Genomic DNA, 45,032 nt, shown 5'->3' with positions numbered 1-45,032 from the left:
GGACACAAGACGTCGACATGCCTCCCTCAACCCGAGCGAAACCATTCCTGACCAGCAGAAATCAAACGATCACGTTCGGTTGAGATACGGCTTCTCAGGCACACAACGGGCAATCACGGGCTGATGTCTCGTCAGGGCGCGGCGGGGAATGCGTACTCGGGCACCCAGCACGGGGCATCCTCCAACGTGCCAGGCAGGCCTGCGGACGTCGGCACCTGCACACGGCTCGGCTCCTGACTCGGGCGCGTGCGTGCCGTAGCCCGACGGGCCGGCAGCGGCAGTGAGTCACTTCCGCGGCAGCGCGGCCACTTTCACATGAACGTCACGTGCATCCCGCCCTCGGTCAGGATGTCGAGCACCAGGGCGACCAGGTCGTACTGCGCGCCCTCTGGCGCCAGGACGCGGGACAGGTGCTCGCGCGCCGTCGCGGCGTCTTTCCAGATCAAGGTGGCGGGGGCGGTGTAGCCGAAGTTGCCGCGCAGACAGTCCACAAGGGCAGCGGGGCAGCCGCCGAAGTAGCCGCCCGGTCCGTTGACGGCCTCGCCGAGTGCGAGATAGAGGCCCGGTTCGTCGGTGATGTGCCGGCCGTCCAACTCGTATGTGCGTCCGGCCTGTCGGACCTGGTGCTTGAGCCGACAGCCCCGGTCCCGGACAAGATCGAGCCAGGCCTCTCGCTGGCGGGTCCCGAGCGCGGCCCAGGCGCCAGCGGCCTTGGGCGGGCCGGCGAGCCGGCGTTCCCAGACGGGCCGGGCATATCCCGGTACGGGTGCGACGTATGCGTCGAGTTCCAGGTCAATCAGGTCCGTCCCGCGGGAGGACGGCTGCCACGCGCGGATTTTCGGGTGCAGCAGCCGGTCGGTGAGTGGCTCGCCCCGGTCGTCCCGTATCTCCAGCCAGGCCTCCTCCAGGTCCAGCGCGCGCCGGGTGCCCGTCGCCAGTGCCCGCTGCAGCCGGTCACTCGGGGCGAGCCCCAGCAGCACGAGGGGAGGCTCTGCTTGCTCGGCCGGCAGGACGCGGGCGAACTCCCGGCAGGAGCCCAGCCAGCGGTACCCGTCGTGCAGTCGGACGGGACCTCGGTGTCCCTCGGGCGGGCCCTCGTAGTCATCGAGGCCGGTGAGCACGAGACCGTCCGTTCCCGGGTACTGGCCGAGGCTCTCCGCGTCCTCCAGCAGCCAGGCATCGAGCGTCTTGTCCTCCGGCACCAGCCACACCCGGCTGCCGACCCAGCCGCGCACCTCGGCTCCGTCCGGAACCCAGCCGAACAGTTCGTACGTTTCGCGCCGGGGTTCCCTGAACAGTCCCTCCACCTCGGCGCAGACGCCCCAGACATGGCCGCTCGCTGTGTCCGTCAGCGCGTACCGTCCCTGCCCGCGATGGTCCCCGTCCACATACACGGTGGGAATCATGCCCAGAACGGGTGTGGCCCGTGAAGTTCTTTTCGTGGTCGGTCGGGGTGACTTGAGGTTGGGCGCTCGATCTGGCGGACGCCGCCGGCCGAAACAGCAGCCCGGTCCGCCGGAGCACTACGGGACCGGGCTCCGCATGCGGGCTCAAGACCACGCCCGCTGCCCTCAATGAGTGGCTGCGACCTGCAACTTCAGGGGGCAGTCCAAGGGCTATGTGCCTCTGTAGGTGGAGAGTTGGTGTTACTCGTTGTTGGATATGGGCGTGCCGAAGAGCGATGACTACGCGAAAACCAGTGCTCGACTGACTGTCTGGGGCTGCCTTGCCGGGCTGGCCGTGGTCCTGGCCATTCCGGCGTACATACTGGTGGCCTTCCTCCTGTCCGGGATGCCAACCCCCTAGAGCTGCAGGCCGCACGCGGCACCCCACCGGCAAGCAGCCCACGCCCCTCGCGTCCATCAGCCCGAACGGCACCGCCACGGTCCATTCGGCGGGCCGAGTGATGGACATCCCCGGCCGCCGGCCCAGCATGACCGCGTGCTGCCGTCGGGGCCGGTACGGATCAGGTTCTGGACGGTGCTGCGCGGCTCGCTCCTGTCGATCCTGCTCTGGACTGGCGTCGCGTGCTTCGCCTACCACCCGGTCGCGGCGATGGTTCTCGGTGGGCTCTTCGCGTCGTCGTTCGTCGTGGGGTTCGGGCTGCGCCGCGGAGAGCCTTCGGTGAAGATTCGACCGGACCTCGGTCAGTCGATGCCTTCGACGATGCGGAAGTCGCGCTCGACGCCGTCGGAGAGGGCGACCAGCGCCTCCTGGTAGGCCGCACTCTCGTGCGCCGCGACAGCCTGCTCGAAGCTGTCGAACTCGACCAGGACGGTGCGCTCGGCGATTCCGGCGTCATGCACCACGACCCGACCGCCACGGGCGAGGACCCGACCGCCCCCGGCCTCGACGGCCGGAGCGGCCAGCTTGTTGTAAGCAGCCAGCTTCTCAGGGTCTGAAATGGTGCGGTAGGCGCTGACCCAGTAGCCCTTGGGCATGGAACCTCCAGTGTCGGGATGAGTGCGTCTGACTTACGGGTTGGTCTCGGACGAGCCTCGGCGGGCGAGAGCGAGGCTTGTCAGCGTCGTGATCGCCATGGCGCCGATGCCGACCAGCGCCGCGGTGGTGTAGGCGCTGTCGTCGGGGAAGAGGCGGCCGGGGCCGGTGCCCGCGGCGAGGATCAGGCCGCCGATGGCGCTGCCCAGGGAGTACCCGACGCTGCGGACGACGTAGTTGAAGCTCATGGCGCTCGACGTCTCGCTCTTGGGGGTGACGGCCAGGATGACGCCGGGCATCGCGGCCGAGAAGCCGCCGACGCCGAAGCCGAGCACGCCCATCGCCGCGAACAGTTCGGCCAGGTCCGACCGGGCCGCCGCGAACAGGGCGAACCCGCCGCCGACCACGACGGCGCTGCCGGCCAGGAGCAGGGGGTCGGCGATCCGCGTCCGGACCCGCGGCGTGAGCTTGCCGGCGACGAACCCCAGCACCGAGAACGGGATGAGGACCAGCCCCGCGACGAAGGTCGTCAGCCCGAAGCCGTAGCCGGCGCCGCGCGGCGTCTGCGCGTACCGAGTGATGAGCGTGAGCAGGAGGTACATGCCGATCCCGCCGACGAACATGGCGAGATTCGCCCCGGCGACCGCCGGGTGCCGCACCGCCCGCACATCGACCAGGGGCGTCGTGCTGCGCAGCTCGATCACGGCCCAGACGCAGAGCAGCACCACCGCGACGACGGCGAGGCCCGCCGCCACGGCGAGGTGCCGGCTCCACAGACTCCGTTCGCCGGCCAGGAACAGCACCAGAAGCAGCGCAGCGGCCAGGACGACGGCGCCTGCGACGTCCACGTGGGCGGAGCGGCCTTCGGGGGCTTCGGGCATCGAGCGCCACGCGGTCAGGAGGGCGGCGGCGGTGACGACCAGGCCGAGGCCGTAGGCGGCCCGTACCCCGCCGAGCTCGGCGAGCAGTGCGGCCAGCGGGTAGCCGACACCGGCCCCGATGATCGAGACCACCGAGATCAGGGCGATCACGGCCGCGCTGCGCTCCTCGGGGAGGTGGTCCCGGGCCACGCCCATCATCAGCGCCGTCAGCCCGAGCCCGACGCCCTGGGCCGCCCTGCCGGCCAGCAGCCACGCGAACGGCAGCGGCAGCACGGTGAGCGCGCTGCCGGCGACGACGACCGCCAGCGTGATGAGGATCGTGCCCCGCCGGTGCGGGCCTGCTCCGAGCCGGCCCAGGACCGGCGTGGCGACGGCGCCGCTGAGCAGCGCGACGGTCAGCGTCCACTGCGCGCTGCCGAGCGAGACGTGGAACGAGGTCGCCACGCTGGTGATGAGCGGCGTCCCGAGGCTGGCGACCGCCGCCACGACCAGAGCGATGAACATCAGGGCGGGGACCAGCAGCCGCGCCTCGGAAGGCGCCGCCGGGAACGCCTTCACCGCGGCCCCGCCGACCGGCTGCCCGGTCACTGCTTCGGCCCTTCGCGGTCCTGGCTCTCGAGCTCTGCCAGATGCTTCAGCGCCGGAAGGGCCGCCACCAGCGCCTCGACCTCGTCGCCGGTGAGCTCGCCGATCAACCGCTCGAACGCGTGGACGCCCGCCTGGCGCCGCGTCCGGACATAGGAGGCGCCGGCCTCGGTCAGGCACACCAGAGTGACCCGCTTGTCGGACGCGTCGCCCCGCCGCTCGACCAGGCCGGACTCCTCCATCACCCGGACCAGGGCGGTCATCGCGGGCTGGGTGACGCCCTCGACTGCGGCCAGATCGGTGATGCGCCGCGGGCCGGTCCGATCCAGGGTGGCCAGGGTGGCGGCGGACGTCAGGCTCATGTCCCGGGGCAGGCGTCTCGTGGCCCTGGTGGCCAGGCCGTAGAGGGCTGCCCCGATGGCGGCGGACGCGCCAGGAGCGGTGTCTTGACGACTCATGCTCGAAGCATAGCATTTTTATATTCATAGTTTATGGAAATGGGGGACTGGCGCTGGCGGCCTCGACCGCTGGGAGCATCGACTTCGACCGGCGCGAGGTCACCTGTCTCAACGGGCAGGTCAGCGGCCACTGGAAGGACCTTCCGGTGCAGGAGCCGACCTCAGTGACGGTCCGGTTCGACGCCCGCCGGCGCGGCCGCTGCCCGAACAGGCCACGTGCACGCCGGGAGCGTTTCGCAGCCAGTACTACGGATCATGGGCCGAGTCAGGGCCGGACCGAGGTGAGGGCCGGCGAGTGCCCTAATCGTGTTGACCGCCCCCGGCAGGCAGTGCTGGAGTCGGCACGTGGACAGCATCCCCGCCAACCGGCGGCTCTGGAACCAGATCAGCAGCGCCTACCAGCACGAGCACGACCCGCAAATCGGCGCCGCACCCCGACTGTGGGGCATGTACTCCATTCCCGACGCGTACCTGAACGCCCTGGGCGACGTCACCGGCAAGCGCGTCCTCGAACTCGGCTGCGGCGCAGGCCAGTGGTCCAGGGCGCTCGCCGCCGAGGGCGCCACCGTGGTCGGGCTCGACCTGTCCGAGGCCCAACTCGCCGCAGCGGCCCGCGCGATGGGAGCGATCCGCTACCCGCTGGTGCAAGGCGCCGCCGAACAACTCCCCTTCGCCGCCGACAGCTTCGACCTGGTGTTCTGCGATTTCGGTGGGCTCAGCTGGGCACCCCCGCACCTGGCCGTGCCGCAGGCCGCACGCGTCTTGGGCCGAGGCGGGCGCCTGGTGTTCAACGTCGCCAGCCCATGGTTCGAAGCCTGCTACGACGAAGCCGCCGGCCGCGTGACCACGACGCTGCAGAAGGACTACTTCGGGCTGAACACCATCGCCGAAGACGACGGTGCGACCAGCTATCAGCTCACCTACGGCGACTGGGTCAAGGTCCTGCGCGGCGCGGGTCTCGTCATCGACGATCTCATCGAGCCGCGGCCCGAACTCGGAACACCCAACGGTTACAACGAAACCGACCCGCCCGACTGGGCACACCGCTGGCCGGCGGAACTGCTCTGGGTGACCCACAAACCGTAAGTTCCGCCGCGCCGATACGTGCGGGCATCCCCTCGCCGGGCAGGCCTGGTGGTGCTTCGTCAGGTTTTGGTTCTGTCGGTCGGCAGGGGTCGGTGGCAGGTGGTGCAGGTGCCGGTCCAGCGCTGCAGCAGGTCCTGGAGTAGGTCCAGGGCCCGGTACAGGGTCAGGTCGGCGTGTGGGCTTTCGGGTCGAGTCGCCGCGGGGCGGGTGGGCAGTGTGGTTACGGCGTCGGAGCCGACTTGGGTAGTTCCGATCGCACACTGGCAATGCGGCCCGATGGCCTTGACCTGACCCCTGCGGAGGCATGGGAACGCTTCATCCGCCTCTCAGAGCCCCCCATCAGTACCGCGGCGGCGGGAGGCTCTGGGGACAGAACCGCGAGACTTCTGCAGCGCTCTGCTGCTACCTGCGCAATGGAGTCGGTGCCGTGGCGGAGCGCGACAGGGGCAGGGAGCACATGACGAGGCCTAGGCCACTGGAGCCGAGACGCGGCCTGCCGCGGCGACGACGCGGACGCGCCGTTCGCCGTCGGGTCCGGCGAGCCGACGGACCGCCGCTCGCGGCTGAACGCATAGTCGAAGTCCAGGGATGAGACGGAAGAGCTGGACGGGAGCTTCATTGTGACCACACCACGGATCGACTACCGGGCGTTGTTCGCCGCGACACCCAGCCCGTACCTGGTGCTGGACACCGACTTGGTGATGGTCGAGGTCAATGAGGCCTACCTGCGGGCCACCGGCCGGACCCGGGAAGAACTGATCGGCCGGTACCTCTTCGATGTCCACCCCGACAATCCAGCCGATCCGGACGCCGACGGGGTGCGCAATCTACAGGCCTCCCTGCAGCGCGTGATGCGCTCGAAGGAGCCGGACACGATGGCGGTGCAAAAGTACGACATCCCGCTTTCCGGCCGTCCGGGAGTGTTCCAGGAGAAGTGGTGGTCGCCGATCAACACCCCCGTGATCGGGGATGACGGAGAGGTGCAGTGGATCATCCACCGGGTCGAGGACATGACCGAGTTCCTGCTGACTCGGCCCCGCCGCCTCAAACCCGGCGACCCGAGCGGAGAGCACAAGGCGATGGAGGCCGAACTGTTCGCCCGCCTGCAGGAACTGCAGCACCTCAACGAGGAACTCCGCGAAGCCCACGACCGAGAACGCCGTATCGCCCTTACCCTCCAAAAAGCCATGCTGCACTCCCCGGACCTGCCTGGCCACCGTGAGATCGCCGTGCGCTATCTGCCTGCCACCCGATCCCTCAATGTATGCGGCGACTGGTACGACGTGGTGGACCTGTCCGATGAGCGATTCACCGTCGCGGTCGGCGACGTGGTCGGGCACGGCCTCGAGGCCGCCGCCGTCATGGGGATGCTCCGCAGCACCCTCTCTGCCGCCGTCCGTGCGACGGACGAACCCGGCAGAGCGATGGACGTTCTCAGCCTGTACGCCAGCACCTTCGAGGGGGCAATGGCCGCGACCGCGGCCAAAGCCGTCATCGACACCCGACGCCGGCACATCACGTACACCTGCGCCGGTCACCTCCCGCCCCTCCTGGCCCGGCCGGACGGCATCGTCATGTGGCTCGATCAGGCCACCGACCCTCCACTGGGTGTCCTCCCAGACCTCCCGCAGCGCCCCGAGGCCACGACGCCCTACACCCCGGGCGACACCCTCGTGCTGTACACCGACGGACTCATCGAACGCCGAGGGGAAGACATCGACGCCGGCCTGCACCGCCTCGCCGACGCCCTCACCCTGCACGCTTCTCTCGGCCCAGACCAGTTGGCCGATGCGCTGCTCAACCGCCTGGGCGTGGCCGACGGCGGGCAGGACGACATCGCTCTGATCATCGTCAGCCTGTGAACCGGCCTTGCCCGCTCGACCTCAACCCATCTCACACCGCTCGCCGGTCTCCGGACGTCACCGCGGCCCGCCTCCATCCCGCTGTCGGCCGCCACGGCCCCCATCCGTGCAAGCCCGGTCGAAGCTTGTCACAGCGACAGGCGCCACCGGCCACACGGTTCTGTGCGGCCGGTGGCGCCGGAGTCCGTCCCCTGTCAGAGGTCGGGGCGACAGGGCGCCGGACCATGTGCATCCGGCCGAGCCGGACGTGCTGGTTCAGCCGAACATGCCGACCTGGTAGCTGCCGGCCGGCTGCTGGTTGATGATGTTGATGCGGTTGTAGGCGTTGATCACGGCGATCTGGGAGACCAGCGCGGCGAGTTGGTCCTCGTCGAAGTGCTTGGCGACGTTCGCCCAGGCCTCGTCGGTGACCCCGCCGGCCGCGTCCGCGACGCGGGTGCCCTGTTCGGTCAGCTCCAGCACGGCGCGCTCGGCCTCGGTGAAGACCGTCGCCTCCCGCCAGGCCGCGACCAGGTTGAGCCGCACCGAGGTCTCGCCGGCGTGGGCGGCCTCCTTGGTGTGCATGTCGGTGCAGAAGCCGCAGCCGTTGATCTGGCTGGCGCGGATCTCCACGAGATGCCGGACGGTAGCCGGCAGCGTCGAGTCCGACAGAGCCTTGCTGGCGGAGACGAGGTGCTTCAGCACCTTGGTCCCGACGGAGTTGCCGTAGTAATTGAGACGAGCGTCCATGGTTTCTCCCAGGAGAGTTGTTGTGACGCAGTACTGACCGGACAGCCGAGCGAGGTGTGACATCGCCGGGCCGTCCGGCTGCTCCGGGATGCCGAGGGCCGTGTCGGAGGGCCCGTGAACTGACTCGAGAAACGCCGATATCGTCGGCGCCCCCGCTCGACCTGGGGCAGGACGAGCGAGATGGGGCCACCGGCCACATCCGCGGCGGAGTACCCGAGACGCCGCTCAGCGGCCTGGGCCCATGCGGGTACGGTCCGCTGCTCGCCGAGCAGTGCGATCGCCGACTCGGTCTCCTTGAGGACATACACCCGGTCACCAAGTGTCACATTTCCGGTGCTGGTAGTCATCGAATGTTCACTTCAGCCAAGTGGAAGACGAGTGTCGCCGGTGCGTTACGTTCGTCGATGCCCTATGTGCGTTTCGCGTAATCGACCGGAAGGCGCTCAGACCGGTGACAGCCGGCCTTGGGTGCCGTGCGTGGCCCTCGCCCTTGCCGCAGGTGTGACAGCGGTCTCCCGTGCGGAAGTGTCACAACAGTGGCACGAGCCCTGTCGTAGGGAACGAGTGGCTGACTTCGCCCTCACGAATACCGAAGGGGACACCGGCACGTCTCCCCGCCCCATCCCCACCATCTCCGACAGGAAGACCGCCATGAGTGACCCGGTCCGGTCCGCAGAGGCCTCTGGGACGAGCGAGCTAGACCAGCTGCCCGACCGCGACGTCGAGGAGACCGCCGAATGGCAGGCCTCGCTCGACGCCGTCATGAAGAGCGCGGGGCCGGAACGGACGGTGTTCCTGCTGCGACGCCTCCACGAGCACGCGGCCAGATCCGGACTGGCCCTGCCCCGGCTCGTCTCCTCGGACTACATCAACACGATCCCGGTGTCGGCGCAGCCGGCCTATCCCGGGGACGTCGCCATGGAATCCCGGATCACCGCGCTGAACAGGTGGAATGCGGCAGTGATGGTGACCCGCGGATCACACCTGGGTCTCGGCGGACACATCGCCACCTACGCTTCGGCGGCATGGCTCTACGAGGTCGGGTTCCAGCACTTCTTCCGCGGCAAGGACGAGGACGGCTCCGGCGATCAGCTGTTCGTCCAGGGCCATGCGTCGCCGGGCATCTACGCGCGCCTCTTTCTGGAAGGACGCCTGAGCGAGAACCAGCTCGACGGTTTCCGGCGCGAGGCCGGCGGCAACGGCCTGCCCTCCTATCCGCACCCCAGGCGGCTGCCGTGGTTGTGGGAGTTCCCGACCGTGTCGATGGGGCTCGGGCCGCTGGCCGCCATCTACCAGGCGAGGTTCAACCGCTATCTGCACGACCGGGGCATCAAGGACACATCACGGTCACGGGTGTGGGCCTTCCTCGGTGACGGGGAGATGGACGAGCCCGAATCGACGGCCGCGCTGACACTCGCCGCTCGTGAGGGTCTGGACAACCTCACCTTCGTCATCAACTGCAACCTGCAGCGCCTGGACGGTCCGGTGCGGTCGAATTCCAAGATCGTCCAGGAACTCGAGGCCCGTTTCCGAGGAGCGGGCTGGCATGTGGTGAAGTCGCTGTGGGGTGAGGCCTGGGACTCCGTGCTGCAGCAGGACGACGCCGGCGCCCTCGTACACCGCCTCGGTGAGGTCCCCGACGCCCAGTTCCAGACGTACGCCGCGCGGGACGCGGCCTATGTACGCGAGCACTTCTTCACCGGTGACGCGCTCTCCGCCGTCGCCGCGAGGCTGAGCGACGCCCAGCTCACCGAGATGTTCACGAACTCGCGCGGCGGTCACGAACCCCTGAAGGTCCACGCCGCCTACCGGGCCGCGGTGGGGCACAGGGGAGAGCCGACCGTGATCCTCGCCCAGACGGTGAAGGGACACACCCTGGGGCCGGACTTCGAGTCGCGCAACGCCAACCACCAGATGAAGAAGCTGACGACGGCGCAGTTCCACCGCATGCGCGACGTACTGGAGTTGCCCATCCCGGACAGCGCGCTGAGCGGGGACGTGGTGCCGTTCTGGCACCCTGGCGAAGATGCGCCGGAGGTGCGCTACCTGCGGGAGCGCCGCGCTGCTCTGGGAGGCTCCGTCCCGGTGCGCAGGGCGGTCGCCAAACCCCTGCCACAGCCGCCGTCCCGGCCCTTCGAAGCCCTGCAGAAGGGTTCCGGGAAGCAGGAGATGGCCACGACCATGGCGCTCGTCCGCCTGGTCAAGGATCTGATGCGCGACCCGGAGACGGGGCACCGCTGGGTGCCCATCATCCCGGACGAGGCCCGGACGTTCGGCATGGAGTCCCTGTTCCCGACGGCCGGGATCTACTCGCACGACGGCCAGAACTACGCACCCGTCGACGCGGATCAGCTCCTCTACTATCGCGAGGCCAAGACCGGCCAGCTCATCGACGAAGGCATCACCGAGGCCGGCTCCATGGCCGAGTTCACCGCGGCCGCGACCTCGTACGCCACTCACGGTGAACCCATGATCCCCTTCTACATCTTCTACGCCATGTTCGGGTTCCAGCGCACCGGTGACCAGTTCTGGGCGCTGGCCGACCAGTTGGGGCGCGGCTTCGTCATCGGCGCGACAGCCGGCCGCACGACGATGACCGGCGAGGGGCTGCAGCACGCCGACGGGCATTCCCATCTGCTGTCGTCCACCAATCCGGCGGCGGTGAGCTACGACCCGGCCTTCGCGTACGAGATCGCGGTGATCGTCAGGGACGGGCTGAGGCGTATGTACGGCGAGGAGCCCGAGGACGTCTTCTACTACCTGACGGTCTACAACGAGCCGAAGTCCCAACCGCCCATGCCTGAAGGGTCGTCGATCGAGGAGGGAATCCTCCGGGGCATCTACCGCTTCAGGCGGGCCGCCTCCCACGATGCCGGGCCGGCCATCCAGCTGCTGGCTTCGGGAACGGCGATCCACTGGGCCTTGGAGGCGCAGGATCTCCTCGCGTCGCACTGGGGCGTCCACGCCGACGTGTGGTCGGTGACCTCATGGACGGAGCTGCGCCGCGACGCGCTGCGCGCCGACCGGGCGCGGCTGCGGGGTGAGCGGCGCGACCCGTACGTGACGCGAGCGCTGGCGGGTGCGCGAGGCCCGGTCCTTGCCGTGAGCGACTGGATGCGGCAGGTGCCCGACCAGATCAGTCAGTGGGTCGAGCAGGACTACTCGTCCTTGGGGACGGACGGCTTCGGCCTGTCGGACACCCGGGACGCGGTGCGCCGCTACTTCCATGTGGACGCCGAGTCGATCGTGGTGGCGGCGCTGGACCGGCTGGCAGGGACCGGGGCGATCGACGCGGAGACGGTCACGAAGGCCCGCGACCGCTACGGCTGGCGGGACTGATCCGGAGTCGCTACCGCCCGCCTCACCCACCGTCTCGGCACCCGCGGCGACTTCGCACCGGGTGCCGTGCCGTGCGCGAGGTCGCCCGGTGCGGACGTACGGTGCCGTCGGCAACTACAGGTCGTTCGACGGCGACGCCGCCACGCACGAGGGCGTCGCTTGGGCGTACGACTTCCCGACGACATGGCCGCGCGGCGGCTCAGGCGACGCCGGCGCGACGGACAGCGCGCCCCCGCTCACGGCCACAGGGCCGGTGTGCGGGGGCGCGGCGGCGTGTGACCGGGATCCCGTCACACGTGCGTCAGAACGAGGCCGTTCAGTGGCGGGTCACCTGGGGAGCGATGTCCTCGGTGAATCCCTCGCCTGTGGTGGACGCGAACTTGTCGGCCTTGGCGGGGGCGGTGCCGCAGAACGCGGCCTCCAGCGTGCCGCCGAGGATGGTGTTGACGGTTCCGTTGTTGGAGGTGTTCGCCATCGACGTCATGCTGCGCTTGCCGTCAGCCGTGGTGAAGGCGTACGTGTAGTAGCCCTGGACGGTGCCCGTGTGACCGTACACCGTCACCCCGCAGGAGAGCTTGCGGGCGCGCAGGCCGAGTCCGTAGGACTGGGTGCCGTCCGCGTTGACCGGAACCATGCGCATCATGTCCTCCAACTGCGCTTTGGGTACGAGCCTGCCGGAGACGAGGGAGCAGAAGAACCGGTTCAGGTCGGCCGCGTTGGAGATGACCGCTCCGGCCGACTGCCCCCACGAGACGGTCTGCTCGGTGGAGTCCACCAGCGGCAGCGTGGTGTCGTCCTGACGCAGGTAACCGCGTGCGTAGGAACCGGAGATGGTGGTCTGCGGGTGCACGTAGGAGGTGTGCTTCAGCTGCAGCGGCTCGAAGATGCGCTGCTGGTAGTGAGTGGCCATCGGCACACCGGTGACATGCTCGATGAGCTGGCCCAGCACCACGAAGTTGGTGTTGGAGTAGCTGTAGGCGGCCCCCGGCTCGTTGTTCACCTGGTGGGCCGTCGAACGGTCGATCAGCTCCTGGTAGGTGAACACCTTGTTCCGCACGGACTCGAAGCCGGGAACGGTGGACGCGAACATCTCGTTGGTGTAGTCCCACAGACCACTGCGGTGGCTGAGCAGGTGCCGCACGGTGATGCGGTCGTCCGGCAGCGGCTTCGGGAGGTAGGCGTTCGCCGGGGCATCGAGGTCGATGCGCCCCTCGGCGACCAGCTGCATGAGCACCACCGTGGTGAACGTCTTGCTGACGCTGCCGACCCGGAACCGGCGGTCGGCGTCCATCGCGGCGTGCGTGGCGGTGTCCGCCTGCCCCGACGAGATGCGATAGGTGGAGCTGCCCGCGTCGATACGGGTGAGGGCGCCGGGCGCGCCGCCGGCCATGGCCTGCTTCTGCACGGTGAGGACCGAGGTGACAGAAGGGGCGGGGAGGGGGGAGGTGGCCGCGCTCGCCGGGGAAGCGGCCAGGGTGGCCAGCACGGCGGAGCCTGCGAGCACGACGCTCGCATTCTTGATGTGCATCAGAGTCTTTCTGGTCTGGGATCGGGCGGGGCGCCGTGGCCCGGTCCGATGGAGTCGACGACCGTCACTGGAGGAGAGACTGAGTGACCGTCATGCCGCGCCCCGATATTCACGCGGGGGCGGGCGATGATGCGGCGCCACCACTTGGGCGGCGCCGGATGCATCTTAATACTGTGACACTGTTGCGCGAGTCGGTGGTCATGCGCGCCGCCGATGCCCCACTCATTGGTCACACTGTCCTGGGGCATTCGGCGGCTCTTCGCACCGATCCGAGGTCATCGCCGCCTCAGGCGGCGGCCGAGCACCGTTCATGCGTTGCGCGCCGGCGTTGCTCTCAGCGGGTTCCACCCCAGATGGAGAACGGCCACGTCGTCTCCCAGACCTCCGAAGGGAGCGGCCAGGGACGCGGCGGACGCGACCAGCGCGTCGATGAACTCCTGAGAAGGCAGGTGTGCGTACCGCGTCGCCAGTCCCAGGAGGCCCTCCTCACCGAGGCGTGCGGAGGCATCGGTCCTGCCCTCGAAGAGCCCGTCGGTGAACAGGACGATGCTGTCCAGGGGCGCGAGGTCGATCCGGGTCTCGGCCCAGTCGGTGCACCCGGGAAAGAGGCCGAGCGCGATCCCGGCCTGCGGTTCCACCCACCGGATGTCCTCGGAATGCCGTCGCAGGAGAAGGCCCGGGTGGCCCGCGCTCACCGCCCTGACGGACGTTCCTTCGGGAGGGAACACCAGCGACACGACCGTGGCATAGGTGTCGTCGTCGGCTCTCAGGTCGATCAGGATCCTTTCCAGGAGGCCCAGTTGCTCCATCTGGGACTTGCCGCAGTGAACGGCCGTCCGCCAGGCCACCCGCAGATGAACGGCGAGCGCCGCTTCGGCCGCTCCGTGCCCGGAAACGTCGCCGAGGATCACATGGACGGTCGAATCCTCGGTCTGCACCACATCGAAGAAGTCGCCGCTCAGGAGCGCGTGGGACCGCCCCGGTTCGTAACGGGAGGCCGCCATGAAGTCGTCTCCGCGCAGCACCGGGGCGGGAAGGAGGCTGCGCTCCAAGGAGACACTTTCGCGGGCTGCCGGCGCGTTGGCCTCCGTCCTCGCCGACCTTCCGGCGCCGGACCAGCGGTCCGCACCGCCCCACCGCGATCCGATTCTGCGCGGCCTGCGGTCACGCGCACCCGACATACCCGCCCTCAATTCCTGTTACGCCCTGCGTGGGCCGTACATCAGACAGCGGCGTCAGCGGATGTGTGACATGGGGCGGGCATCGGGTGCCCGGGGTCACACGCGTGGTTCGTCCGGCGACCGAGAGACCCCATGGGCGGTCACCGCGCGGACGCTTCGAGCGACATTGTTTTCCCGCCGGGGCAGAACAGTGTGAAGGTCGTCCGGTCCGGAACGGCGCCCGGCTCCGGTACGCCGCCGCCGGAGGGGCGCGCGGCGCGTCGCGGATCCCTGTGGCCGGACGTTCGCACGTCTCCAAGTACGCCGTCGCCCTCGCACCGCGTCTCTGGCCCCCGTCGGACATCCGGTGGGTCGAGGCCACCGCCCGGCCGGCCGTCTCGTCCCCTCCGGCGGCAAGGCCACGGCGCTGCTGTCCATCGAGGCGTCACAGGAAGGCATCGACCGCCTCATGTGGATCACCGACCCGGCCCGGCCAAGCCGGCACCGTACGTGACCTCACTGCGGTACGACGGCTGAGCACCACCCAGCCAGGCCTCCTCCATGTCACAAAGAGCGCGGCTCGTCGGTCATCCAGTCATCCGTGACCCGGTTCCCCGAACGGAAGGACAGCCGACGTGATGAGGGACATGAACGGCACAGAGAGCCATGTCCATGGAGTGAACCCACCGGGGCCATGGGTGTCCCGCCGCTGTTGCAGCGACGCGGGAGTCCTGCGGTGAGCGACCACATCCCGATTCCCGACCTGCCCACCGAGAAGAACTTCGCGGGCCCGTCGTTCTCCGCCATCTACACGACGACCGTGACCGTCAGCGGCGGCGCAGCCGGGCACGGACGGGCCTCGGGCAGCGCCCGGTCCTCCGACGGGGCGCTGGACCTCAGTCTGCGGATGCCTGTCGAGCTGGGCGGGGACGGCCGGGGGACCAACCCCGAGCAGTTGTTCGCGGCCGGCTGCGCGGCCTGCTACCACGGAGCCCTGAGCCTGGTGGCGCGACAAGCGGCGCTCGATCCTGCCGCCATCACGGTGGACGCGACGGTGGCGTTCGGGCGCGATCCGCAGGACGGTGGCTACGCCCTGCATCTCGAACTCGAGGTCACCTGGCCGGGCATCGCTCCGGAGATCGCCGCGCCCCTGCTGAAGAAGGCCGACTCGCTGAGCCCGTACACGAAGATGGCCGTGCAGGGGACGCCCGTGATGATCACGCTGGCTCCCTGAACCGGCGCGGCTCGGTGGTGCGCACGCCTGCGTGGGCCGGGTGGGCACACCGTGGGAGAAAACATTGTCACACGGGCAGAGGCTCCGCTGTCTTACTGATGACCACGCGGTACCGCATCCCGGGCGGAACTCGCCGCCCTGTTCGTGATCAAGGCACCAGTCCGCCTCTCTCCTGCAAGTGCACTGCTCGTCACCAGCGTGCGGGCCCTCGACGCGGGGGTGAAACAGATGGAGCTGCCCATGCTGAACGTCACAGGGCCCGAGGCCGCGAGCCAGCCCCGCCCCTCACCCTCGTATCGGCCGCTCTCCGGCGTCCTCATCACGAGCATCCGAACCGACGGCGTCCGCGCCCCTGTCACAAACACCCAGGGAGTCCGGTCGTACTCCATGACCAACCAAGGCTTTCGGAGCAATCGTGTCTCTCAGTGAACGACAAACCTCCACCACGGTGCTGGTGATCGGCACGGCGGGAGCGGGCCTGCGGGCGGCGATCGAGCCGGCCGTGGCAGGCGTCGACGTCCTGGCCGTCGGCAAGTGCGCCAAGGAAGACGCCCACACGGCGCTCGCCGCCGGAGGGATCGACGCGGCCCTGGCCACCATGGACGCCGAGGACAGCCGACAGCAGCACGTCGCCGACACCCTCGAGGAGAGTCTGCACGGCGCCAACCGTCTCGGCGGCAACAGCCATCGAACTGCTCGTCTACGGCCGCGTCACCGCACAGGCCGCCGCCCATTACGCGCCGACGTCTCCCTCCCCACCTCGACAGCCATCGCACAAAGGAAGCCGCCTCGCCATGCACAGGAACCGTCACCAGAAGACCCGCTCCGGAATTAGCCGGTACGCAGCACTGGCCGGTGTGTACACCGTTGATCCCATACACAGCAGGATCGGCTTCTCCGTCCGACACGCCATGATCACGAATGTGCGCGGGACGTTCGGCGCTTTCGAGGGGATCCTCCAGCTCGACGGGGCGCGACCGGACCGGTCCAAGGCGTATCTGAGTGTCCAGACCGACAGCCTGGACACGGGCATGGAAGACCGGGACGCGCACCTCATGGGCCCCGACATCTTCGACTCCTCGACATTTCCCCTGATGACCTTCCGGTCCACCGGACTCGTCCCTGTCGGTGGCGACGAGTTCCGTATGTCCGGGGACCTACGGATCAAGGACGTCGAACTACCTGTCACCGTCGACCTCGCGTTCGGCGGGGTCGGCCGGGACCTCCACGGGAACAACCGGGTCGGGTTCGAGGGCACGGCCACCCTGCAGCGGTCCGACTGGGGGCTCACCTGGAACGCGGCACTGGAGACAGGAGGCGTTCTCGTCGGAGACAAGGTGAAGCTGGACCTCGACATCTCGGCAGTGCAGGTGGGCCTGACGCCCGCTGCATGACGACGAACCGCCTGCCGACACATCGGACCCCCACCCTGGGAGTCCGATGCACCCCCGATGCTTTCCGGACTCTTCCCAGAGAGGACGTCTGATGACCATGGCATCCGAGAACCGACTGGCCTTCACGGCCACGGTCGAGGCGCTGACCGCCAAGGCCACCGAGCTCGAAATCCGCGTCCACGAGCTCCACCGGGCGCTCGCCGACCTCAACGTGCGGATGCAGGAGGTGTCCAACGCGCTGTGCCACGCCTCCCGTTCGACAGGCCCGCCCGACGACGGTCTCCCTGATACGGCACCGTAATCAGAACGCGTCGCGTGGACGGGAACGAACGGACGCTTACTTCTTTCTGGCCCGTATGCGCCCTAGATGATCAATTCGAAGGGATGCCTGCGGAGTGTGGGGTGGGCGGCGGCCGAAGCCACCGCGAGACGGTCAGGCGGCGGGCTGCCGGCCCTGGTTGTCGAGGTGGCAGCGAGCGTCAGGCATCTGGGTCGACTTCGGGGTGCGTGAACCGCACGGGCTTGCCCAGCGACCGGGCGTAGGCGATCTCGGCTCGGGTGCTGTCTCCGATGTAGTCGCCGACCACGAGCACCTCATCAGCGAGCCGGATCTTCGCCCGGTGCAGATCGTCGAGTCGAACCTTCAGCGCCGCGGCCTCGACAGGATCGGACCAAAGTTCGTGCGGCGACTTCATGTCACAGCCCGGTTTGACGACAATCCTTCCGGCTTTGGTCTCCCGCAGATCGGCCTCGTTCATGTCGGTCATGAAGCGGGTGGAGCCACAGATCACGACGATACGCGGGAGGCTCAACAGCTTCTTCGCGTCGGCGAGTTTCTCCTCGGGGGTGAGCAGTCGCGGGGATGACACTGGTTCCTCCTGGTGATGTGGTCCAAGGAGTGCCGGCGGAGACGAGAACGAGGGTATCCAACATCGTTTTGTGACGAACGACGTGAACACCCTCGCGGCAGCACTCTCTGCGACGACCGACGACATGCTGAAGGAGCATCCCGAGCTGGCGCCGTGGCGCCCGCCGGTCGGCATTGCGCTCAGCCTGAGCGATGCCGAACTGGTCACCCTCGCAGCGAGCGGGCAGTACGGTGCCCTCTCGCGGCGGCGGGGTGGTGCAGAGCAGTGCCGCCCGGCCGCCGACATCAACCGGTCAGCAGACCCGTCCGCGCCGCCTTCTGGATCAGCGGGGGACGTCATGGGGACGGGAGACACTCACCGCGTGCGAAGCCCGCACCTCCGCGGTGTGGGTGCCGATCTCCCGTAGGAGTGGTCGGCGAGCACGACGGGTCCGTCGATGCCGACCAGGAGTTGTTCGACGTATGCGGCGTCCCTGCGCAGCCCTCGGAGTGGATGTGCCGTGGGTGATTACCGGATGGCCCTCCCGCTTCAGCTTCCTCACGAAGTCGTTCCAGCTGGTGGAATCGGCGAACGCGCCGCCGTGCACGCGCACCTCGGTCGACTTACGGGTTCCCGAGGACGCTGCTCTGCCGGCGCTCGTCGGCGCGACGGACGTGGCAAGGAGTGCGGTGGCGACGGTGGCCGTGGCCAGGAGCGAGGGCGGTTGGGCGCACCTGACCCTGGCGGTGCAGAGCACGAACCGGCGTGCGTCCGATGACCCGTCGGCTGCGGGTCAGTTGGCGTGGAGCGCCGTGCGCAGGGTGCGAACGGCCTGCTCGAGTGCGGCAGTGGCCGCCTGTGTGGACCGGACGGGGTTCAGCATCAGGAAATCGTGCAGGATGCCGTTGTAGCGGACGCTGGTGGTGGGAACCCCGGCCTGCGTCAACTTGCGGGCGTATGCCTCGCCTTCGTCCCGCAGCACGTCGTTCTCGTCGACGATGACAAGCGCCGGCGGCAGCCCTTCCAGATCCTTCAGGTCGGCCCGCAGCGGCGACGCCGTGATCTCGGCCCGCTGCCCGGGATCCGTGGTGTAGCAGTCCCAGAACCAGGCCATGGCCTTGGCGGTGAGGAAGGGGCCGTCCGCGAACTCCCGGTAGCTTTCGGTGTCCTGGGCAGCGTCCGTGACGGGGTAGTACAGCGACTGGTGCACGAAGGTCACGTCGCCGCGCTGCTTGGCCATGAGGGTCAGCGCAGCCGTCATGTTGCCGCCGACGGAGTCGCCGGCGACAGCCATACGCGAGGCGTCCAGGCCGTGCAGGGCTCCCCTGGCCGCGATCCATCGGGCAGCCGCATACGCCTGCTCGATGGCGACCGGGTACGTGGCCTCCGGGGCACGGTCGTACTCGACGAACGCCACGGCGGCATGCGCGCCGACGGCGAGCTCCCGCACCAGGCGGTCATGGGTACCCGCGTTGCCGAGCACCCAGCCCCCGCCGTGCACGTACAGGACGACCGGCAGGGAGCCCACGGCGTCGACGGGCTTCACGATACGCACCTGCACATCACCGACCGCCGCCGGCACCGTGACCCAGTCGTCCCGGACGTCGGGCATCTCGACAGGCGCCGACTGCACGTAGTCAAGGACCTTCCGAGCGCCCTCAGGACCGAGTTCGTACAGGAAAGGCGGCTGGGCCGTCGCCTCCGCAAGCTCCTGAGCTGCGGTTTCGAGAACGGGCTTGTTCATGGTCTGCTCCTGTGGGTGGTCAAGCCTGTGTGCTGCTTCCACCCGTATGACCGGGCACCTCTCGCAGGTGTGACGCGGCGCACTGGAAGGTCTTCACTCATCCGTACAGTGATTATGGTGTGATCGATAGGTCGGCGGCTTCACACTGTGCACAGGCCAACGTGACCTCCCCCGGATCCGATGTCCAGCGCCAGTCCCGTCGTGAGCGGGAAGGTCCGGGGGGAGCGGCAGCCCGGCCAGGACTTCGACCCTGCCCTCACCACACCGTTTTCGCCGCACGGTCACTGGAAGAAGGACGCGTTCTGCGAGCAACACGGAGACCCACGCCGGCGAGCTGAACCTCATGACCGGCGGCTTCGGGATCAGCCGCTCTGAGGTCTCCACGCAGCGCACCACCGTGCACGGTCTGCAACTGTGGGTCGCTCTCCCCGAGAAGCACCGCCTTACTGGCTCTAACAAAAGCGGTTTGATCATGTGACTGTTGGCTTGATCGTTCGTTGATGTGGGCATGGGGAAGCGTCAGTCGCGGCCGTGGATCGTGTCGGACGAACTGTGGTCGCTCATCGAGCCATTGCTGCCCGAGCCGCCGCCGAAGCAGGTGGAGGGACGGCCGCGGGTGCCGGACCGCCAGGCCCTGTGCGGGATCCTGTTCGTCCTGCACACCGGCATCCAGTGGGAGTACCTGCCCCAGGAGCTCGGCTTCGGCTCGGGCATGACGTGCTGGCGCCGACTGGCGGCCTGGAACGAGGCCGGTGTCTGGGACCAGCTCCACCAGCTGCTGCTCAACAAGCTCCGGTCGAAGAACCAGCTGGACTGGTCGCGGGCGGTGATCGACTCCTCCCACGTCAGGGCCGCACGCAGGGGCCCAAGAGCGGACCCAGCCCGGTCGACCGCGCACGTCCGGGCAGCAAGCACCACATCATCACCGACGGGCAGGGCATCCCGCTCGCAGTGTCGCTGACCGGCGGCAACCGCAACGACGTCACCCAACTCCTGCCGCTGCTGGACAAGATTCCCGCTGTGGCGGGAGCTGTCGGCCGGCCGCGCAGGCGGCCCGACATGCTCTTCGCGGACCGGGGCTACGACCATAACAAGTACCGCCGGCTGCTGCGGCAGCGCGGGATCCGCCCGGTGATCGCCGAACGAGGCCAGCCGCACGGCACCGGTCTCGGCACCTTCCGGTGGGTCGTCGAGCGGACGATCTCCTGGCTGCACGGCTTCCGCCGCCTACGGATCCGCTGGGAACGACGCGACGACATCCACGAGGCCTTCCTCGGACTCGCCGTCTGCCTGATCACCCACCGACACGTCCAGAGGCTTTGTTAGGGCCAGTTAGGGCCTGTCTGACAAATGATCAGGGAGTGACCCATGTCGGAGGGACCAGGGGTAGAGTGGCGCCGCTTCCACTGCTCCGTGGCCACCGGGGTCGCGGACGCTGAAGAGCCTGCTGGTTGAGATGCAAAGGAAACGTGTGGCGGGGCGACAAACAAAGTTGGTGGGCTTGCCGGTTTCTTTCGACCGACCGCTGCGCCTGTTTGCCTACATCATTGGGCACAGCCAGGTCCTGCTTCGTGGCGAGCAGGACATCGAGGCCGGCCTGCCAACCACGGTGGAGATTCTTTTCAGAGATGTCGGCACGCTCTCGGTCCGCGATCACTACCGAGCACTGACCGTACGACTCGCCTCCCCAACGGAGGAGGAGCAGCTTCGGGCTGCGGATTCTCGCCCCTGGTACGACTGGCGCGCGTTCATCCTGGAAACCGAGTCCGGTAACAACGGCCATGTAGTGGCTGGCGCGATGTACTGGGCGGAGAGTTCCTCGCCCGCCGATTACAGCAGCTTCCTGATTCCCGAGTACGATCTGCCGCGGTTTCGACCGGACCGGCCTATGCCGGCTGAACCGGCCACCATCTACACCACTTTTCCGCGCGGTTGAGGCGTGTCAGATAATCGATCTTGTGGCAGGTCGAGAAGGTGAGTTGACGGACGCGGCGTGGGAGCGCATAGAGCCCCTGTTGCCGCAGGTAGACAGGCGTGGCCGTCCGTGGCGTGATCACCGCCAGGTGGTCAACGGCGTGCTGTGGCGGTTGCGGACCGGGGCTCCGTGGCGGGATCTGCCCGAACGGTACGGGCCGTGGCAGACCGTCTACGAGCGGTTCGCCCGCTGGGAGGCGGACGGGACCTGGACATAGTTGCTGGGGCACGTCCAGGTCCGCGACGACGCGGTGGGCCAGGTGGAGTGGACCGTGTCCGTCGACTCCACGATCAACCGGGCCCACGAGCACGCCGCCGGGCCCGCAAAAGGGGGCCGCAGACGGGCACGAACTGGAAGATCCGGGCCGCTCGCAAGCGCGCCAGGTCCTCGGCCGGTCCCGAGGCGGGCTGACCACCAAGGTCCACCTCGCCGTCGACGGCCGGGGTCTGCCCCTGTCGATCGTGCTCACGCCCGGCAACACCAACGATGCCACCGCGTTCAGCCGGGTCCTCGACGGGATCCGCGTTCCCCGGGCCTCCGCGGGCCGCCCACGCACGACACCGGAGCGGGTGCTGGGCGACAAGGCGTATTCCAGCCGGGCGATCCGCCACCTGCTGCGGCGCCGAAGCATCGCCACCACCATCCCCGAACGCCGCGACCAGGTGGCCAACCGCCGCCGACGCGGAATCCTCGGCGGCCGGCCGCCAGCCTTCGACAAGGACATCTACCGCGACCGCAACGTGGTCGAACGATGCTTTGCCCACCTGAAGCAGATCCGCGCCATCGCCACCCGGTTCGACAAACTCGCCGACCGTTACCGTGCCGGACTCGTCCTGGCCTCCCTGATCCTCTGACTCCGCGAACCCGCCAGGTGATCATTTGTCAGACAAGCTCTAGGGCACCGGACTTCCGGCACGACGCGTGTCTGTGGCCGCCTGGGAGAATCGGCGTCGATGTCGTCAGGTCGTACAGCCGGGGACGCCGCCGGTGCAGTCGTCCGGGCGGTTGTCGCGCACCGTGGAGTCGTCCAGCGTCACCGTGCCGCCGCCGTTGGAGATGCCGCCGCCGCTGTTCGCCGCCGTGTTGCGCTCCACTGTCGAGTCGTTCAGCTGCATCGTGCCCTGGTTGAGGAGGCCGCCGCCGTCGGTGGCCGTGTTCTCGACCACCGTGGAGTGGCCGAGCGTTGCCGTGCCGGCGTTGTAGATACCGCCGCCGCTGGCGTCAGCGGTGTTGTTGCGTACGGTGGACCTGTCGAGCTTCGCCGTGCCCTCGACGACGAAGATGCCGGCGGCGTAGGTGGCCGCGTTCTCCTCCACCGTGGAGTGGTTCAGCGCCAGCGTGCCCTTGCTGAAGATGCCGCCGCCGTTGGAAGCGGTGCCGTTGCCGGTTGTCGCGGTGTTGTTGCCCACCGTCGAGTTGTTCAGCGTCACCGTGCCGCCGTCGTTGTAGATGCCGCCGCCGCCACTCACTGCCGTGCCGTCGAGGCCACTTGCCGCGGCGTTGTTGCCCACCGTGGAGTCGTTCAGCGTCACCGTGCCGCCGTCGTTGTAGATGCCGCCGCCACCACTGGTGCCGCTCGTCGCGGTGTTGAACCGAACCGTGGTGTGGTCCAGCGTCACCGTGCTGCCGCCGGTGTTGGAGATGCCGCCGCCCGCGACCGCGGTGCCGTCGGCGATGGTCAGGGAGGACAGCCACACCCGGGCGGCGTCGGTCACCGTCACGGTGGCGCCGGCGTGGTTGCCGTCGAGGACCGCGTGCCCCCGACCGATCAGGGTCAGGTCGTTGGCGAGGGTGAAGGGGCCGACGCAGGTCCCCTTCACCCGTAGCGTCGCCCCTGGCGCTGCACTGGTGATCGCGCGCTGCAGGGCTTGGGGGTCGTCCTCGCCGTTCACGCCGGAACCGTTCTTGTCCGTGGCCGCGGCGGGGCCCCCGACCAGGCCGAGCGCCCCCACGGTCGCCATGACCGCCGCCCATCGCCGCCGGGCCGCCCCGGGTGCTCGCATCACCATCTGTGTCCTCGAGTTCGGCGCGCGGGCGCCCGGCGCTCGTCCTTGTGCGAGGGAACCTGCCTGGACGCCCCGACGTCAGAGATGCTGCCCCTGGTGGGCGGGGGCCTCCCGCAGGCGGCCATGGCGTCCGCCGAACAGCCGAAGTCGGCGACCGGCATGGCTCAGGAACCGTGCTCGGCGGACCCCGCGGGAGGTGCTGTCCGGGTGTCGACACGGGCTTCGTGACCACGAACCCGAAGGTGTTCAGTGCCGGCAACGCGCGTCGGGAATCGACGTCGGTGAACGGTACGGCCGATAGATTCCGACACACGGTTGATCCAGACACCCCTCCCACATCGAGGACGGCAGCGTCCTTGCCGTGACGGGCGGCGGCCGTGGCCTGAAATCCGGAAGAACACCTTTCCCTTTTGTGCAGCCGGGAGACACGAATGAACGTCGAGTTCGCCATCGAACGGCGCACAGCGGTGCGACTGGCAGGAATGATGGCACTCGGGGCGAGCGGTGCATTCGTGGCAGCCTGCACGGGTACGGGCTCCTCGAAATCCCGTCCGGCGGGAAAGCCTTTGCCGGCGCCCACGGGGAGCGACTTCATCTTCGGGTACGGTTCGCTGATCCAGCGAGCATCGCGAACGTCGACCTGGGCCAAGGCGGAGGAAGCTGTGCCGGTGGTGGTCCGGGGAATCAGCCGCGGCTGGTACGACAGGGTGGACACGGTCAGTTGGAGCCCCACGTACCTCGGTGCCGTCTCCAAGGAGGACGCCCGATGCAATGGCGTCATCTTCCCCGTCACCCCGGAGGAACTCAGGGACTACGCACGACGTGAATCCGGATACCGTCCCACGCGGATCCCGTCACGCAACATCACCGTGCTGGACGGCAGCACAAGTCCGCCCGTCGGCACCGTATGGTATTTCGCCAACGTCACCCGACGTTATCCGAGCGAGCGATACCCCATCGTCCAGTCCTATGTGGACGTGTGCCTGGGCGGCTGCCTGGAAAACGAGGAGCGCTTTCCGGAAGCCCGAAAAGCCCAGTTCGCCAAAGAGTTCATCAGAACCACGTCCGACTGGCGGGCGCCCTGGTTCAACGACCGGATCTACCCCTGGCGACCCACGGTCCACGTTCCCAGGGCCAACACCATCGACACACTGATCCGTGACGAACTCGGCGAGGACCTCTTCGACCAGATCACCCTTCCCCGTAGGTGAACAGGCACGGCGCACGGGTGAGGACAGTTTCACAAAGGTGTCACAACATCTGCCGCTGTCCGGTCTGTAGGGGTGAGCGCGCGAAGATGTGGCGCGCGATCATCCCGCCGACCAGGCGTCATGTCTGCTGAAGCCTTCCTGAACGCCGTGGAGGTCCTTCAGCGCGGGCTGCGTCGAGTGGTGCCGTGTGAGAGGGAGGATGCCGTATGGACCGTGCGGATGACGCGGTGCCGATCGTGGAGCTGCTCGACGAGCGGCGGCATCTGCTCGATGTCGCGCATTGGATGCTGGGCAGCAGCAGCGAGGCCGAGTGCGTGATCGACGAGACCTACCGCCGCTGGTACGAGCTGCCTCGCCCGGCGCGGGCACAGATCGCCGCCCCCCGTTCGTGGCTCGCACAGGTCGTCGGCGGCATCTGCCTGGCCAGGCTGTCCCTGCCCGGACCGGGCAAGAGCGATCCCCGGAACCATGGGGAGACGCGGACGGGTGCGGAACGTCCCGACGTAAAGCTTCAGGAGGCGGTCGGCGAGGTTCTGCGCGGTGCGCTGGCCTCGCTGTCTTCGGCCGAGCGGGCGGCGTTCATCCTCAATGACGTCTTCGGCCGGGCGCCGGACAGGGCCGTGGGGACCGGGGGACAGCCGGAGCGCGCCGACCCTGTACTGCGCAGCCTGGGAGCGCGACGCCCGCAGCGCACGGCAGCGCACCAGCACGACACGGTGGCCCGCGCCTTCCGGCAGGCATGGCTGACGCAGGACGCGGCACTCCTGACCTCCTTGCTGGCGCCCGATGCGACAGCACTCTTCGACGGCGGTGGCAAGGTCCGGGCCCTGGTCACGCCCGTGCACGGCAATCGGCAAGTCGCCCGCAGCCTGCTTTCACTGCTGCCCGGTTCCCCACGCACCAGCCTGGACACCCGGTCCGTCAACGGACGGACCGGCCTCGTGGCGACCTGCGACCACCAGGTCGCCGCGGTCATCAGCCTCCACATCGCCGACCACCGCATCACCCACGTCTGGGCCACCCTCAACCCGGACAAACTCCGGCCCTGGAACCAGCCACGCACCCCCTCCCGGCCCGCCGAAGGCGGATGACGACGCCGCTGAGCACGTGAGGAATGAGGCGTGAGACCATTGTTCACACGTTGGTGCACGCTGCGTCGAGACGGCACGGGCAGTGCGTGCGAATGGACGATGAACGTGGGATAGCACCCACCACGACCTGCGGATACTGCTCCCGTGGGTAACCACTTGGAGTGGCGAAACTTGTCACACGAAGCGGGCGGTTCCGGTCTAGAGATCAGATGCGATGGGAGCAGCCGTGGCCACAGGAGACCACAGCCCCTGGGGCAGCCGGGCAACCGACGACGGAGCGGGCCATCGTGCGGTGGCCGTATGACCACGCCGCTCCACCGCACCGACATCCGGAGGATGGGAGACAGCAGGACCATGCAGCAGGAGACGTCCCGCTCGGAAAGCACTCTCGAAGAGGCCGTTTCCGTGTTCGTGGAGCTCCGTCCGCGTCTCTTCGGTATCGCATACCGAGTGCTGGGAAGCGCGGTCGAGGCAGAAGACGTGATTCAGGAAGTGTGGCTGCGCTGGCAGAAGACCGACCGTTCGACGGTGGTCAGCCCTGTGGCGTTTTTGTCGAGTGCGACCACCCGGCTGGCCATCAACGTGGCTCAGTCCGCCCGTGTGCGCCGCGAGATCTACATCGGTCCATGGCTGCCCGAGCCCCTCGACACGAGCACCGACCCGGAGGCGGGAGCCGAGCGTGCCGAGGCCCTCGAACTGGCACTGCTCCTCCTGATGGAGAGACTCACTCCCACCGAGCGCGCCGCGTACGTGCTCCGCGAGGCGTTCGACTACGCCTACGCCGAGATAGCGGAGATCCTTCAACTCAGCCTGGTCAACGTGCGGAAGATCGTGAGCCGGGCCCGCCGGCATCTCTCGACCGGCCGGCGAGTCACCGTGGACACGGACGAGCACCGCAGGCTCCTCGAAGCTTTCGTCGCGGCGGCGCAAACGGGAAATGTGGCCGAGCTCGAGGCCCTCCTCACTCCGGACGCCATCAGTCTGTCCGACGGCAACGGCCTGCGAGGTGCCGCTCGCCTGCCCGTTCTGGGCCGCTCACGCGTGGCGAACCTGGCGACGGCCACCCAGCAGTTCTGGCGCGACGCGGAGGTCCGCGCCGTGCAGGCCAACGGACGGCACGCCGTGATGATCTACCGGGACGGCCGGCCCACGACCTTCCTGACGATCGCGGCGTCGCAACGGGGCATTCACCAGCTGATGTGGGTGTTCACCCCCAGCAAGATCGCCGCATTCCTCGACTCGTACTCTCGCTCCACGTCGGCGCTCGGCGCTCGGCCTCCACGTCGGCGCTCGGCGCTCGACGCTCTCAAGGACGCATCGTAGCCACGACGTGATCGCACCGATGGCACCGTGTTCCACGCTGCCTGTTTCACCTGTGTTCCGGAGTGCACTCCTGCATATGATGACTCGGGGGGAACCCATCCCGGCGTTCCGGCCGAACAGCACCGCAAGCGGGTCGGCAGGGGCGTGACACGAAGGGTCGAGGATGAGAGGAACACATGGTCTCCGGCACCCGCGCTGCGCACAACATTGAGATCACCGCTGAGAGTCTCCAGGAGGAACTGGCACGCCTGCAGGTTCAGAAGCAGGCGCTGGAGAGGGAACTGGCCGCGGTCGTAGCGCACCTCGGCTCCGTCCAGCGGGCCCTCAGCGCGATCGAGGGCCTGATGCTCACTGCGCCCGACTCGGTCCCCTTGGGCGCTCCCCGTGGTGCGGCTGCCGGCGCCGACCAGGTATCGGCACCCGCGAAGCCACAAGCGGACCTGGCCTCCTCTGCGCCGGCCGACGCCGCGCCGAAGAAGGCCGCACCGCGGATCGGGCAGCCCGAGAGCCGGCAGGACGCCAAACGGCGTTCCGCCTCCGATGCTGCCGACGGACAGCGGAAGTACGGGGAGCTCACCGAGCAGATCCTCGAGTATTTCGGCACGGTCGGCCAGGCGGATGTGCGTGCGCGCGACGTGGCCGCGGCGCTCGGCCGCGATGCCGACAACGGGAGTATCAACGCGGTCCGGAGCACACTCGATCGCCTGGTCGGCACGTCGCGTGTCCGCCGCACCGGCCGGGGGCTCTACCGCGCCACACGCTCCTAGCGTCCGGCGGAGACTTCACCCATTGGCGCGGAGACATGACCGGCGCGGCTCCTGCACCGCGAGCAATGTCCGGGCGCCACCCAAGGTGCGGTGGCGCCCGGGACGGGTCGCCTGCTCGGCTCTAGGACAGCAGGTGACAACGCGTTCCGGAACCCTCACGGGGGGATCGTGTGACGCCAGGCCCGAAACGCTGTGTTCAGCATATCAAAACATTTGTTCCGGTCGGCGCAAGCCCTTCCCACAGCGAATATGTTGTGTCGGCTGGCGACAGTGTTACGGCTGGACGGTCAGCCGGCGGTGCCGACGAGCACCGCGATGCACAGGGCGAACATGACCGAGGTGATGAGGGTCGCCGCGCCGTACGCACCACGGCGTAGCTGCGCGTAGCGCTTGGCGTGGTGCTCTTCCACCGCGGTGATGTGGTCCGTGATGTGCCGAGTCATCTTCCGGCACATACAGATCTGCTCTTCCACGTACCACCACTCGATCTCGGCCCGCTGCGTCTCGCTCAGCCCGGCCACGCGCGCGGCGAACTCGGCAGCACGGCAGTGGGCCGTATTGCGATGGGCTTCCCAGTACAGGAATCCTTCGATGTCGGTCAGGCCGCGTGCGGCCTCGTCGCTGGCGTCCACAGGGTCCTCACGGCGGGGAACGGGGCGTCGATCGGCGCAGCGGAAGCGCCCTCGCCGCGACAACACAGTGTGTACGGCCAAGGGCGTCCGCGCCTCGACGATGGATGGCGGAACTGCGTCGGTTCCGACCCCTCACGGGGCACCGGATCAATTCCGCAATTCAGCATATCCCGCTCGCGATTGCGGCAACGGCCGGGGTCCCTGCGTGCGCTCGCCGATCGTGTGACATGCAACTGCACACATGTCACACCCTGAGCGTCTGCCCGGCGTGACCATGCGTGCCGGACCCGTGTCACCGCACCGGACCGGCTACTGCGTGCGCCGCAGACAGTCCTCGTAGCGCGTGGAGGCCACATCAGCGCCCGCCAGGGTGTGCCACCAGCGTGCCGCGGCCCGGCCCGGCCCGGCCCGGCCCGGCTCGTCGAGCGCGACGCCCCCGGGGCCCGCGATGGTACGGCCGGGGAACTGCATCAGACGGGAGAGAAACTGCAGGTCGTCACGGCGAGGACCGGAGGGACTGCAACGCCGCGACTAACTGACCGTTTCGGAATGAGGTTCACAGACGGCGGAGGCATGTGCTCGCATGGGTGCTGCGGTCCCTTGCGGAGAGTGCCTCCCGCGTTGGCTGCCTGCAGGCCCAACCCGCTAGTCGCTAGTGCCGCATCAAGCAACGTTCGCCCTGGTGAGGAACCAAGCCAACACAGCCACGCCGATGGGTAACGCAACAAGGTAGCCGAGGAGGATACCGACGCCCGGATCAGCCAGCGCAGGAAAGGCCCAGTTCACTGCCGCAGCCACGAGCAGTCTCACCGTCGCCAGCGCAAGGAGAGCGGCAACAACAGCAAGCCGACGCGGCGGGCCCGCCTCGCGGTACAACTCAGCCGCAGGCCCGATCGCGATCAGGCCCGTCACGAGAAGGACGAAACCAGTGTCGGGCAGCCACCCGAACGGCCACCCCACCAGAGCGACCAACCCGGAGACAGCAAGGCCGCCCATTTCCAGCGCGACGGTGGACACCACCGGGTGGTCCCACGAGCGGCGTCGGATCGAGCCGCTCCCACTGTCCTTCTCATCGGCCACGTCGTCAGAGTAGCCATCGACAGGGCGAACGTTGCCTGATGCGGCACTAGTGACGTCACTTCCGGCGGCGTGGTCGTAGGGGTGGCAATCCGCTCGCGGCCGCGGCGCTAGGCAACGACCGGGCACGGTTCGCCGACGCCCGGGCGCTGAAGTCGTACGCCGGATCCGCGCCTTTCACCCGGGCCTCCGGCAAAAAAGGCGCTTCGTCGGCCGCCGGTTCGTGAAGAACAACCGCCTCATCAACGCCGGCTTTCTTTGGGCCTTCGCCTCCCTCACCGCCTCACCGGGAGCGAACGCTCGCTACCGGCGCTGACGCGACCACGGAGACTGGCATGCCGCCGCGCAACGGCACTTGCTGAACCGCTTCCTCGGCCGCTCCATCACTGCCTCAAGACCCGGCAGTTCTTCGACGAACAACGTGCCTTCGCGCCGCTGGCTCTGTCTCCGGAAGCGTCGAGCGCTCAGACATGGTCAGGGCCGCTGTCGGCTTGCCGCTTACCCGCCTGCCCTGTCCGCTCCGGTTGCCCTGCTCAACTGGGCGGCGAGACGGACGGCGGTCTTCTCTCCGGCTCGCTGCCTGATCAGACCCTCTTTGGCAGCTGCACGAAGCCAGACCTCCGAGCTGTCCCCATCGGCCTTCAGCACTCGCGCGGTCACCACTACGGGATTCAGACCGCCAGCACCGCCGCTGGCGACAATGCGGATTGTTTCGTCCTCACCCAGGCGAACTGGCACGGTCTCAATGACGTGGCCCGCCCTTACGAGCACACCGGAGACGCGCTTCATCGCATCGTCGAAGGGCAAGGGAACAAGCAGATCGACCTCATGGACGTTCTTCCTCATCAGCTTGGCTACCACTCGGACCAAGCGACCACTACCCCCACCCATTGCGCCGAGAGCAGCAAGCTCCTCAGCCAAGATCTGGTCTTCGCTCTGATCCACGGACCCCCACCCTCACCGACAGACCGCTCCTACCGGGCGACCACATGCTGTTCCACCTGGCAGACCATGGTGACGTATGCCGATCGTTGAAGCACGCCTCGGCTTGCCATCACCCCGACCAGGCAGACGGCTTGACTTGTTGACCCCCCGAGATGTCTTTGAGGGCCCGGACACGCGAGCCGCGCAGCACATACTTCCGGCCGCCGTTCCCGTGCGCGTCGCGGGCTGCGCGGCGGCGTCACCCAGCTCCTTCCGTCCCTCCCCGGCTGAGCCGGCCAGGGTAGTTCCCCGTTCGCGCGGAGACGGTCACACTGGGCGTATGGCGGAGATGGACCTCGAGTGGGACGCACGCATCCGGCACGCGCCGGAGGCTGATCGCCATTCCATGTGCGTCAACTCGTGGGTGCCGCCGGTCGAGGAGCTGCTGTGGCGCACGGCGCGAGCCAGCAGGCTCGTCCGGTTCTACCCGTTCTCCAGCCACAATTCCCTACGCCTCGCGACGAGTTCCGATTTTGCAACCGCCGAGAACTTGGGCCCTTGCATCGGGTACTGCTACGACGACTACGACAGCCTGGACCGCAGACCCGAGTACTGGGTCTGGGACATCTGGCCGCGGGACTGGTTGCGTAAGCCCGTCCTGCGGACATGCGACGTCCACGCTGCGGTGCGCGAGCTCGACCGGCTGACCGCGGACTTCGTGCCGGCATAGGTGCGCGTGTCTGCACCGCCGGCGCGGACGATCCCTGCCGAGGGCGCTCACGGCACGGAAGGGGCTGCTCGTAAGCACCGCACCCAAGCCCGCCTTTGCCTCGCCAGACCACGAGCAGACGTCTTCGCCGCAATGCTCCGCGTCAGCACGTCCTACGGCCGCCACCCCGCTTCCACCGGTTGACCAAACCCACAGGGCCCCCTGGGGGGTGGGCGAGCCCACCGCAAGGGCCCGGACGTCGACCGTTTGAAGCCGGAGCGGGCCGGAAGGGAGGGAAGCGCCGGAGAGAGTCCTACGAATGCCCTCAGAGGCCGTCGGCCCGGTTCTAGCATGGGGCCCGGGCTTCGGCAGGGGGACGTGTGAACGGCGCATACCAAGATGAACTTGCGGCATTTGCGGAGCAGCTGAGCGACTTGCACATAGCCGTGGGCCGCCCGAGTTACTCGGAGATCAGCAAACGCGCCGGGTCCGTCACGCTGTCAAAGTCCAGCGTCGGTGAGGTGCTGGACGGGAAGTGCCTGCCGAAGCGCGAGTTCTTGATCGCCTTGGTCCGCGTCCTGGTCGCCCACGGGGACAACAAGACACCGGAGGAGATCAGCCTCGACGATCCTCGCCTCGCCGCCTGGCCCGCGAAGTGGCATCGCCTGGCTCTCCTGGAGGCACAGCGCGGGCGTGTTCAGCGGGACGCCCCGTCGGCCAGCCCGAGCCTCGCGAGCCCGAGCATCGAGTATGAACGTCCGTCCCGTGAGGCCCCCACGCACGAGTTGGAGGCCGCGAAGGAGGGGCTCCAGGAGATTCTTGCCGACCTCAAGACGTACGAGGAGAACGCGCGCGATGAGTTCCGCGAGGCCCTTGACAAGAAGGCGCAGGTCGAAGCAGAGCTGCGCGAGCTGGAGGTCGAGCTCGGTCAGCAGCGCGCCGACCATGACGAATTGAAACGGAAGATTGCGGAACTGGAGCGGGACCGTATCCGCCTGGACCGGCAGGTGAGGGAGCTGCGACAGCGGCTCAACAAGATTCCGGCCGAGAGGCTGGCTCTTGTGGAAGAGCAGATGGAAATCCTCACCTGGCTGCACAGTGGGGCTTACGAATGGGCCCGCTTCGAGACGCAGAAGCGGGAGCGGGTCGAGGCGGAGCTGGACGACGTCCGCGGCACTCTGTCGAAGAAGATCAGCCGGCTCACCGATGAGCTGGCCGACAGCGCGCGGAAGCTTGCAGCGGCTGACCTGCTCATCCGGGAGCTCAGTCATCGCTGATGACCGACTGCGCTTCACTCTGGTGCCTCGGAAGGCGGGGCGGACTTGGAGGCGATTTGCCGAGGGGCATCAGTCCGTACCGGGCGGTTCGGCTCTCTGCGGTGGCGGTTGCCTGAGTGAGGTCACGCCTCCTGCTGGGCGTCGACCTCGGCGATCAGGGCCTCGATGCGCGTGCGGATCTCGTCGCGGATGGGGCGGACGGCTTCGACGCCCTTGCCGGCCGGGTCTTCCAGGGCCCAGTCCAGGTACTTCTTGCCGGGGAAGATCGGGCAGGCGTCGCCGCAGCCCATGGTGATGACGTAGTCGGACGCCTGCACGGCCTCGGTGGTCAGGATCTTCGGCTTGGCGTCGGAGATGTCGATGCCGACTTCCTCCATGGCCTCGACGGCGGCCGGGTTGACCTGGTCGCCCGGGATGGAGCCGGCGGAGCGGACCTCGATGCGGTCGCCCGCGAGGTGGCTGAGGAATCCGGCGGCCATCTGCGATCGGCCGGCGTTGTGGACGCAGACGAACAGCACGGAGGCGAGCGGGCTGGAGGACATCGGTTCTTCCTTCGTCGGTGGATCAAGCAGGTGGTGCGGGATCGGGTACGGGGCTCAGGTGCCGGGCAGGGAGACGAGCAGTTCGGCGATGTGCGCGTCGATCTCGTCGCGGATGCCGCGGACGACAGCGATCGGGGCGCGGTCGGGATCGGTGACGGGCCAGTCCAGGCAACGGCGGTCGGGCGGCACCGGGCATGCGTCCCCGCAGCCCACGGCGATGATGGTGTCGGCGGCCTGCACGACCTCGTCGGTCAGCGGCTTCGGGAACGCGTCCATGAGGTCCACCCCTGCCTCGCTCCGCACTTGCGCGACAAGGGGCTCGGCCTCGACACCCGGATGCGTACCAGAAACGGCCTCGGAAGCGTAGGGAGAGGCAGCCGATCCCGGCCGCGAGGCGGCCGCCGGGCAGGACAGGGGAGGGGATGCGGTCACGGGGAATCCCCTTAGGGGCATGGGTCCTGACGGGCGTCGGGACGCGGGTGCCATAGTTCACTCCAGGCTGGTATCAGCCTGGAGTGATGTGACAGTATCAGTCCATGCTGACGTCGGTCGACACTGATCTGATCCGGGTTCTCGCGGACCCGCTCCGCCTCCAGATCGTCACCCTGCTTGCCGAGGAGACGCTCTGCAGCACGCATCTGATCGAGGAGACGGGAGCCAAGCAGACCAACCTCTCCAACCATCTGAAGGTGCTGCGCGAGGCGGGAGTCGTGGACACCGAACCGTGCGGACGGTTCACCTACTACCGGCTCAGGCCCGAGGTCGTCGCCTCGCTCGCGGGTCAGTTCACCGATCTCGCGGAGGCCGCGCGTGCCACCGCCGAGAACAACGTCAAGCGTTCCTGCCCCTGAGCCCGGCGCCCGTCCGGCGCCGCGTCCCGTCGCCCTGTGCACGCACCGAGGAGTCCTGTTGAGCGCCACCGAGGCCACCGAGCACGGCAGTGCCGGCCAGCCCGCCACGGTCCCGGGCGATGAGCCGCAGCCTGCCCCGGGTGCCACCCCGCCCCGAACACCCCCGTTGCTCGCCAAGGCCGCGGCCGAGCTGGTCGGCACCGCCGCGCTCGTTGCCGTCGTGGTCGGCTCCGGAATACAGGCCACAGAGCTGACCAGGGACGTCGGCCTGCAACTGCTGGCCAACTCCACAGCCACCGTCTTCGGTCTCGGCGTCCTGATCGTCCTGCTCGGCCCGGTCTCAGGTGCGCACTTCAACCCGGCTGTCACCCTGGCGGAGTGGTGGACCGCCAAGCGGGGCGGCGCAGGCGTCACCCCGCGCGAGGTGGCCCTCTATGTCCCCTCGCAGATCGTCGGAGCGATCGCGGGCGCCGTTCTGGCCGACGCGATGTTCGGTGAGCCGCTGGTGAAATGGTCCACGCACGATCGGTCGGCCGGGCATCTGCTGCTCGGCGAGGTGGTCGCGACCGCCGGTCTGATCCTGCTGATCTTCGGCCTCGCTCGCGCCGACCGGCTGCGCTTCGCTCCCGTGGCGGTCGCTTCCTACATCGGTGCGGCCTACTGGTTCACGTCGTCCACGTCCTTCGCCAACCCTGCGGTGACCATCGGGAGGGCCTTCACCGACACGTTCGCGGGCATCGCCCCCGACTCGGTCGCGGGCTTCATCGGGATGCAGCTGATCGGCACCGTGATCGGGCTGGCGCTGGTGGCGCTGATCTTCATGCCGGGCCGGGAGCCCGCCGAGTGACGCACACGGCCCCGGTGGTGGTCATCGGCGGCGTGCACTCCAGGCTCGCCGCCGACTACTGCCTGCTCCGTACCGGCGTCGATTTCGTCATCGTCGACACTCAGGCCGTATGACTGAGGTATCCAGTCCTCGTCGGTCGTCGCGCTCGGTCCCGTCGTCATCCCTCGACCGGGGCACAACAGCGCCGGTAGACCTGTACCCAGGTACCGATTGAAGGGCAGGTGCGTCTCTTGGACGACGGAGCGGTTGATCGACAGGCGATCCACGAGGAGCTGGAGCGGGCCCGCACGACGTTCCACCGGCTCCTCGACGGCGCCACCGACGCAGACCTGCGTCAGCGCACCGAGGGCACCCGGTGGACCAACGGGCAGCTGCTGTTCCACATGCTCTTCGGCTACATCCTGATCCGGCCGCTGCTGGCGCTGCTGCGCGTGTTCGGACGGCTGCCGCCACGGGCGAGTCGGGTTTTCGCCGGAGGCCTGAACGCTGCGACCAGACCGTTCGATGCCATCAACTACCTGGGCCCGCTCGGCGGCGCCAGGGTCCTCGGCCGACGCCGGATGGGGACCCTGTTCGACCGTGTGATCGCGTGGCAGCACCGCCGTCTCGATGCCGAGCGGGAGTCCGACCTGGCACTTGCCATGCATTACCCGACCCGCTGGGATCCGTTCTTCCAGGACGTCATGACCATCGCGGATCTCTACCGATACCCGACCCAGCACTTCGACTTCCATCGTCGGCAACTCACCTTGACCGACGACCGCTGCTGAACACGCACGTCTCGCCTCGTGCGTCGTTCAACCCTGTGCGCGAGCTGCACCAGCCACCGCACGGAACCGCAATGGACCGGCCGACACCCCGACTTCACCTGCGAAGTCGTCTCCCGTAAACGCGCCGTGGCCCCGGGCCGCTCCGCCTTCGACCCCCTGCTGACAGACTCGGAACCTGCGTGACGGGCAGTGGAGACGAACCAGCCCGTCCGACCTGCGAGCATCAAGGACGGTGGAGGCCATGAGCGACCTGCGTATCCGCATTGACGCCATCGACCTACCAGGCCTCACCTGCCCGCCCGGAGCACCCGCCGACGGCAGCGCCCAGGCGTATCGCAACATCCACGTCGCCGTGCAGCGTCGGACCCGCCGCGACGAACTCCTCGAGCCCCAGCCCGGCAATGCCACGTCCGCGACCTGGACGCTGCCGTGCACCGTGGCCGCCGCGCCCACCGGTACGGACGTCAAGGGCCCCTACATCCAGGGCGGCCCCGGCGAACGGTTCATCTACCTGTCATGGGGCACCGTCGGCGAACCGGGCACCTTCACCATGTTCCGCCGCGCCAAGATCCTGCTCGGAGCCGTCCCCGCCGACGTACTGGACACCGCCGTACGCACCGGCCTGCTCGTAGGGCGCCTCGGCCTCACCGACGCGCACGGCTGCCCCCTGTGCGCACGCGTGGTTCCCCCGGCCATCACCTGGACCGCCGGACCCGCGGACCAGCGTGCGGTGTCACCTCAGGAGCAGACAGCCGGACGGCGTATGCCCGGGGAGCGCGGTCAGGCCGCGGCCGGGGCGATGGTCAGCAGCTTGCCCATCGCGGCCAGCACCGACGGCTCGACCCGGTAGTACACCCAGGTGCCGCGTCGCTCCGAGGTCAGCAACCCGGCGTCCTTGAGCTTTTTCAGGTGGTGGGAGACGGTCGGCTGGGAGACGCCGACGTCGGAGATGTCGCACACGCACGCCTCACCGCCCTCGTGCGAGGCGACCGCGGAGAACAGCCGCAGGCGCACCGGATCGCCCAAGGCCTTGAACATCCGCGCGGCCGTCTCGGCCTCCTCCGCGGTGAACGGGCGCTCGGTGAGCGGCGGGCAGCACGGCGCCACAGCACCGGAAGCCTCGGGCTCGAGCAGGGGGAGCACCTTCATGTTTGACATGCATCTATGTTGACACATGTCGAACCAAGCGGGCGCGTTCGAATGGTGCGCGGCCCGGCGGAGCCATGTCCAAGCCTGTCCTGGGCGGCCAGAAGTGCAGGATGCGGCCGAGAAGGCGCTGCCGGACGAAGCGTCTCACCGGCCTCCGACTCGCGAGCGGCACTCATGTCACCTGGGTCGGCTCGGCGGCAATCTGCGGCACGGAGTTGGCCGCCCCGGCAACGACGATCGGCTGACGGGCGAAGGGTGCCGCAGCTGGGCGCGGTCCGAGAGTGACCGAGTCCGGCCTGGCGCAGCCGACCACCACCACGTCGACGCACTCCACGGCCATCGCTGATTCGATGCATGTCTATGTTGACGTTCATCGATGCAGATGTCATGCTGGCCGCGCAAGCCATCGACAAATGTCGAAGCAAAGGGGAATCTCGTGAACGCGCCCACCGCCGACCAGCTGCCCGTCGTGGTCATCGGAGCCGGCCCCGTCGGCCTGGCCGCAGCCGCCCGTCTCGTCGAGCGCGGTCTCGAACCGCTGGTGCTGGAAGCCGGCCCGTCAGCGGGCACCGCCGTCCGCGACTGGGCGCATGTACGGCTGTTCTCCCCCTGGAGCGAGGTCACCGACCCCGCCGCCGAGAAGCTCCTCGCGCCGACCGGCTGGGTGCGCCCCGACGGCGCTGCCTATCCCACCGGCGGTGACTGGGCCGAGAGGTACCTGCAGCCGCTCGCCGACGTCCTCGGTGACCAGGTCCGCTACGGCGCCACCGTCACCGGCGTTGCCCGCGCCGGGCGCGACCGCATCGTCGACGCCGGCCGCGAGGAGCAGCCCTTGACCGTCCACCTTCAGTTCGCCGACGGTCACGAGGAGCGCGTCACCGCCCGTGCCGTCATCGACGCTTCCGGCACCTGGTCCATCCCCAGCCCGATGGGCGCCGACGGCCTGCCCGCCCTCGGAGAGAAGGCGGCCGCCGACCGCATCTCCTACCGCGTCCCCGACCTCACCGACCCGGCCGTACGCGCCCGGTACGCGGGCAAGCGCACCGCGGTCGTCGGCTCGGGCGCCTCGGCGTTCACGGCCCTCGCCTCCCTCGCCGAGCTGGCCAAGGAGGACGAAGGAACGCACGCCGTGTGGATCCTGCGCCGCAGCATCAGCACGAACACCTACGGCGGTGGAGAGGCCGACCAGCTCCCCGCCCGCGGCGCACTGGGCCTGCGGGCGAAGGCCGCCGTCGAGGCAGGCCACGCCGGCGCGGTCACCGGGTTCCGCACCGAGGCCGTCGAGCGCGACACCGACGGCCGCCTGATCCTGGTCGCCGAGGACGGCCGCCGCCTCGACCCCTTCGACGAGGCCATTGTCCTCACCGGCCTGCGCCCCGACCTCTCCTTCCTCTCCGAAGTCCGCCTCGGCCTCGACGACCGCCTCCAGGCCCCGACCGAACTGGCCCCGCTCATCGACCCCAACGTCCACTCCTGCGGCACCGTCTACCCGCACGGCGTGGGCGAGCTCTCCCACCCCGAGCAGGACATCTACCTGGTCGGCATGAAGTCCTACGGCCGCGCCCCCACGTTCCTCGCGATGACCGGTTTCGAGCAGGTCCGCTCCATCACCGCCGCCCTCGCCGGCGACCGCGAAGCCGCGGAACGCGTCGAGCTGACCCTCCCCGAGACCGGGGTATGCGGCGGCGCCGGCCTCTTCGACGACCCCGACGCCGCTCAGAGCGCTGAGGGAGGCGGGTGCTGCGCGGCCCCGGCCACCCTGCAGATCGGTGTCGGCGCTCCGGCCGGTTCCGGCGGCTGCTGAACCCGCATCCCATCAAGGAGGTTCGCCATGTCCCGCGTACAGCTCGCCCTCAGAGTCCCCGACCTCGACGCGTCCATCGCCTTCTACAGCAAGCTGTTCGGTACCGAGCCTGCCAAACTCCGTGACGGCTACGCCAACTTCGCCGTCGCCGAACCCCCGCTCAAGCTCGTCCTCGTCCAGGGCGCCGAGGGAGAGGACACCCGCATGGACCACCTCGGCGTCGAGGTGGAGACGACCGAGGCCGTCCATGAGGCCACCGCCCGCCTGAGCGAGGCCGGCCTTGCCACCGACGTCGAGAACGACACCACCTGCTGTTACGCCCTCCAGGACAAGGTCTGGGTCCACGGTCCGGGCAAGGAGCCCTGGGAGGTGTACGTCGTCAAGGCCGACGCCGACTCCCTGGCCAAGCAGCAGGGCAGCACCTGCTGCACCGGTTCCACCGTGGAAGACCCGAAGGAAGCGGCCGTCGCGGGCGGCTGCTGCTGACCCCGCCGATGACCGACCTCCACACCAGCGAGGCCGCGACCGGATCGGGGGACCGGTCGCGGCCTCGCGCAGTCCTGCCCGCGCTCTGCGCCACACAGATCACCTGCTGGGGCATCCTCTACTACGCGTTTCCTGTCCTGAACCCGCGGATCACCGCCGACACCGGATGGTCCGTCGGTGCGACAACGGCAGCCTTCTCCGCGGCACTGCTGGTCTCCGCCCTGGCCGGGATCAGCGTGGGGCGCATCATCGACCACCGCGGGCCGCGCACCGTGATGACGACCGGTTCGGCCCTCGGCGCGCTCAGCCTCCTGATCGTCGCCGAAGCACCCAACACCCCGGTCTTCACCGCCGGATGGCTGCTTGCCGGAGTGGCCATGGCATCCACCTTCTATCAGCCGGCCTTCGCCGCCCTGACCCGCTGGTGGGCACCGGACCACGTCCGCGCCCTGACAGTCGTCACGTTGGCCGGCGGACTCGCTTCCACCGTCTTCGCTCCGGTGACCGCAGCGCTGGCCGCGCACTTGTCCTGGCGCGCGACCTACCTCGTGCTGGCCGCCGTCCTGGCCGTCGTCTCCATCCCGGCGCATGCTCTCGCCCTGAAGGCGCCCTGGCCTCAAGCACCCCCGTTGCCCCCGCCAGAAGAACACGGTGCCGGACACGCAGAGCGCAGTTTCCCGTTCTGGCTGCTCGCCACAGCACTGACCCTCTCGGCGTTCGCCATGTACGCCGTCGTCGTCGCCCTGGTCCCGTTGCTCCTCGCCCGTGGATACTCGACCGCCCAGGCAGCCTGGGCGCTCGGCCTCGGCGGAGCCGGACAGACCCTGGGCCGCACCCTGTACGCGGCACTCGCTCGCCATACCCGGCCCACGGCGCGTACCGCCACGCTGATCGCACTCGGCGGCGCCACCACGGCAGCCCTCGCACTCATCACCGGCCCGTACCCGTTCCTGCTCGCGCTCTCGATCGCCGCGGGCATGGTCCGGGGCAACCTCACCCTGCTCCAGGCCACCGCGGTGACCGATCGATGGGGCACTGCCCACTACGGACGCCTGACCGGACTTCTCGCCGCTCCCGCAATGACGGCCGCCGCGTCGGCTCCGTTCGCAGGAGCGGCGCTCGCCACGCCCATGGGCGGCTATCCGCAGATGTTCGGCATGCTGGCGGGCCTCTCCGTCCTGGCCGCCGTCATCGCCCTCGGCACGACCGTCCGATCAGGCCACGGCAGCGCCCGCCGCGCTGATGTGAGACTCAAGTCGTGATCAGAGCCGGCCGCCGAGATCGGTCAGCCCGCTGCGCACCCGCGGCTCAACGGAGGGATGGGGACGGACCGAAGGCCCGTACGCCAACTCCTACATGTCCACGCGTCAAAGCGTGGGCGCGGTGGCCGAGGAGGCGAAGGTCGACGATCCAGTACCGGGTGCCGGGCGACGGAACTCAGTGGGTGGGAACCGGCTCGGACGACGGCTGCCATTCCCGCCTGATCAGCCCGTAGACCCACGAGTCGGAGACCTCGCCGTTGACGATGCAGTCTTCCCGCAAAGTCCCTTCGCGCATGAAGCCGAGTTTCTCCAACACCCGGGCGGAAGCCACGTTGCGTGTGTCGGCCTCAGCCTGGACGCGATTGAGGTCCAGCGTGTCGAACGCCCACCGCAGCAGAGCGTGCGCGGCTTCGGTCGCGTAGCCGTGGCCCCAGGCTGAGTCGCGGAAGCAGTAGCCCAGTGAGGCGCTGCGGTAGTCCGGATTCCACGAGTTGAGGGTGCACCAGCCGATGAACGCCCCGTCGGAGACACGATCTACGGCCAGCCGTGCCCCGGTGCCCTGCTGCGCCATCTCCCGGCAAGCCGTGATGAACTTCTCGGCGCGCACGTGTTCGCTCCACGGTGGCGCGTCCCAGTAGCGCAGCACGTAGGCGCTGCTGTGCAGTGCGAAGAGGTCGTCCGCATCCGCGTCTTCGAAGGCACGCAGTCGAAGGCGCGCTGTGTGCAACGAGGGGGTGGGCAGCGACGTCCCCATGTTCCCTCCCCTGATCGGCGACCGGTCAATCAGACATCCGATGCGGGTCACTCGCAACGCGTTTTCTCGGCGGGCCGGCACGACGACGTATCCGCTTTCGGGGTCGATGCCGGGCCGGTGGGCCCGGTCAGTGTGCGGCAGCCGTCCTGGTGAGGGCGGCTGCCGCTGTCTCGATGTCGGCCGTCGTGGTCCAGCGGCCCAGCGACAGCCTCAGCGCTCCGAGTGCGCGGGCCGAGTCGCGGGAGGAATTGTCAAGCCTTGTGGATGCCCTGGGCGCCCGGATACCGGCATAGCGGGCCGGTCGGGCGACGCGGCGTGGCCTGCCCGGTCATGCCGCCTGCATCCGGTCGCGTTCGAACAGCAGCCCGTACTCGAAGCGGGCTCCGGCGCGGACCATGTCATGAACTACCAGGATCCCAGCGGACAGGTCAGCCGCGGTCCCACTGGATGACGTCTTCCCAGCTGGTCACGTTCCGGCGGCGCATGGGCGGTGGTTGCTCGGCAGCGGAGTGGCCGAGGCAGATGATCAGCTCGGGAGGGACCGGATCGGGGAGGCCGAGCAGGGTGGCGACCGCGACCCTGCTGAACGAGGTGACCGGCCTGGAGCCCCGGCCGATGGCGTGTGCCGCGAGCATCATGGTCGCGGCGGCGGTGCCGGCGTCGATGTAGGGCCGGGGTTGGTCAGTGCGAAGCCGTAGGCTTTGACCTTCGCCCAGTCGACGCAGACCACGATCGCAGCCGTAGGACGTGGCAGCACCTCCGGCGAGACCATGCGCAGCGCGCGCAGTAGCGCGGGACGGGTGACGGCGACGTACCGGTGCAGGCGGCGGTTTTCGGCATGCGGGGCGTACCGGGCGCCGTCGAGTACCGTCGCCACGTCCTCCCGCGTGATCGGGGCCGGGGTCAGGGCGCGGATCACACGGTGGGTACGGATCGTTTGGAAGACGGCATTGTCCACGGCGCCGCTCACGGGGCCCCGTCCAGATTCAGACGGGTCACCAGGTGGGTGGCCAGTTCCCGGCACAGGCCATCGATCCGCTGGGCGTAGCCGTCCGGGTCGCCGGCCTGGACGGTTGTTTCGCCGATCTGCTTTCGAATGTCCTCCAGTAGTGGCCGCAGCCAGGCACCTGCCTGCGGGCCGGTCATCTCCGCCAGCCGGCCCGCTGCGGTGAGCAGCCGCATGGGCGCGTACTCCGCGGCCTCGTCCAGCTGGGTCCGGGCGGCGGTCACCAGGTAGGCGAGGAGTTCGACCGCGTCGTCCTCGGCGAGCACCAGAACCACCGGCACGGGGGACTCCGGAGGCGTCACAGATGCCGAAGGCGTCAAAGACACGGTCGTCAGCATTCCGCCGGAGCACCGGCACCGCCTTTTGGGCGCTCGTTGAGGCGGCGGTCGCGTCGGCACGGCCAAGAGAGGCAGTCCCTGGAGCGGCACCGCGGCGTCGGCGCCGGGGTGCCGTCCGGCGGCCCGTTGCCGCAGGTGAAGGGGCTGTACGTGTCGGCCCCGAGACGCGACCAGTCTCGCCTTTGCTGCCGAGTGCGCGCAAGGACCTCGGAGGGCGATGCGCGCAGAGCTGGTGCCCTGCGTGCTTCCGCGCTCCTGTGCCGGCGGCAATGGCAGGGCGACCGGGGCGGAGGCAGGCGAGGCGGCGCTCAGGAGCATGCGATCCCGTCGGCGGCGATCGTGGCGCCGGGCCGCCGCCCATCGACGCTGCCTCAGATCATCCGGCGACCTGGACAGGACTGGTCTCAAACGCTCCGCAGATCAGCAGCTGGTAAGGGAGGAGCACCTGCTGGAAGCTGGCCGGCGGATAGATGCCGATGTAGTCGGGGAGTGGCCGACAAGCCGGGGCGACTGCCGCGTTGTTGGTGCGTATCGTCGCGCTGACCGTCTGGCCGGGGTCTACGGTCACTGTGGTCGCGGGGGAGCTGCTGTGCGTTGCTGGGCTACCGATCTGTTGGTGGCCGGCGTCCAGGACGCTCACGCCGGGGTATCCACGTAGGCTGCAGACGCGCGTGGAGGTGTTGGTGAAGTTCACGGGGATGAAGATGGATCCGGCGGCGTACTCCTCCTGGCCGAGAGACAAGCGCAAGTCGGCGGCCGTGCAGATCGGGGTGAGGGGTGCGGCTTGTGGGGAGTGGGTTACGCCGACCGCGGTGGCAGCGGTAAGGAGTGCGGCGGCGGTCAGTGCGGCTGTTCTCGTCCTGGGGATCATGGTGGGCCTCCGTTGGCTGGACAGCCGCCGGTGTGGCGCCTGCCACAGCTTCCAGGTTGCGGCTGCTCGCGCGTGGGCGCAGCTCGGGTCTGGAATGGCGATCACTCGGTGTCTGGGTTGGGCTGGTGAGCCCCCCCGCCCGGCGTGATCTTCCATCCGGCGTCCGCGGTGAACCGTACGGCCTGCCGGTTGTCCTTGCGGGACTTGAACCGGGGCGGCCCCATCGTGGGGCGCTTGCCCCCCAGGCCGTCGAAGAAGTTCCGGTACGCGGTGTCCAGGTCGCGAAGGGACTGCTGGAGGATCACCGACGAGACCTCGCCGAGCCACGTCCGCTGCGGCGTCTTCTTCGACGCGGTGAGCCGCTTGGACAGCTCGCCGGAGGTGACGAACGACAGTCCGGGGGAGCGGGCGTCCTCACGGACGCGCAACGCGTCGTTGAAGACCACCCTCACGCACCCGAACGTCCTGGCCAGCGCCGAGCGCTGCGAACCGTTCGGGTACAGGCGGAACCCGTACCTGAGCTGCACAGCGATCACCCTACATACGTGGTTGATGTCACCACGCTGGAACCCAGACCCCGCTGTGCGCACCGGCCGCCACGTCATCCACAACCTTCACGTCCACTTGGTTTTCGCCACGAAGTACCGGCGCGGAGCCATGACCGACGAGATCCTGACGCGCTGCGAAGAGATCATGCGGCAGGTCTGCTCCGACCTCGAGGCCGAGCTGAAGCAGTTCAACGGCGAGGCCGATCACGTCCACCTGCTCGTGCACTACCCGCCGAAGGTCCAGCTCTCCAAGCTGGTCAACTCCCTCAAGAGCGTCTCCGCCCGGCTGATCCGCAAGGAGTACGACAGCCACATCCGCCGGCACCTGTGGGGCGGACGCTTCTGGTCCGGTTCGTACTTCGCCGGAAGCTGCTGCGGGGCGCCCCAGACCGTCGTGAAGCAGTACATCGAGAACCAGAAACGCCCCACGTGACGGGCTGAGGTGAACACTGCGGACCCGTGCCCACGTGCGAGTCAGAGCAGTTCTGAGATGACCTTCACCCCCGGCGCAAACGCCGGAGCACTCGCCAAGATCAAAGGTAGAGGTGGTTGCTGGAGGGGTTGCCGAAGAAGTCGGTCAGGTGTGGCACCATCGCCTCGCCCACCCGCGGATCCACGGGCGTAGTGGCGTTGTAGTCCAGGTAGACCGGCCCGCCGGACAGCCCCGGATGCGCGGGCAGCAGGCCGTCGGTCATGCCATATCCCCGGCGTCGACGGGGAGTTCGGCCAGGCGCCACTCCAGCATGCCGTCGTCGAGGCGGATCGCGCGGCGGCCGCGATCGGCCAGCAGTCGTACGGCGTCGTAGGCGAGTACGCAGTATTCGCCGCGGCAGTACACGACGATCTCCGTCTCCTCGGGCAACTCGGTGATCCGGTCGGCCAGTTCGTCGATCGGGATGGAGCGCGCTCCGGGGATGTGGCCGGCGAGGTATTCCTCGACCGGTCGCACGTCCAGCACCACCACGTCCCCCGCCGCCACGCGGGCGCGCAGCTCCTCGCGGCCGATCTCCGCCGCCCCGTCCTCACCGAGGTAGGCGTTCCGGGCCGCGGGTACGGCGGCCTGGTGGGTTTCGGCGACCTTGCGCAGGAGCGCGAACAGCTGGGCCACGTCGTGGCCGGCGAGCCGGTAGTGGATGCGCACGCCCTCGCGCCGGGTGGCGACGAACCCGGCCTGCTTGAGGGTCTGCAGATGTGCTGACGCCGTCGTCAGGTTCAGCCCCGCCGCCTTGGCCAGGGCGTCGACGGTCCGCTCGCCCTGGGCGAGCAGATCGAGCAGTTCCAGCCGCTTTCCGCTGGCGAGCGCCTTGCCGCTGGTCGCGAACGCGTCGTACAGCTGGGTCTTTGTTCCGGTCGTGAGGGTTCCCGCCATGCCATCCTCCATAAATCCATGGAATAGTGTAGATGAAAGTGGAGGTGGTCACCACACACTTCCGCCGCGCCGATCGCTGCCGTTCCCTGCTGGATCCTGGAGGAAGTGCCGTGGGCTTCGCCGACGACCACCTGATACCGCTGGTCGACCACGGGC

General features: G+C 68.7%; 46 protein-coding genes and 8 pseudogenes (1 of these 54 running past the window's edge). 29 read left to right on the top strand and 25 right to left on the bottom strand.

Annotated elements, in window-relative coordinates; all coding sequences use genetic code 11:
* Positions 1-311: 311 nt before the first annotated feature.
* The 4 genes from ACZ4IF_RS41500 to ACZ4IF_RS41485 all read right to left on the bottom strand — a co-directional run bounded on the left by ACZ4IF_RS41500 (position 312) and on the right by ACZ4IF_RS41485 (position 4,267).
* Entirely contained in the window at positions 312-1,406 is a 1,095-nt protein-coding gene (locus ACZ4IF_RS41500; protein ID WP_467573456.1) for a barstar family protein, read from the bottom strand.
* Positions 1,407-2,147: 741 nt separating this feature from the next.
* On the bottom strand, positions 2,148-2,441 hold the full coding sequence (locus tag ACZ4IF_RS41495; protein ID WP_467573453.1) for a DUF1330 domain-containing protein: 294 nt from the start codon (positions 2,439-2,441) through the stop codon (positions 2,148-2,150).
* 33 nt (positions 2,442-2,474) lie between these two features.
* The gene (locus tag ACZ4IF_RS41490; protein ID WP_467573451.1) at positions 2,475-3,908 is read right to left on the bottom strand and encodes an MFS transporter; all 1,434 of its coding nucleotides are present in this window, start codon (positions 3,906-3,908) and stop codon (positions 2,475-2,477) included.
* Positions 3,905-4,267 (bottom strand): MarR family winged helix-turn-helix transcriptional regulator, encoded by a 363-nt coding sequence (locus ACZ4IF_RS41485; protein WP_014173936.1) that lies wholly within the window; start codon positions 4,265-4,267, stop codon positions 3,905-3,907. Before ACZ4IF_RS41485 ends, ACZ4IF_RS41490 begins: the two co-directional genes overlap by 4 nt.
* A 441-nt stretch (positions 4,268-4,708) precedes the next feature.
* On the opposite strand from ACZ4IF_RS41485, the gene ACZ4IF_RS41480 reads away from it, so the two are divergent.
* Together ACZ4IF_RS41480 and ACZ4IF_RS41475 are read left to right on the top strand one after the other, a co-directional pair.
* On the top strand, positions 4,709-5,449 hold the full coding sequence (locus tag ACZ4IF_RS41480) for a class I SAM-dependent methyltransferase (protein WP_467573448.1): 741 nt from the start codon (positions 4,709-4,711) through the stop codon (positions 5,447-5,449).
* Positions 5,450-6,069: 620 nt separating this feature from the next.
* Positions 6,070-7,311, top strand: a complete 1,242-nt coding sequence (locus ACZ4IF_RS41475; RefSeq protein ID WP_467573446.1) for a PP2C family protein-serine/threonine phosphatase — start codon at positions 6,070-6,072, stop codon at positions 7,309-7,311.
* Positions 7,312-7,566: 255 nt separating this feature from the next.
* Here the strand turns inward: ACZ4IF_RS41475 and ACZ4IF_RS41470 are convergent, their stop codons facing one another.
* The gene (locus ACZ4IF_RS41470) at positions 7,567-8,040 is read right to left on the bottom strand and encodes a carboxymuconolactone decarboxylase family protein (protein WP_467573443.1); all 474 of its coding nucleotides are present in this window, start codon (positions 8,038-8,040) and stop codon (positions 7,567-7,569) included.
* 651 nt (positions 8,041-8,691) lie between these two features.
* Here ACZ4IF_RS41470 and aceE point away from each other — a divergent pair.
* Entirely contained in the window at positions 8,692-11,379 is a 2,688-nt protein-coding gene (gene aceE, locus ACZ4IF_RS41465; RefSeq protein WP_467573440.1) for a pyruvate dehydrogenase (acetyl-transferring), homodimeric type, read from the top strand.
* Positions 11,380-11,695: 316 nt separating this feature from the next.
* Here the strand turns inward: aceE and ACZ4IF_RS41460 are convergent, their stop codons facing one another.
* Positions 11,696-12,907 (bottom strand): serine hydrolase domain-containing protein, encoded by a 1,212-nt coding sequence (locus ACZ4IF_RS41460; protein WP_467573437.1) that lies wholly within the window; start codon positions 12,905-12,907, stop codon positions 11,696-11,698.
* Between the two features lie 308 nt (positions 12,908-13,215).
* A pseudogene (locus ACZ4IF_RS41455) lies at positions 13,216-14,007 on the bottom strand (PP2C family protein-serine/threonine phosphatase); the annotation flags it as partial.
* 427 nt (positions 14,008-14,434) lie between these two features.
* Here ACZ4IF_RS41455 and ACZ4IF_RS41450 point away from each other — a divergent pair.
* From ACZ4IF_RS41450 to ACZ4IF_RS41430, 5 genes and pseudogenes are all read left to right on the top strand, one after another.
* The gene (locus ACZ4IF_RS41450; RefSeq protein ID WP_467573433.1) at positions 14,435-14,581 is read left to right on the top strand and encodes a hypothetical protein; all 147 of its coding nucleotides are present in this window, start codon (positions 14,435-14,437) and stop codon (positions 14,579-14,581) included.
* Positions 14,582-14,803: 222 nt separating this feature from the next.
* Positions 14,804-15,301, top strand: coding sequence for an Ohr family peroxiredoxin (locus ACZ4IF_RS41445; RefSeq protein WP_467573430.1), 498 nt, complete (start codon positions 14,804-14,806; stop codon positions 15,299-15,301).
* A 448-nt stretch (positions 15,302-15,749) separates the two neighbouring features.
* A pseudogene (locus ACZ4IF_RS41440) lies at positions 15,750-15,953 on the top strand (FAD-binding protein); the annotation flags it as partial.
* Between the two features lie 142 nt (positions 15,954-16,095).
* Positions 16,096-16,695, top strand: coding sequence for a YceI family protein (locus tag ACZ4IF_RS41435; RefSeq protein ID WP_467573425.1), 600 nt, complete (start codon positions 16,096-16,098; stop codon positions 16,693-16,695).
* 91 nt (positions 16,696-16,786) lie between these two features.
* A complete protein-coding gene (locus ACZ4IF_RS41430) occupies positions 16,787-16,996 on the top strand; it encodes a hypothetical protein (protein ID WP_467573422.1) in 210 nt (69 codons plus the stop codon).
* A 178-nt stretch (positions 16,997-17,174) separates the two neighbouring features.
* Here ACZ4IF_RS41430 and ACZ4IF_RS41425 read toward each other — a convergent pair whose 3' ends face one another.
* Positions 17,175-17,564, bottom strand: coding sequence for a hypothetical protein (locus tag ACZ4IF_RS41425; RefSeq protein ID WP_467573420.1), 390 nt, complete (start codon positions 17,562-17,564; stop codon positions 17,175-17,177).
* A 70-nt stretch (positions 17,565-17,634) separates the two neighbouring features.
* On the opposite strand from ACZ4IF_RS41425, the pseudogene ACZ4IF_RS41420 reads away from it, so the two are divergent.
* Positions 17,635-17,778: pseudogene (locus ACZ4IF_RS41420) on the top strand (IS982 family transposase); the annotation flags it as partial.
* A gap of 558 nt (positions 17,779-18,336) precedes the next feature.
* Here ACZ4IF_RS41420 and ACZ4IF_RS41415 read toward each other — a convergent pair.
* A complete protein-coding gene (locus ACZ4IF_RS41415; protein ID WP_467573416.1) occupies positions 18,337-19,287 on the bottom strand; it encodes an alpha/beta hydrolase in 951 nt (316 codons plus the stop codon).
* A gap of 253 nt (positions 19,288-19,540) precedes the next feature.
* Between ACZ4IF_RS41415 and ACZ4IF_RS41410 the strand changes: the two are divergent.
* From ACZ4IF_RS41410 to ACZ4IF_RS41395, 4 genes and pseudogenes are all read left to right on the top strand, one after another.
* A pseudogene (locus ACZ4IF_RS41410) lies at positions 19,541-19,735 on the top strand (pirin family protein); the annotation flags it as partial.
* Between the two features lie 60 nt (positions 19,736-19,795).
* Positions 19,796-20,613, top strand: a pseudogene (locus ACZ4IF_RS41405) (IS5 family transposase).
* Between the two features lie 175 nt (positions 20,614-20,788).
* A complete protein-coding gene (locus ACZ4IF_RS41400) occupies positions 20,789-21,223 on the top strand; it encodes a hypothetical protein (RefSeq protein WP_467573413.1) in 435 nt (144 codons plus the stop codon).
* A gap of 22 nt (positions 21,224-21,245) precedes the next feature.
* Positions 21,246-22,116: pseudogene (locus tag ACZ4IF_RS41395) on the top strand (IS5 family transposase).
* 105 nt (positions 22,117-22,221) lie between these two features.
* On the opposite strand, the gene ACZ4IF_RS41390 reads toward ACZ4IF_RS41395, so the two are convergent.
* Positions 22,222-23,271 carry a right-handed parallel beta-helix repeat-containing protein gene (locus ACZ4IF_RS41390; RefSeq protein WP_467573410.1) on the bottom strand — a complete coding sequence of 350 codons (1,050 nt, stop codon included), beginning with the start codon at positions 23,269-23,271 and terminating at the stop codon, positions 22,222-22,224.
* Positions 23,272-23,699: 428 nt separating this feature from the next.
* Between ACZ4IF_RS41390 and ACZ4IF_RS41385 the strand changes: the two genes are divergently transcribed.
* From ACZ4IF_RS41385 to ACZ4IF_RS41370, 4 genes are all read left to right on the top strand, one after another.
* Entirely contained in the window at positions 23,700-24,479 is a 780-nt protein-coding gene (locus tag ACZ4IF_RS41385; RefSeq protein ID WP_467573407.1) for a gamma-glutamylcyclotransferase family protein, read from the top strand.
* Positions 24,480-24,685: 206 nt separating this feature from the next.
* Positions 24,686-25,570, top strand: a complete 885-nt coding sequence (locus tag ACZ4IF_RS41380; RefSeq protein ID WP_467573404.1) for a sigma-70 family RNA polymerase sigma factor family protein — start codon at positions 24,686-24,688, stop codon at positions 25,568-25,570.
* Between the two features lie 354 nt (positions 25,571-25,924).
* A complete protein-coding gene (locus ACZ4IF_RS41375; RefSeq protein WP_467573478.1) occupies positions 25,925-26,893 on the top strand; it encodes an RNA polymerase sigma-70 factor in 969 nt (322 codons plus the stop codon).
* 176 nt (positions 26,894-27,069) lie between these two features.
* Positions 27,070-27,660 carry a hypothetical protein gene (locus ACZ4IF_RS41370; RefSeq protein ID WP_467573400.1) on the top strand — a complete coding sequence of 197 codons (591 nt, stop codon included), beginning with the start codon at positions 27,070-27,072 and terminating at the stop codon, positions 27,658-27,660.
* Positions 27,661-27,947: 287 nt separating this feature from the next.
* Here ACZ4IF_RS41370 and ACZ4IF_RS41365 read toward each other — a convergent pair whose 3' ends face one another.
* The 3 genes from ACZ4IF_RS41365 to ACZ4IF_RS41355 form a co-directional block, all read right to left on the bottom strand.
* On the bottom strand, positions 27,948-28,292 hold the full coding sequence (locus ACZ4IF_RS41365; RefSeq protein ID WP_467573397.1) for a hypothetical protein: 345 nt from the start codon (positions 28,290-28,292) through the stop codon (positions 27,948-27,950).
* Positions 28,293-28,601: 309 nt separating this feature from the next.
* Entirely contained in the window at positions 28,602-28,763 is a 162-nt protein-coding gene (locus ACZ4IF_RS41360) for a hypothetical protein (protein ID WP_467573395.1), read from the bottom strand.
* A gap of 192 nt (positions 28,764-28,955) precedes the next feature.
* On the bottom strand, positions 28,956-29,372 hold the full coding sequence (locus ACZ4IF_RS41355) for a hypothetical protein (protein WP_467573392.1): 417 nt from the start codon (positions 29,370-29,372) through the stop codon (positions 28,956-28,958).
* A 101-nt stretch (positions 29,373-29,473) separates the two neighbouring features.
* Between ACZ4IF_RS41355 and ACZ4IF_RS41350 the strand changes: the two are divergent.
* Positions 29,474-29,807: pseudogene (locus tag ACZ4IF_RS41350) on the top strand (transposase); the annotation flags it as partial.
* A 60-nt stretch (positions 29,808-29,867) separates the two neighbouring features.
* On the opposite strand, the gene ACZ4IF_RS41345 reads toward ACZ4IF_RS41350, so the two are convergent.
* Positions 29,868-30,314: a hypothetical protein gene (locus ACZ4IF_RS41345; protein ID WP_467573390.1), complete on the bottom strand. Its 447-nt coding sequence runs from the start codon at positions 30,312-30,314 to the stop codon at positions 29,868-29,870.
* Positions 30,315-30,633: 319 nt separating this feature from the next.
* On the opposite strand from ACZ4IF_RS41345, the gene ACZ4IF_RS41340 reads away from it, so the two are divergent.
* Both ACZ4IF_RS41340 and ACZ4IF_RS41335 read left to right on the top strand, forming a co-directional pair.
* Positions 30,634-31,023, top strand: a complete 390-nt coding sequence (locus tag ACZ4IF_RS41340) for a hypothetical protein (RefSeq protein ID WP_467573386.1) — start codon at positions 30,634-30,636, stop codon at positions 31,021-31,023.
* 359 nt (positions 31,024-31,382) lie between these two features.
* Complete coding sequence (locus ACZ4IF_RS41335) at positions 31,383-32,279, top strand: hypothetical protein (protein ID WP_467573384.1); 897 nt, start codon at positions 31,383-31,385, stop codon at positions 32,277-32,279.
* Between the two features lie 122 nt (positions 32,280-32,401).
* Here ACZ4IF_RS41335 and ACZ4IF_RS41330 read toward each other — a convergent pair whose 3' ends face one another.
* Positions 32,402-32,821 (bottom strand): arsenate reductase ArsC, encoded by a 420-nt coding sequence (locus ACZ4IF_RS41330; protein WP_359494553.1) that lies wholly within the window; start codon positions 32,819-32,821, stop codon positions 32,402-32,404.
* A gap of 54 nt (positions 32,822-32,875) precedes the next feature.
* Positions 32,876-33,097: a low molecular weight phosphatase family protein gene (locus ACZ4IF_RS41325; protein ID WP_467573379.1), complete on the bottom strand. Its 222-nt coding sequence runs from the start codon at positions 33,095-33,097 to the stop codon at positions 32,876-32,878.
* A gap of 260 nt (positions 33,098-33,357) precedes the next feature.
* Here ACZ4IF_RS41325 and ACZ4IF_RS41320 point away from each other — a divergent pair, with 260 nt between their 5' ends.
* From ACZ4IF_RS41320 to ACZ4IF_RS41305, 4 genes are all read left to right on the top strand, one after another.
* The gene (locus tag ACZ4IF_RS41320) at positions 33,358-33,672 is read left to right on the top strand and encodes an ArsR/SmtB family transcription factor (protein WP_467573377.1); all 315 of its coding nucleotides are present in this window, start codon (positions 33,358-33,360) and stop codon (positions 33,670-33,672) included.
* 58 nt (positions 33,673-33,730) lie between these two features.
* Complete coding sequence (locus tag ACZ4IF_RS41315; RefSeq protein ID WP_467573375.1) at positions 33,731-34,519, top strand: aquaporin; 789 nt, start codon at positions 33,731-33,733, stop codon at positions 34,517-34,519.
* A 230-nt stretch (positions 34,520-34,749) separates the two neighbouring features.
* Positions 34,750-35,289: a DinB family protein gene (locus ACZ4IF_RS41310; RefSeq protein WP_467573371.1), complete on the top strand. Its 540-nt coding sequence runs from the start codon at positions 34,750-34,752 to the stop codon at positions 35,287-35,289.
* 241 nt (positions 35,290-35,530) lie between these two features.
* A complete protein-coding gene (locus ACZ4IF_RS41305) occupies positions 35,531-36,139 on the top strand; it encodes a DUF5990 family protein (protein ID WP_467573369.1) in 609 nt (202 codons plus the stop codon).
* Here the strand turns inward: ACZ4IF_RS41305 and ACZ4IF_RS41300 are convergent.
* On the bottom strand, positions 36,070-36,447 hold the full coding sequence (locus ACZ4IF_RS41300; protein ID WP_467573366.1) for an ArsR/SmtB family transcription factor: 378 nt from the start codon (positions 36,445-36,447) through the stop codon (positions 36,070-36,072). The two genes, ACZ4IF_RS41305 and ACZ4IF_RS41300, sit on opposite strands and share 70 nt — an antisense overlap.
* Positions 36,448-36,874: 427 nt before the next feature.
* Between ACZ4IF_RS41300 and ACZ4IF_RS41295 the strand changes: the two genes are divergently transcribed.
* The 3 genes from ACZ4IF_RS41295 to ACZ4IF_RS41285 are packed head-to-tail and all read left to right on the top strand — an operon-like array spanning position 36,875 to position 39,990.
* Positions 36,875-38,242: an FAD-dependent oxidoreductase gene (locus ACZ4IF_RS41295; protein WP_467573363.1), complete on the top strand. Its 1,368-nt coding sequence runs from the start codon at positions 36,875-36,877 to the stop codon at positions 38,240-38,242.
* 27 nt (positions 38,243-38,269) lie between these two features.
* Positions 38,270-38,728 (top strand): ArsI/CadI family heavy metal resistance metalloenzyme, encoded by a 459-nt coding sequence (locus tag ACZ4IF_RS41290; RefSeq protein WP_467573359.1) that lies wholly within the window; start codon positions 38,270-38,272, stop codon positions 38,726-38,728.
* An 8-nt stretch (positions 38,729-38,736) separates the two neighbouring features.
* The gene (locus ACZ4IF_RS41285) at positions 38,737-39,990 is read left to right on the top strand and encodes an MFS transporter (protein ID WP_467573356.1); all 1,254 of its coding nucleotides are present in this window, start codon (positions 38,737-38,739) and stop codon (positions 39,988-39,990) included.
* Positions 39,991-40,165: 175 nt separating this feature from the next.
* Here ACZ4IF_RS41285 and ACZ4IF_RS41280 read toward each other — a convergent pair whose 3' ends face one another.
* The 6 genes and pseudogenes from ACZ4IF_RS41280 to ACZ4IF_RS41255 form a co-directional block, all read right to left on the bottom strand.
* The gene (locus ACZ4IF_RS41280) at positions 40,166-40,744 is read right to left on the bottom strand and encodes a GNAT family N-acetyltransferase (protein ID WP_467573353.1); all 579 of its coding nucleotides are present in this window, start codon (positions 40,742-40,744) and stop codon (positions 40,166-40,168) included.
* A gap of 428 nt (positions 40,745-41,172) precedes the next feature.
* On the bottom strand, positions 41,173-41,409 hold the full coding sequence (locus tag ACZ4IF_RS41275) for a nitroreductase family protein (protein ID WP_467573476.1): 237 nt from the start codon (positions 41,407-41,409) through the stop codon (positions 41,173-41,175).
* Positions 41,379-41,714 carry a nitroreductase family protein gene (locus ACZ4IF_RS41270; protein ID WP_467573350.1) on the bottom strand — a complete coding sequence of 112 codons (336 nt, stop codon included), beginning with the start codon at positions 41,712-41,714 and terminating at the stop codon, positions 41,379-41,381. Before ACZ4IF_RS41270 ends, ACZ4IF_RS41275 begins: the two co-directional genes overlap by 31 nt.
* Positions 41,711-42,031: a DUF6092 family protein gene (locus ACZ4IF_RS41265; protein ID WP_359494582.1), complete on the bottom strand. Its 321-nt coding sequence runs from the start codon at positions 42,029-42,031 to the stop codon at positions 41,711-41,713. Before ACZ4IF_RS41265 ends, ACZ4IF_RS41270 begins: the two co-directional genes overlap by 4 nt.
* 433 nt (positions 42,032-42,464) lie before the next feature.
* A complete protein-coding gene (locus ACZ4IF_RS41260) occupies positions 42,465-42,959 on the bottom strand; it encodes a DUF4232 domain-containing protein (RefSeq protein WP_467573347.1) in 495 nt (164 codons plus the stop codon).
* A 119-nt stretch (positions 42,960-43,078) separates the two neighbouring features.
* Positions 43,079-43,486 (bottom strand): annotated as a pseudogene (locus ACZ4IF_RS41255) (RNA-guided endonuclease InsQ/TnpB family protein); the annotation flags it as partial.
* 25 nt (positions 43,487-43,511) lie between these two features.
* Here ACZ4IF_RS41255 and tnpA point away from each other — a divergent pair.
* A complete protein-coding gene (gene tnpA, locus ACZ4IF_RS41250) occupies positions 43,512-43,940 on the top strand; it encodes an IS200/IS605 family transposase (protein WP_467573345.1) in 429 nt (142 codons plus the stop codon).
* Between the two features lie 100 nt (positions 43,941-44,040).
* On the opposite strand, the gene ACZ4IF_RS41245 is transcribed toward tnpA, so the two are convergent.
* Together ACZ4IF_RS41245 and ACZ4IF_RS41240 are read right to left on the bottom strand one after the other, a co-directional pair.
* Positions 44,041-44,202, bottom strand: coding sequence for a hypothetical protein (locus ACZ4IF_RS41245; protein ID WP_467573342.1), 162 nt, complete (start codon positions 44,200-44,202; stop codon positions 44,041-44,043).
* Complete coding sequence (locus ACZ4IF_RS41240) at positions 44,199-44,876, bottom strand: ArsR/SmtB family transcription factor (protein ID WP_467573340.1); 678 nt, start codon at positions 44,874-44,876, stop codon at positions 44,199-44,201. Before ACZ4IF_RS41240 ends, ACZ4IF_RS41245 begins: the two co-directional genes overlap by 4 nt.
* A gap of 32 nt (positions 44,877-44,908) precedes the next feature.
* On the opposite strand from ACZ4IF_RS41240, the gene ACZ4IF_RS41235 reads away from it, so the two are divergent.
* Positions 44,909-45,032, top strand: the 5' portion of a protein-coding gene (locus tag ACZ4IF_RS41235; protein ID WP_467573337.1) for an MBL fold metallo-hydrolase. 1,325 nt of this gene lie beyond the right edge of the window; the window shows 124 of its 1,449 coding nt (coding positions 1-124); the start codon lies at positions 44,909-44,911; the stop codon falls past the right edge of the window.

This window comes from Streptomyces sp. NPDC025784, assembly GCF_055558435.1.
Note: the sequence above shows the minus strand (reverse complement) of the source record. Positions and strands in the feature narration are given on the sequence as shown.

Bases quoted from the DNA above. Each gene is read 5' to 3' on its own strand.
- ACZ4IF_RS41390 (WP_467573410.1), bottom strand. From the start codon at position 23,271: ATGGTGATGCGAGCACCCGGGGCGGCCCGGCGGCGATGGGCGGCGGTC.
- ACZ4IF_RS41325 (WP_467573379.1), bottom strand. From the start codon at position 33,097: ATGGACGCGTTCCCGAAGCCGCTGACCGACGAGGTCGTGCAGGCCGCC.
- ACZ4IF_RS41300 (WP_467573366.1), bottom strand. From the start codon at position 36,447: ATGTCAAACATGAAGGTGCTCCCCCTGCTCGAGCCCGAGGCTTCCGGT.
- ACZ4IF_RS41290 (WP_467573359.1), top strand. From the start codon at position 38,270: ATGTCCCGCGTACAGCTCGCCCTCAGAGTCCCCGACCTCGACGCGTCC.
- ACZ4IF_RS41500 (WP_467573456.1), bottom strand. From the start codon at position 1,406: ATGATTCCCACCGTGTATGTGGACGGGGACCATCGCGGGCAGGGACGG.
- tnpA (WP_467573345.1), top strand. From the start codon at position 43,512: ATGTCACCACGCTGGAACCCAGACCCCGCTGTGCGCACCGGCCGCCAC.
- ACZ4IF_RS41470 (WP_467573443.1), bottom strand. From the start codon at position 8,040: ATGGACGCTCGTCTCAATTACTACGGCAACTCCGTCGGGACCAAGGTG.
- ACZ4IF_RS41415 (WP_467573416.1), bottom strand. From the start codon at position 19,287: ATGAACAAGCCCGTTCTCGAAACCGCAGCTCAGGAGCTTGCGGAGGCG.
- ACZ4IF_RS41320 (WP_467573377.1), top strand. From the start codon at position 33,358: ATGCTGACGTCGGTCGACACTGATCTGATCCGGGTTCTCGCGGACCCG.
- ACZ4IF_RS41370 (WP_467573400.1), top strand. From the start codon at position 27,070: ATGGTCTCCGGCACCCGCGCTGCGCACAACATTGAGATCACCGCTGAG.
- ACZ4IF_RS41280 (WP_467573353.1), bottom strand. From the start codon at position 40,744: ATGGGGACGTCGCTGCCCACCCCCTCGTTGCACACAGCGCGCCTTCGA.
- ACZ4IF_RS41305 (WP_467573369.1), top strand. From the start codon at position 35,531: ATGAGCGACCTGCGTATCCGCATTGACGCCATCGACCTACCAGGCCTC.
- ACZ4IF_RS41385 (WP_467573407.1), top strand. From the start codon at position 23,700: ATGAACGTCGAGTTCGCCATCGAACGGCGCACAGCGGTGCGACTGGCA.
- ACZ4IF_RS41330 (WP_359494553.1), bottom strand. From the start codon at position 32,821: ATGTCCTCCAGCCCGCTCGCCTCCGTGCTGTTCGTCTGCGTCCACAAC.
- ACZ4IF_RS41485 (WP_014173936.1), bottom strand. From the start codon at position 4,267: ATGAGCCTGACGTCCGCCGCCACCCTGGCCACCCTGGATCGGACCGGC.
- ACZ4IF_RS41460 (WP_467573437.1), bottom strand. From the start codon at position 12,907: ATGCACATCAAGAATGCGAGCGTCGTGCTCGCAGGCTCCGCCGTGCTG.
- ACZ4IF_RS41240 (WP_467573340.1), bottom strand. From the start codon at position 44,876: ATGGCGGGAACCCTCACGACCGGAACAAAGACCCAGCTGTACGACGCG.
- aceE (WP_467573440.1), top strand. From the start codon at position 8,692: ATGAGTGACCCGGTCCGGTCCGCAGAGGCCTCTGGGACGAGCGAGCTA.
- ACZ4IF_RS41430 (WP_467573422.1), top strand. From the start codon at position 16,787: ATGACCATGGCATCCGAGAACCGACTGGCCTTCACGGCCACGGTCGAG.
- ACZ4IF_RS41380 (WP_467573404.1), top strand. From the start codon at position 24,686: ATGGACCGTGCGGATGACGCGGTGCCGATCGTGGAGCTGCTCGACGAG.
- ACZ4IF_RS41375 (WP_467573478.1), top strand. From the start codon at position 25,925: ATGCAGCAGGAGACGTCCCGCTCGGAAAGCACTCTCGAAGAGGCCGTT.
- ACZ4IF_RS41260 (WP_467573347.1), bottom strand. From the start codon at position 42,959: ATGATCCCCAGGACGAGAACAGCCGCACTGACCGCCGCCGCACTCCTT.
- ACZ4IF_RS41285 (WP_467573356.1), top strand. From the start codon at position 38,737: ATGACCGACCTCCACACCAGCGAGGCCGCGACCGGATCGGGGGACCGG.
- ACZ4IF_RS41340 (WP_467573386.1), top strand. From the start codon at position 30,634: ATGGCGGAGATGGACCTCGAGTGGGACGCACGCATCCGGCACGCGCCG.
- ACZ4IF_RS41495 (WP_467573453.1), bottom strand. From the start codon at position 2,441: ATGCCCAAGGGCTACTGGGTCAGCGCCTACCGCACCATTTCAGACCCT.
- ACZ4IF_RS41245 (WP_467573342.1), bottom strand. From the start codon at position 44,202: ATGACCGACGGCCTGCTGCCCGCGCATCCGGGGCTGTCCGGCGGGCCG.
- ACZ4IF_RS41435 (WP_467573425.1), top strand. From the start codon at position 16,096: ATGCACAGGAACCGTCACCAGAAGACCCGCTCCGGAATTAGCCGGTAC.
- ACZ4IF_RS41360 (WP_467573395.1), bottom strand. From the start codon at position 28,763: ATGCAGTTCCCCGGCCGTACCATCGCGGGCCCCGGGGGCGTCGCGCTC.